The organism is Nocardioides mangrovi, assembly GCF_020073815.1.
GTDB classification, from domain to species: Bacteria; Actinomycetota; Actinomycetes; order Propionibacteriales; family Nocardioidaceae; genus Nocardioides; species Nocardioides mangrovi.
Map to the genome: position 1 here is coordinate 1 of NZ_JAIQZJ010000011.1, position 57,671 is coordinate 57,671.

Consider the following 57,671-nt stretch of genomic DNA (forward strand, 5'->3'; position numbering starts at 1 on the left):
CTCTCCGACGAGGCCCGCGCAGCGACCTACGCCGCCTGGCTCCACTTCTACAATCACCACCGACCCCATACCGGCATCGGAGGCCTCACTCCCGCCGACCGCGTTCACAACGTCACGGGGAACTACAACTAGTCGTCGTCGACGACCTCGCCCCGGACCACGGGGCCCGGTCCGGATTCCGGACCGCGGCCCTGGGTGCCGGGGCGAGTCACGTTCACGACCAGTCGCCGCGCCACGAAGGCCGACAGGAGCCGGCGGAAGAACGGCCGCGTGAACGGCAGGATCAGCAGGATCCCGAACACGTCGGTCACGAAGCCCGGCGCCAGCATCAGCGCCCCGCCGAAGAGGATGAGCGCGCCGTCGGCGAGCTCCGTCGCCGGCATCCGGCCCTGCTCGACGGCCTCCCGCAGCGTCCGCCAGGCGCGGGCGCCCTCGCGGCGCATCAGCCAGGTCCCCAGGAGCGCGTCGGCGACGAGCAGGAGGATCGTCCACCCCGCGCCGATCACCTGCCCGACCTGGACGAGCACGTAGATCTCGACCAGCGGCACCACGATGAAGAGCACGAACAGCAGGGCCCGCACCGCCGGCGTACGCCGTCTCATCGGCAGCTCACCCGCGCAGCTTCCGGCGCAGCTGCGCGGTGCGCTCGCGCACGCCCCAGCGGGTGATCCGGCGCAGTGACTCGGCGGCCACGGCTCCGCTCATCTTCGAGTCGCCGCGGACCCGCTCGACGAACTCGATCGGGACCTCCCGCACGGTCAGGCCGGCGGCCAGCGCGCGGGTCACCATGTCGGTCTGGAAGACGTAGCCGGTGGACTCGACGGACTCGAGGTCGATCTTCTCGAGCGTCGCGCGCCGGAAGAGGCGGAAGCCGGCCGTCGCGTCGCGCACCTGGACGCCGAGCAGCAGCCGCACGTAGAGGTTGCCGCCCCGTGAGAGCAGCTCGCGGCGCAGCGGCCAGTTGACCACCGAGCCGCCGGGCACCCACCGCGAGCCGATGACCAGGTCGGCGTCGTGGAGTGCGTCGAGGAGGCGGCCCAGCTGCTCGGGCTGGTGCGAGCCGTCGGCGTCCATCTCGCCGATCACGTCGTAGCCGGCGGCGAGGGCGACAGAGAAGCCGTGCAGGTAGGCCGCGCCGAGGCCGGCCTTCGTGGTCCGGTGGACCACCTGGACGGCGGGGTCGGCGGCCGCCAGGTCGTCGGCGATCGCACCGGTGCCGTCCGGCGACCCGTCGTCGACGACGAGGACGTCGACGTCGGGCTGCGTGACGCGCAACCGCCCGACGATCCACGGGAGGTTCTCCGCCTCGTTGTAGGTCGGGACGACCATCACGATGCGACCGAGGTCCTCGGTGCCACCGGTCCTCACGCGGGCTGTCCTCCAGTCTCCAGGGCACTCTCCCGATCGCGGTGCGGGTCGTTCGTCGACTCGTCCGGCCGACGCGTCTGGTGCTCCCTCCGACGATACGGGACCAGGGCCAGCACGAGGCCGAGAAGGGTGAGCCCGAGGAGCACCCGACCGGGCCAGGGGCCCATCCAGACGGCCGGCGTGGTCGCGGAGATCAGCTGCACGTCGCCCGCGACGTAGGTCTTGGTGCGCTGGCCGGCCTCCGCCTCGACGTGGCCGTCGGGCGCGACGATGCCGGTGATGCCGTTGGTCGACGCGACCACGAGCCACCGGCCGGCCTCCTGGGCGCGGAGCCGGGTGATCGCGAACTGCTGCTCGACCTGGTCGGTGTGGATGAAGGTCGCGTTGCTGGTCTGCACCGTCAGCAGCTCGGCGCCGCGGTCGACCTGGGCGAAGATGCCGTCGTCGTAGGCCACGTCGAAGCAGATCGCGTCGGCGACCGGGACGCCGGCGATCCGCAGCGGCTCGCTGCGCGTGCCGCTGAGCATGTCGCGCGGGATGTCGGCGAGCCGGCCGAACTGGCGGCTGAAGAACTTCCGGCCGGGGATGTACTCGCCGTACGGGACGGGGTGGCGCTTGGTGTAGCGGTCGCCCGCGCCGGTGACCGGGTCCCAGACGATGCCCTGGTTGAGGACGTGGTCCGGGCCGGCGTCGACGATCGCGCCGACGAGGATCGGGACGCCGATGGCGTGGCTGGCGGTCCAGATCGCGCTGTTGGTCTGCTGGTCACGGAAGGGGTCGACGGCGGTGGAGTTCTCCGGCCAGACGACGAAGTCCGGCTCGGGCTGGTCGCCGGCGGCGACGTCGGCGGCGAGGTCCTGGGTCACGTCGACCTGGTTCTGGGTGACCTGGCGGTAGTCGTAGAGGATGTCGTCGCCGTTGCCCGGGACGTCGCCCTGGACGGCGACGACCCGGATCGCGCCCTCCTCGTCCTCGGCGGACGGCTGCCACGGGACGAGCGACGGGAGCAGGCTCAGCGCGACCAGCGCCACCAGCACGATCGCGGCGGTCCGACGCTCGCGCCCGCGGGCGACGACCACCCACGCCAGCAGGGTGCCGCTCAGCGCCATCAGGAAGCTGACGCCCACGGCGCTGACGTAGGGCAGCGCGTCGGAGACCGGGGTGTCGACGGTGGCGAACGCCAGCCGGCCCCACGGCATCCCGCTGAACGGCCAGCCACTTCGCCACACCTCGACGGCCACCCAGGCGGCGGCGGTCCACAGCGGCCACCACCGGTGCCGGCAGAGCACCGCGGTCAGGGAGCCCAGCAGTGCGAGGAACGCGGCCTCGGCGGTCGCCAGTGCGATCCACGCATCGGTGCCCACGGCTCGCATCCAGTAGATGAGCACGAACTGGAAGCCGATGCCGAAGGCCAGGCCGGGCAGCCAGGCCGAGCGTGCCCGCAGCCCGCGGACGCTCAGCACGAAGCCGGCGACTGCGAACGGCACGACCACGGGCAGCGTCACCGGCTCGAAGGCGAGCGAGAGCAGGACGCCGCAGCCGAGGGCAGCGAGGAGGCGGAGCGGCACGAGAAGAAAGGTACCGATCCCGCGGTCAGCGGGATCGGCGCACGCCCCTCCGGAAGGGGTCCCGCACCCTTCGGTCCAACCCGGAGACCGCCTGGCTGCCGGTGCCGTGGTTGTTGTCTAGGGGACGCGGGTCCCTTCCGTGTCCGCCCTCGTGGCGCGCACCGGGCCCGGCGTCCTGGACGGAGTGGTGGTTGGCACCCCACCCTCCGACCCGGCCCCCGGAGGTCGGTCCGCCGCCCACGATCTGCATGAACGGACGGCGGCCACACTGGAATGAGAGCCAGGTCACTGTCAACCTGCCACTGACCTGCACCGATGCGCATCGGTGCAGGTCAGCGGCTCGCAGAGTCATCCGAACGGATGAGGAAAATTCTCACCCGCGCGGCGTGTCGCGGACGACACGCCGGGGCCGCGCGCCGACGAGGCGCAGCGCGAGGACGGCGTACTCACCCGCGACCTCGTCCGGCCCGAGCGGCCCCCGGGGCGTCCACCAGCGGGCGACGCCGCTGCACATCTCCAGCAGGGCCCGCCGCGTGAGGGCGGGATCGGTCATCGTGAAGGAGCCCGCGGCGGCCCCGTCCTCGAGGACGCGCTGCCAGGCGGCCTCGTAGCGGTCGCGAAGGGCGACGACCTCGCGACGTGCCTCCGTCGAGAGGACCCGTACCTCGTCGTCGACGACCCGGGTCTGGTCCGGCGCCAGCGCGTGGGTGGTGACGTGGAGGCCGACGAGGTCGACGAGCCGGTCGCGTGGCGTACGCCGGAGGTCGGCGGCGATCCCCTCCCCCTTCTCGACCAGCTCGCCGAGACTGGCGCGCATGATCGCGACGAGCAGGTCCTCCTTGGTGCCCATGTAGTGGTAGAGCGAGGCAGAGGAGAGCCCCGCTGCGTCGGCGAGCTGCCGGATGCCGGTGCCGTGGTAGCCGCGCTCGGCGAAGAGCGTGAGTGCGGCCGCGTGCAGGCGCTCTCCCGTGGACTGCGTGGCCACTTGACCCTCTCTCCGTGGACGACCTACGGTGCCGATGATGCCCGATCGATCGATCGATCGGTAGGCCCGGCACCGAAGGAGTCCTCCCGTGGAGGTCGAGTACGCCCGCGACGGCGACGTCGCCCTGATCCACCTCAACCGGCCCGAGCGGCTCAACGCCGTCACCGTCGGCCTGACCTCCGGCCTGGTCGACGCGCTCGAGCGCGCGATCGCCGAGGGCGTCCGGGTGGTCGTGCTCGCCGGCCGGGGCCGCGCCTTCTGCGCCGGCCACGACCTCAAGGAGCCGGAGCCGGTCGAGACGCCGGTCGAGACCCGGGAGCGGCTCGAGGAGATCCAGGACGTGACCCGACTGGTCCGCCGCTTCCCCGGTCCGGTCGTGGCGGCGGTGCACGGCTACGCGCTGGGCGCCGGCTGCGAGTTCGCACTCTGCTGCGACGTGGTCGTGGCCGCCGAGGACGCGCAGTTCGGCTTCCCCGAGGTCGGCGTCGGCCTCTCGGTGACCGGCGGCATCTCGAAGCTGCTGCCGCAGCTGGTCGGCTGGGCGAAGGCCAAGGAGCTGCTGCTCCTCGGCGACCGGGTGACCGGCGCCGAGGCCGAGCGCCTCGGGCTGGTCGCGCGCGCCGTACCTGCCGGGGAGCACGAGTCGACCGCGCTGGAGCTCGCGCACCGGCTGGCCGAGCGGCCGGCACTCGCGCTGAGCCTGGCCAAGCAGGTCCTCGACCACGGACTCGACGCCACGCTCGAGGGTGCGATGCTGCGCGAGGTGGACCACGCGATCCTGACCTCGCTGTCCGGTGAGAACGACGCTCCCAAGGAGGCCTTCAACCGTGGCTGAGCGCAGCCTCGTCTCGCTCCTGGTCTGGGCCGAGGAGCGCTGGCCCGAGCGGCCGGCGTGGACGTTCGTCGCGCCCGACGGCGGCGAGCGCACGCTGACCTTCGGCCAGGTTGGTGACCAATCCTCCGCGCTCGCCCAGGCGCTGCGGGACCGCGGCGTCGGCCCGGGCGACCGGGTCGCGGTCATGCTCGACAACCGGCTCGAGCACCCGCTGCTGTGGTTCGCGCTGGCCCGCCTGGGCGCTGCGATGGTGCCGCTGAACGTGAAGTACCGCTCCGTCGACGCGCAGCACCTCGTCGATGACGCCGGTGTCCGTCTCGCGATCACCTCTCCGGCGTACGCCGACCTGCTGCGGGGACTCTCCCCCGCCCCCGAGGTCGTGCTCGTCGAGGACCTGGAGCCCGCCGGCGACTTCGAGCAGCACGAGGTGGACGCGGCCGCGGTCGTGAACGTGCAGTACACGTCCGGGACGACCGGTCGGCCCAAGGGCTGCCTGCTCTCGCACCGCTACTGGACCACGCTCGGGCGCAGCCTGACCGAGGAATTCCCGCGGATCGGCCCGGACGACGTGCTGCTGACCGCCCAGCCCTTCTTCTACCTCGACCCGATGTGGAACGTCGTGACCGCGCTGATGGCCGGCGCCCACCTCGTCGCGCTCGACGGCTTCCACCCCTCCACCTTCTGGGAGCAGGTCCGGCGCCACGAGGTCACCTACTTCTACTGCCTGGCCGCGATGCCGACGCTGCTCCTCAAGATGCCCACCGACGAGCGCGACCGCGACCACCGGGTGCGGGCCGTGCAGTGCTCGGCGATCCCGCCGGCGCTGCACGCGGAGCTCGAGGAGCGGTGGGGCGTGCCGTGGTTCGAGGCGTTCGGGATGACCGAGACGGGCGCGGACCTCCGGGTCACACCCGAGGACCACGACGCGCTCGTCGGCTCCGGCTGCCTGGGGCGCCCGGCCGCGCACCGGGAGGTGCGGCTCGACGAGGACAGCCAGATGTGGCTGCGCGGCCCCGGGATGATGGACGGCTACCTCGGCCGGCCCTCGCCCTTCTCGGACGGGTGGTTCCCGACCGGCGACCTCGCACGCCTCGACGACGAGGGCCGCGTCTACCTGGTCGGCCGGCTCAAGGACATGATCCGGCGCAGCGGGGAGAACATCGCCGCCCGCGAGGTCGAGGAGGTGCTGCTCGCGCACCCCGCCGTGCGACTCGCCGCCGTCGTCGGCGTCCCGGACGAGATCCGTGGCGAGGAGGTCAAGGCGTACGTCGTCGCCCCCGACGCCTCGCCCGAGGTGCTCGCGGCCTGGTGCGGCGAGCGGCTCGCGTCCTTCAAGGTGCCCAGCCAGTGGGAGTTCCGCGACGACCTGCCGCTGACCGCGTCCCACCGCGTGGAGAAGAGCAAGCTCTGATGAAGGCCGACCTCGTCCTCACCAACGCCCGCGTCCGCACGCTCGTCGGCGACCAGGTCGCCCCGGCCGTCGCGATCTGGCGCGACCGGATCGTCGCGCTCGAGGACGTGCCGGCCCACCGCACGGTCGACCTCGACGGCGCGGTGGTCACCCCGGGCTTCCACGACGCGCACAACCACATGGCGTGGTACGGCCTGTCGTTGAGCGAGGTCGACCTGCGGGTGCCCAGCCTCGAGGCGCTGTACGACGCCGTCGCCGAGCGCGCGGCCGAGGCGCCGGAGGGCGAGTGGATCGTCGGGGCGGGCTACGACGAGAACAAGCTCGGCGGCCACCCGGACCGCGACGCGCTCGACCGCGCGGCGCCCGGCCGCAAGGTGTGGCTCAAGCACACCTCCGGCCACATGTGCCTGGTCAACGGCCCGCTGCTGGCCGAGCTCGGCATCGCCGACGCGCCGGTCGACGTCCCCGGCGGCCTGGTCGTCGTCGACGCGGCCGGGCGGCCGACCGGGCTCCTCCAGGAGCAGGCCCAGCAGCTGCTCAACCGGCTGGTGCTCCCCTACCCCGTCGCCACCCTGGTCGACGCGATCGAGCGGGCCGGCCGGGTCTACCTCTCCCAGGGCATCACGTCGGTCACCGAGGCCGGGGTCGGCGGCGGGTGGATCGGCAAGTCGCCGGTCGAGGTCGCGGCCTACCAGCTCGCGCGGGACTCCGGTCGGCTCCCGGTGCGGGTCGAGCTGATGGTCGCGGCCGACGTGCTGCACCCCGTGCCCGCCCACGAGACCGACGGGATGCCCCTCGGCCTCGACCTGGGCATCCGCACCGGGCTCGGCGACGACCGGCTGCGCCTCGGACCGGTGAAGGTCTTCAGCGACGGATCGCTGATCGGGCACACCTGCGCGATGACCGAGGACTTCGCGGACACCCCCGGCGAGCGCGGCTTCCTGCAGGACTCCGCCGACGCGCTCCGCACCCGGATCGTCGACGCCCACCGGTCCGGCTGGCGGGTCGCCGCGCACGCGATCGGCGACGCCGCGATCGACCTCGTCCTCGACGCCGTCGATGAGGCGCAGCGGCGCTGGCCGCGCACCGACGTACGGCACCGGATCGAGCACTTCGGCGTCTCCCGGCCCGACCAGGTCGCCCGGGCGGCCGCGCTCGGCGTCGTCCCGGTCCCGCAGGGGCGGTTCGTCGGGGAGATCGGCGACGGGATGCTGCGGGCGCTCGGTCCCGAGCGCGCCGGGTGGGCCTACCGCTACCGCTCGCTGCTCGACGCCGGCATCACGCCGCCCGGCAGCTCCGACCGGCCGGTCGTCGACGGCGCCCCGCTGCGCGGTCTCCACGACATGGTCAACCGGCGCACCGACGGCGGGCTGCCCTGCGGTCCCGAGGAGGCGATCAGCGGTCTCGAGGCGCTCACGGCGTACACGCTCGGGTCGGCGTACGCCTCCCACGCGGAGCGCGACCGCGGCACCGTCGAGGTGGGCAAGTACGCCGACCTGGCCGTGCTGTCCGACGACCCGGCGACCGTCGACCCGGCGTCGATCCGCGACATCGAGGTGCTCTCGACGGTGCTGGCCGGAGAGGTGGTGTGGGAGCGATGAGGCTGGTCGAGGCCGACGAGCTGGCCCCCACCGAGATCGCCGCCGTGGAGCGGATCTACCGCGACGCCTTCCCCCAGGAGCTGCTCGCGCCGTTCCCGGACCTCTTCGCCGACCGGATGCTGGTCCTCCTCGACGAGGACGGTCCGGCCGGGCTGGCCCTGGTGCGCGACCTCGCCGGCACCACCTGGACCTTCCTGCGCTACTACGCCGTCGGCCGCCGCGGCCGCGGGACCGGCTCGGCCATGTGGGGCGAGCTGACCCGGCTGCTGACCGAGGAGGGCCGCACCCGGCTCGTGTGGGACGTCGAGGATCCCGACGAGGAGGGGATCCCGGACGAGTCCGTGGTCGAGCACCGGCGCCGGATCGTCTTCTACGAGCGGCTCGGCGGGCGCCTGCTGCCGGTGCACGAGTACCACCCGCCGCACGACGACGGGCACGAGCCCCAGCTGCGGCTGATGGACGTCCCGCTCGGTGCCGGCGACCGGGCCGGGCTGCGCGAGCTGGTCGAGGGGGTCTACTGGCTGCGGTACGGCGCCGACCCCGATCACCCGAGCGTGCGCCGGACGTTACTGGCCAGCAACTTGATCTGAACAGAAGAACATGCGGCGAGTGAGTTGATCCGCCGGAAGATGTTCGCCTACCCTCGTCGGCATGAGCATCGAGACGAGCATCGCCTCCCTGGTCGAGGACCACACCGGTCAGCCCTACCCCTACCGTCGCGTGGAGCTGGTGGAGCCCGACTGGACCCGGTTCCCCGGGTGGCGCGACGTCACGGTCGAGGAGTGGGAGTCGGTGCAGTGGCAGCGCGCCCACTGCGTCAAGAACGTCAAGCAGCTCCGTGAGCTGATGGGCGACCTGCTCGACGAGCGGTTCTACGCCGACCTCGAGCGCGACCAGGCCGAGCGGGCCACGATGTCGATGCTCGTGCCGCCGCAGATGATGAACACGATGCTGCCGACCTCGGTGCCGGGCGGCCCGGGCTCGCTCACCGAGGCGTTCTACGCCGACCCGGTGCGGCACTACATGATCCCGGTCTTCTCCGACCGGCGCACCGACTGGCCCTCGCACCCGCACGCCACCCGAGACTCGCTGCACGAGCACGACATGTGGGTGGCCGAGGGCCTCACCCACCGCTACCCGACCAAGGTGCTCGCCGAGCTGCTGCCGACCTGCCCGCAGTACTGCGGCCACTGCACCCGCATGGACCTCGTCGGCAACTCCACGGCGACCGTCGACAAGCTCAAGTTCCTCGGCAAGCCGAACGACCGGCTCGGCGAGATGCTCGACTACCTGCGTCGTACGCCGCAGGTGCGCGACGTCGTCGTCTCCGGCGGCGACGTGGCCAACATGCCGTGGGCGCGCCTCGAGGACTTCCTCACCCGGCTGCTGGAGATCGAGAACATCCGCGACATCCGACTCGCGACCAAGGCCCTCGTCGGACTCCCCCACCACTGGCTGCAGGACGACGTCCGCGCCGGCATGGAGCGGGTCGCCGGCACCGCGCGTGCCCGCGGCGTCTCGCTCGCGATCCACACCCACGCCAACCACGCCAACTCGATCACCCCGCTCGTGGCGCGCGCGTCGAAGGCGATGCTCGAGGCCGGCGTGCGCGACGTGCGCAACCAGGGCGTGCTGCTCAACGGCGTCAACGCCGACCCGCACGCCCTGCTCGACCTGTGCTTCGCGCTGCTCGACGGCGCCCAGGTCATGCCCTACTACTTCTACATGTGCGACCTGATCCCCTACTCCGAGCACTGGCGGGTCTCGGTCGCCGACGCGCAGCGACTGCAGCACCACATCATGGGCTACCTGCCCGGCTTCGCGACCCCGCGGATCGTCTGCGACGTGCCGTTCGTGGGCAAGCGCTGGGTGCACCAGCTCGCCGACTACGACCACGAGCGCGGCATCTCGTCCTGGACGAAGAACTACCGCACCTCGATCGAGGCGACCGACGCCGACGCGCTGACGAAGACCTACGAGTACTACGACCCGATCCACACCCTCCCCGCCGCCGGCCAGGCCTGGTGGGCCTCCCACGCCGACCTCGACGCCTCCGCGCTGAAGGCGGCCGAGGTCGCCGAGGCGTCGCGCCGTACCGCCGCGCTGCAGGCCTGGTGAGCCGTTCGGCGCTCCCCTGACCTCACCGCCGTCGCCATGGGGATTGGTCACCAACCTGGTGTCTCCGGGCCGATTTCCGGGGGTTGGTGACCAAACCCGCCCCTCTCCGGGGCAGGACGATCAAGGGACCGATCGCGTCCGAATCAGGTGACCGATCGGCCCTCGTACGGCGTGGAGAGGACGATCGTGGTGCGCGTGGAGACGTTGGCGGCGGCTCGGATCCGGGCCAGCAGGTCCTCGAGGTCGGCCGGGGTCGAGACCCGGACCTTGAGGATGTAGGACTCGTCGCCGGCCACCGACCAGCACGACTCGATCTCGGGAACGGCGCGCAGCCGCTCCGGCGAGTCGTCGGGCTGGGAGGGGTCGATCGGGCGGATCGAGATGAAGGCCGTGAGGGGCAGGCCCAGCTGCTCGTGGTCGATGGTCGCGCCGTACCCGCGGATCAGCCCGCGCGACTCCAGGCGCTTGACCCGCTGGTGCACCGCCGACGTCGAAAGTCCGGTCGCCTTGCCCAGATCGGTGAAGGACATCCGGCCGTCGTTGGCGAGCAGCTCGAGGATCTTGCGGTCGGTCGCTTCGAGTTCGGACTGGCTCACGCCGCACAGAGTAGCCGTACGGACGCCCCGCAGCCCGTGATTGGATCGCCCTGTGACCGACTCGCAGACCGGCCGGCTGATGCTGCTCGACAGCGCCTCGATGTACTTCCGGGCCTTCTTCGGGGTGCCGGAGATCCTCGCGCCCGACGGCACGCCGGTCAACGCGGTCCGTGGGTTCCTCGACTTCATCTCGCGGCTGGTCGGCGAGTACCGCCCCAGCGACCTCGTCTGCTGCTGGGACAACGACTGGCGCCCCCAGTGGCGCGTCGACCTGCTCCCGTCGTACAAGGCCCACCGCGTGGTCGCCGAGCGCGCCGACGCCCCCGACGTCGAGGAGGTCCCCGACCCGCTCGAGGTGCAGGTGCCGATCATCATCGACGTCCTCGACGCCTTCGGTCTCTGCCGCAAGGGCGTCGACGGCTACGAGGCGGACGACGTCATCGGCTCCTTCGCCAGCCAGGCCTCCCAGCCGGTCGACGTGGTCACCGGCGACCGCGACCTCTTCCAGCTCGTCGACGACGAGCGCGACGTGCGGGTCCTCTACATCGCCCGCGGAGTCGGCAAGCACGAGCGGGTCACCAACGACTGGGTGCGCGCCAAGTACGCCATCGACGCGGCCCAGTACGCCGACTTCGCCACCCTCCGCGGCGACGCGTCGGACGGGCTGCCCGGTGTCGCCGGGGTCGGGGAGAAGACCGCGGCCACCCTGCTCGGCCGGTTCGGTGACATGGACGGGATCGTCGCCGCGGCCCTCGACCCGGACGGCGAGATGGGGCCCGGTCCGCGCGGCAAGATCAAGGCCGCCGCCGACTACCTCGAGGTCGCCCCGCAGGTCGTCGCCGTCGCGCGCGACCTCGACCTGGGCGCCCCCGACACCCGGCTCCCCCGCGAGCCACGTGACCTCGCGCGCGTCGCCGAGCTCGGCACGAGGTGGGGCATCGAGTCGCCGGTCCAGCGGCTCACCGAGGTGCTCTGCGGCTAGCGCTGCGGCTGGCCGGTCAGCGTGCCGGGCGGCCAGCTGTCGGCCAGCCGTCGGCCAGCCGTCGGTCGGCCGGACGCCGAGAACGCGATCCCCGGTTTTGGGGACGCCGCCGCTCCGACGGCGGTCCTACGTTGCGAAGGCCCCCGTGGCGACCTCGATCGGACGAGGCCTCATCTCTCTCGGGGACGGCTCTCTCAGCCCCGTCGCACGAAGGACGCCGTCATGGACCTACGACACCCTCGCACCTCCGCACGAACGGTCGCCGCCATCTCAGCGGTAGCCCTGGCGGTCGCCACCGCGGCCGCCGCCTCCCCCGCCGGCCCGGCCAGCGCCGCCGGCTCCAAGCCGGACCCGGCGAAGCTCTCGCTCGGCTCCTCCCAACCGATCCTCACCACCTCCGTCGACGGCGACAAGTCGCCGACCAGCGCCCTCGCCGAGACCTCGCCGGGGCTGCGCACCCTCAGCAGCGCCAAGCGGATCCCGGTGATGATCAAGTACGACTACGACAGCGTCGCGAGCTACCGCGGCACGGTCCGCGGCTACCCCGCCACCAGCCCCAGCACCACCGGCAAGCAGCTGACGACCAAGCGCGTCGCGAACGCGAGCTACCTGTCCTACGTGAAGACGCAGGAGCGATCGATCTCCGCCGACGTCGAGGCGGCGGCGCCGTCCGCCCAGATCACCAACAGCTACCGCGTCGTCTACGGCGGCGTGTCCGCGGTCGTCAACGGCAACCAGATCCGCCAAATCCTGCGGGTGCCGGGCGTCGTCGCCGTCCAGCGTGATGCCGTCAAGCAGCCCCTGACGGACTCGAGCGGCACCTTCATCGGCACCCCGGCCGCCTACGCCGCGCTCCACACCACCCGCAACGCCGGCGCCGGCATCCTGCTCGGCAACCTCGACACCGGCGTGTGGCCCGAGCACCCCTCCTTCGCCGACCAGGGCAACCTCCCGGCGTACACGGGCCCGGCGATCCCCTGCAACTTCGGGGACAACCCCCTCACCCCGGCCAACGACCCGTTCGTCTGCAACAACAAGCTCGTCGGCGGCCGCTCCTTCCTGGCCACCTACGACGCGCAGAACGGCACCGGCAGCTACTCGTACCCCGACACCGCCCGGGACGCCGAGGGCCACGGCTCGCACACCGCGTCCACCTCGGCCGGCAACGTCGTGAACAACGTGCAGACCCTCGGCCCGCAGATCGCGCGGATCCTCGGCATGGCGCCCGGCGCCCAGATCGCGGAGTACCGCGTCTGCGGCGGCGCTGCCGGCTGCTACACCTCCGACACGACGGCCGCGACCGAGCAGGCGATCCTCGACGGCGTCGACGTCATCAACTTCTCGATCAGCGGTGGCACCGACCCCATGACCGACCCGACGGAGCTGGCCTTCCTCGACGCGTACGCCGCCGGCGTCTTCGTCGCCGCCTCGGCCGGCAACGACGGGCCGACCGCCGGGACCGCCAACCACCTGAGCCCCTGGGTCACCACGGTGGCGGCCTCCACGCAGCGCCGTGAGTTCGCCTCGACGCTCACCCTGACCGCCGACAACGGCGAGACCTTCACGACCGACGGTGCGACGATCACCGCCGGCGCCGGTCCGCTCCCCGTTGTCGAGGCCGGCGACCCGCCGTACAGCAACCAGCTGTGCCAGACCCCGGCCGCTCCCGGCACCTTCACCGGCAAGATCGTGATCTGCACCCGCGGCGTCAACGCCCGCGTGGAGAAGGGCTACAACGTCCTCCAGGGCGGCGCGGCCGGCATGATCCTGGTCAACCCGACCCTCGCCGACGTCGAGACCGACAACCACTGGCTGCCGGCCATCCACATCCCCGACGGCACCGACCTCCAGGCCTTCATGGGGAGCCACACCGGCGTGACCGGCTCATTCACCGCGGGTGCGGCCCGCAACGGGCAGGGCGACGTCATGGCGGCCTTCTCATCCCGGGGACCCGCCGGTCTCTTCGTCAAGCCGGACATCACCGCGCCGGGCGTCCAGATCCTCGGCGCGATGACGCCGACCCCGGACGAGATCACCGGTGGACCCGCCGGGCAGTACTACCAGGCGATCGCCGGCACCTCCATGTCCTCACCGCACATCGCCGGCGTCGCGATCCTGCTCAAGGCGCTGCACCCGTCGTGGACGCCCGGCCAGATCAAGTCCGCGATGATGACCCAGGCGACGACCGCCGTGGTCAAGGAGGACGAGTCGACCCCGGCCGACCCGTTCGACATGGGTGCCGGACGGATCGCCGTCGCGGCGGCGATGAAGGCGCCGTTGACGATCTCGGACACGGCGGCGGACTTCGCGGCGCTCACCGGTGACCCGTTGCACGCGATCGACCTCAACATCCCGTCGATCAACGCGCCGACGATGCCCGGTCGGGTGACCACGACCCGCACGGTCACGAACGTCACCTCCAGGCCGCTGCGGGTGGTTCCGCGGGCCACGGTGCCGGCCAACACCACGATCCGGTTCCAGCCGTCCTCGCGGTACGTCGCACCGGGGCAGAGCGCCTCGTTCCAGATCACGATCGAGTCGAGCGCTCCGGTCGGGACCCAGCAGTTCGCGCAGATCCGCTTCCAGACCGGCTCCGGCACGGCACACATCCCCGTGGCCTTCGTGCCGAAGCAGGGCGACGTGAGCCTCACCCAGAGCTGCGCGGCGTCCTCGATCAAGCGGAACGCCTCGACGACCTGCACGGTCACGGCGACCAACAACTCGTTCAACGACCAGCAGGTCAGCGTGGCGAGCACGACCAACGACCGGCTGCGGATCACCGGTGCCTCGGGCGCCGCGGTCAGCAACGGCCGGGCGACCGCGTCGGCATCGTTGACCGGTGCCACGCTCGGCGTACCGTCGGTCGACCCGGGTCCGTCGGTGGCGGGCTACCTCCCGCTCGACCTCTTCGGGATCGCGCCGACGCCGATCGGGGACGAGCAGTTCCTCAACTTCAACGTCCCGGCGTTCGTCTACAACGGCCAGAGCTACAGCCAGGTCGGGGTCAACTCCAACGGCTACATCGTGGTCGGCGGCGGTACGTCGGCCGACGACAACTGCTGCGACCTCCCGCCCGGACCCTCGTCGGCACCGCCGAACAACATGCTGGCGCCCTTCTGGACCGACCTCGACGGCACCGGGGCAGCAGGCGTGCTCGCGGGCACGCTGACCGACGGCGTCGACACCTGGCTCGTGATCGAGTGGCGGGTCAACGTGTTCGGCACGACCGACACGCGCACCTTCCAGACGTGGATCGGCGTCAACGGGACGCAGGACATCTCCTACACCTACTCCGCCCCGCAGGCCGACCCGAGCGGTCAGCCCTACCTGGTCGGTGCGGAGAACGCGGCCGGCGAGGGTGACGTGTCGTCGTTCCTGCCGGCCGAGGATCAGGTGGTCACGTCCACCGACCCGGTCCCGGGCGACAGCCTGAGCTACCAGCTCACGGTGCGCGGGATCCGGGTCGGGTCCGGCCGGCTCCACTCCGAGATGACCGCCGACGGCGTCAGCGGCACCACCATCGTCAACACACCGGTGGGGGTGACGCCGTAGCCAGGAGCCTGCGCTTCGTGGTCCCCGTACGGTGGCGGTCATGACCCGTATCGCCATCGTCGGGGGCCACGGCCAGGTGGCCCGCCAGCTCATCCACGACCTGCGCCGGTCCGACCACGACGTCGCGGCGCTCGTCCGCACGGAGGACTACCGCGCGGAGCTCGGGGCCCGGGGCGCCGAGGTACGGCTGCTCGACATCGAGCGGTCGGACCCCGCGGCGTTCGCGGCGGCGTTCGAGGGATGCGCGGCCGTCGTGTTCGCCGCCGGTGGCGGCCCCGACGGCAACATCGAGCGCAAGCGCACCGTCGACCTCGAGGGATCGCTCAAGTCGATCGAGGGTGCCCGCATCGCCGGGGTCCGCCGCTTCGTGCAGGTCTCGGCGATCGGGGTCGACGACCCGCTCCCCGCCGACACCGGGGACGTCTGGCGGGCGTACGTCGAGGCCAAGCGGGACGCTGACGCGGCCCTGCGGGCCAGCGACCTCGACTGGACGATCCTCCGTCCCGGCCGCCTCACCGACGACCCGGCCACGGGGAGGGTGGCGCTCGGGCCGGACGTCGCCCGCGGCGACGTCACCCGCGCCGACGTCGCAGCCGTCCTGGCCGCCGTCCTCGACGCACCGGAGAGCATCGGGCAGCAGTGGGACCTGGTCGGTGGCGAGGTGCCGGTCGCCGAGGCGGTCCGTCGCGCCGCTCAGCCCTCCTCGGCCAGCGACGAGTAGGCCACGACGCCGCGACGCAGCCGGCCGACGACCTCACGCGCCGTCCGCCGCAGCGGCGTGTCGCCGGCGGCGTCCGCGACCTGGCCGGCGAGATCGATGAGCTGCTTCATCCACCGGACGAAGTCGCCGGCGGCGAGGTCGCTGACCATGAGCACGTCGTCGAGGTCGTCGCCCTCGGACCAGCGGTAGGCGACCCAGGCGAATCCGAGGTCGGGCTGGCGCAGGAAGTCGAGCTTGTGGTCGCGCTCGAGCGCATCCAGGCTCCCCCACAGCTTCACCATCTCGCCGACGACGTCGCGGACCGCGCCGCCGGGCAGCCGCGGCGAGCTCGCGTCGTCCGGGCGCCGGGCCTCGAAGACCAGCACGGACAGCACGGCGGCGAGCTCGGAGGGCGACAGGTCGTCCCAGAGGCGGTGCCGGATCGACTCGGCGGCGAGCAGGTCCATCTCGGAGTAGAGCCGCATCAGCCGGCGGCCCTCGTCGGTGATGGTGTCGCCCTCGAGGTAGCCGAGCGCCGTGAGCACGTCGCAGACCCGGTCGAAGAGCCGCGCGACGGTGTTGGTGCGCTGCTCGACCCGGCGCTTGAGCGTCTGGGTGTCGCGGTCGAGCTTGAAGTAGCGCTCGGCCCAGCGGGCGTGGTCCTCCCGGTCGGGGCAGCCGTGGCAGGGGTGCGCCTTGAGCTCGGCGCGGAGCCGGGCGATCTCCTCGTCGACGTGGGTGCGCGGACCGTCGGTACGGCGCGGGGCGGCCTTGCCCGGCGGGGGCGGCGCGAGGTCGTGGGTGCGGGAGCGCAGTGCCGAGGCCAGGTCGCGTCGCATCTGCGGGTTGCGGCCATTGAAGTTCTTCGGGATCTTCAGCCGCGCCAGGGAGACCACGGGTGTCGGGAAGTCGATCATCGCCAGCCGTCGCGCCTGCCGGTCGGCGGTCACGACGTAGGGCCGCGGACCCTCGGCCGACCAGCCCGGGTCGACGACGACGGCGTACCCCGCGAACTTGCCGGTCGGCACCTCGATGACGTCGCCCGGCTTGAGCGCGCGGAGCGACTCGGCCGCCTCCTCGCGCCGGTCGGCCTTGCGGGCTCTGCTGGCGCCCTTCTCGGCCTCGCCGATCCGGCGGCGCAGGTCGGCGTACTCCATGAAGTCGCCCAGGTGGCAGTGGGCGGCCTCCCGGTAGCCGTCGAGGGCGTCCTCGGCCTTGCGGAGCTGCCGGGCGAGCCCGACGACCGCCTTGTCGGCCTGGAACTGAGCGAACGACTGCTCCAGCAGCTCGCGGGACCGCTCGCGGCCGAACTGGTGCACCAGGTTGGCGGCCATGTTGTACGACGGCCGGAAGGACGAGCGGAGCGGGTAGGTGCGGGTGGAGGCGAGGCCGGCGACCTCGCGCGGGTTCATGCCCGGCTGCCAGAGGACGACGCCGTGGCCCTCGACGTCGAGTCCGCGGCGGCCCGCGCGGCCGGTGAGCTGGGTGTACTCCCCCGGCGTGATGGCGGCGTGGGTCTCGCCGTTCCACTTGTCGAGCTTCTCGATCACCACGGTGCGGGCCGGCATGTTGATGCCCAGCGCGAGGGTCTCGGTGGCGAAGACGACCTTGCAGAGCCCGCGACGGAAGAGCTCCTCGACGCACTCCTTGAAGGTCGGCAGCATGCCGGCGTGGTGGGCGGCGACGCCGCGGGTGAGGCCGTCGAGGAAGTCGTGGTAGCCGAGGACGTGCAGGTCGTCGGAGGGCAGGTGGCGACAGCTCTCCTCGACGAACGCATAGATCTCGTCCCGCTCCTCGGGGCTGGTGAGCCGCACCCCGGCGTTGAGGCACTGGGTGACCGCGGCGTCGCAGCCGACCCGGCTGAAGATGAAGACGATCGCGGGCAGCAGCCCCTCGCGGTCGAGCCGGTCGATGACGTCGGGCCGGCTCGGGATCCAGACCCGCCGGCCGTTGCCGACGGCGTGCTTGCTCGTCGCCCGCCGGTTGCGGTCCCGCGGGGACCGCCGGTCGCGCATGCGGGAGCTCGCCCAGTCGTCGCGGGCGACCTTGATCAGCTCGTCGTTGACCGGGGCGCCCTCCTTGGCGAAGCCGGAGGCGGCGTCGACGTCGGAGGAGGCGAACAGGTCGAGGAGCCGGCGGCCCACCATGACGTGCTGGTAGAGCGGGACCGGGCGGCGCTCCTCGACGATCGTGGTGGTGTCACCGCGGACGGTGGCCAGCCACTCGCCGAACTCCTCGGCGTTGGAGACGGTCGCGGACAGCGAGATCACCGAGACCGACTCGGGGAGGTGGATGATGACCTCCTCCCAGACCGCGCCGCGGGAGCGGTCGGCGAGGTAGTGCACCTCGTCCATGATCACGAAGCCGAGGCCCAGCAGGGTGCGGGACCCGGCGTACAGCATGTTGCGGAGGACCTCGGTGGTCATCACGACGATCGGCGCCTCGCCGTTGACGACGTTGTCGCCGGTGAGCAGGCCGACCTCGTCGGGGCCGTAGCGGTCGACGAGGTCGTTGTACTTCTGGTTGGACAGCGCCTTGATCGGGGTCGTGTAGAACGCCTTGCGACCCGTCGCGAGCGCGAGGTGGACCGCGAACTCCCCGACGATCGTCTTGCCCGACCCGGTCGGCGCGGCCACGAGGACGCCGCGGCCCGCCTCGATCTCGCCGCACGCGCGGACCTGGAAGTCGTCGAGCGGGAAGTCGTAGAGGGCGCGGAAGTCCTTGAGGACCGGCGTGTCGCGGTGGGAGCGGTAGGCGGCGTACCGCTCGGCCGGAGACAGCTCTTGCTCGTCCGCGGTGCTCATGGGGCCAGCCTAGGTGGCCGCCGTACGCCGGACGTCAGTGCAGCACCGTCAACGCGCCCGGGACGCACTCGACGGTCAGCGGGAGCGCGCCGAAGCGCTCGCCGTCGGCGTAGGAGACGATCCGCGGCGCCGCGACCGTCACCGAGCGGACCCGGTGGTGCTCGTACTGCGGATGGGTGGTGTGGGTGCCCTTGAAGAGCTTGGGATAGGTGCGGATCAGCCCGGGCTTGCTCATCGGCTTGATGATGACGACGTCGAGCATCCCGTCGTCGAGGACGGCGCCCTCGGTGATCCGCAGGCCGCCGCCGAACGACGGCCCGTTGCCGACCGCGACCAGCATCGCCTCGAGCCTGCGCGACTCGCCGTCGAGGTCGAGGGTGTAGGGGATCGGCTCGAAGACCCGCAGCTCGGCGAGGGTGGCGATGTTGTAGCGCATCTGGCCCCGGGGCCAGGTCATCCTGTTGGCGCGCTCGTTGACGATGGCGTCGAAGCCGGCGGCGAGCACGGTGACGTAGTACTTCGTCCCGCTCCGGGCCAGGTCGATGGTGCGGGTGCGACCGGACAGCAGCCGCTCGGCGGCCGCCACGGGGTCCTTGCGCGGCAGGTCGAAGTAGCGGGCGACGTCGTTGCCGGTGCCGGCCGGGATGATCCCGAGGCGGGTGTCGGTGTCCGCCACGGCCTGCACCCCGAGGTGGACCATCCCGTCGCCGCCGGCGATCACCAGCGTCTCGACGCCCTCCGCGACGACCTGCCGGGCGAGATCCAGCGCCTCGTCGGCGTCGCGGCCCTCCAGGTTGCGGACCTGCACCCCCGCGTCCCGCAGCCGGGCCGTCGCCGCGTCCCGCGCCCGCGCGCCCTTGCCCTTCCCCGACGTGGGGTTGGTCAGCAGCGCGATCTCGCGGGTGGTCCCGGTCACGGGAGGACCATAGCCAGCCGCGGCCCGATGGGCCGGGGATTGGTCACCAACCCGGTGTTTTCGGGGCCGCCGGATGGGGTTGGTGACCAATCCCCCACCGATCAGGGCCCGTCAGCGGCCGCTGCCGCCGATCCGGAGACGCACGGAGTAGTGCTCGGCCGAGGCGCCGACGGCGCGGGCCAGCCGGCTGACGGCGTCGAGGACCAGGTCGGCGGTGAAGCCGGTGCCCGGGACGACCAGGGTGAGCCGGCCGCCGTGGTCCACCAGGTGCACCTCCCCGTGGTGCCACGCCTGGTGGGCGCGCAGTCGGACGCCCTCGGGCGCGACCGGGACCGGGTAGGCCGCGTCCACGGCGAGCAGGTCGCAGCCGAGCGAGGCGTCGCCCTCGGCACTGAGCAGTCCGGTGACACCCGGCCCGCTGCGCAGGCCCGACTCGGCCGCCCACGTGACGTCCCGCTCCCCCAGCCACTCGGGCAGCTCGAACGGATCGACCGCGGCGTACGACGACTCAGCCGTCACAGGGGCGAGACCTCGTCGTCGCCCCAGTTGTCGGTGGACGCCGACCCGCGCCCTCGCCGACGGTCGATGAGCCGGGCGATCACCTCGGCGATGAGGAAGAGGACCAGCATGGGGATCGCGAGCACGAGCATCGAGAACGGATCCGTCGACGGGGTCGCCACGGCCGCGAAGACGAACACGCCGATGATGATCCACGGCCGGTACTTGCCCAGCGCCTTCCCGGAGACCACCCCCGCGAGGTTGAGCATGATGACGAAGAGCGGGATCTCGAACGCGATGCCGAAGACCAGGAACATGCGCGTCAGGAACGAGAAGAACTTCTCGAAGTCGACCAGGTTCGTCGCGTCAGCGGGCGTGAAGCCGATCAGCACCTCGAGCGCCTTGGGCATCACGTAGTAGGCCAGGGCGACCCCGGCGAAGAACAACGGCCCCGCGAATCCGACGAAGATGCGGGTCCACTTCTTCTCCTGCGGGTGCAGCCCGGGCAGGATGAACGCCCAGATCTGGTAGAGCCAGTAGGGGCTGCAGATGATGATCGCCACGATCCCGCAGAGCTTCAGCTGCAGCATCAGCGGACCGGTGACGTCGCTGACGACGATCTCGGACTGGACCGAGCCGTTCAGCCGCTGCACCGCGTCGTCGTAGGGGACGCGGATCAGGTCGGCGAGCTGGTCGTAGAAGAAGAGCGCGACCGAGAAGACGACGATGAGCAGCAGCACCGAGCGCATCAGGCGCGCGCGCAGCTCCCGGAAGTGGTCGGAGAGCGCCATCCGCCCATCGGCACCGACCGGGTGCTGTGGACGGCTGGAGAAGAGGTCGAAGAATCCGGCGAAGGCCACCGTCGGACGGTCAGGCGCTGTCGCCGCGCTGCAGGCGCTCGCGCTCGGCGTCGAGCTCGGCCTGGCGGGCGGCCAGGTCGGCCTGCTTGGCCTCCAGCTCGAGCTGCGCCTGGGTCTTGGTGGGGTCGGACGCCGTGGGCTTCACGTCGTCGTCATCGTCCATCAGGCCCTTGGTCTCGGCCTTGAAGATCCGCAGCGCGCGACCGCTGCCCCGAGCCAGGTCCGGGAGCTTGGACGCGCCGAACAGGAGCACGACGACGGCCAGGATGAGCAGCAGCTCAGTCGTACCGAGGCCACCAATGGCAAGGGGGAGCATGTCGATCCTCAAGTCAGAGTTTTCGGGGTGATTTCATCGTACGCCGCGACCAGATCGATCGGCACTCACGTGTACAGACTCAACGTACGGCGTGCCGTCTCGCTGAGCGCGTCGGCGTACTCCCCGGGCGCGACGACCCGGACGTGGGGTGACAAGCGCAACAGCAGCCGCTGCAGCCAGCGCTCGTTGGCGACCACCAGATCGACCTCGAGCCGGCCGCCGCGACGGGACCGGACGGCGTCGACCGGGTAGTACTCGACCACCCAGCGCGCCGCGGGGTCGAGCTCGAGGGTGACCACCGTCGACTCCGGCGAGCGCGGGAAGAGGCCGGTCTCCCCCACCTCCCTGGGCGCCGCCGGCTCGGTCGCGATCGCGCTGTCCAGGACGGTCGCATCCGCGATCCGGTCGAGCCGGAAGAGGCGCGGCGCCTCGGCGCTGTGGCACCAGGCGTCGAGGTAGGTGAAGCCGTGGGCCGAGACGATGCCCCGCGGGTCCACGACCCGCTCGGACTGCTCGTCGCGGGAGGGGACGTAGTAGGTCAACCGGACCTGGCGGCGTTCGTCGGCGGCCCGGCGCAGGTCGCTCTCGAGGCGGAGGAGGTCGACGCCGCCGGGCGGCGCACCGGGGTCGACGTGCGGCACCGGCGGACCGCCGGCCGCCGCCGCCTCGAGCTTCGCGAGGGCCCGGTCGACGATCTCCCGGGTCTCGGCGCCGGCGCTCTCACGGAGCGCGCGCAGCGCCACGATGATCGCCGTCGCCTCGGTCGGAGTCAGGCGCAGCGGCCGGGCGAGGTAGTCGGCGTTCGTGACCCGGATGACGCCGTCCGAGGCCAGCCCGTCCGGACCCTCGAGAGCGTCGAGGTCGACGTCGATGAGGTCGTCCGGGTAGCCGCCAGGCAGGCCGCACATCAGCAGCACCTTCAGGTCGGCGAGGACCTGCTCGGGGGGGATGCCGAGGGTGCGGGCGGCGTCCTCGAGCCGCGCGCTGCCATGGGAGTGCAGGAACGGAACCAGGGTGAGCAGGCGGGCGACCTGGTCCTTGGCGCCCGGTCCGGATGTGGTGCTCACGAGGCGGCCCCGACGGTCGCGCGGAGCCGGCGGACGACCTCGTCGCGCACGGTGGTCGGAGACTCGACGTACACGGCGTCACCGTGGGCGAGCACCTCGTCGGCGACCTCGTCCTCGGCGCGCTGCACGCGGACCCGGTCCCAGCCCGTCGCGGTGTCCGGACCGGCCACGTCGGTGTCCACCGCCGTCGCGTCGCGCCGGAGCGCCAACCCCGCGCCGGAGCGGACGAGCAGGACCGCCTCCCCCGTCGCCGGGGGACGGGCCAGCCGCAGGGCCGTGGCGCGGACGTCGGTGCCGGCCGGGATCTCGTAGGAGCCCGGCTTCCCGTCGCGGCGCGCCTCGCCCTGGATCCGCGAGAGCCGGAAGACCCGCTCCTCGCCGCGGTCGACGTCGTGCCCGACGACGTACCAGCGTCCGGAGTAGCGCACGACGCCCCACGGCTGCAGGTGCCGGGTCGAGGTGCGAGTGGCACCGGAGCGGCGGTAGTCGAACGCGACGGGGACCCGCTCCTGGATGGCCTCCCAGAACACGTCGAACGACGGCTCGTCGGCCGACAGCCGTGGCTCCGCGATGTCGAGGGCGGTCTCGTCGATGGGTACGCCGAGCGCGCTGAGCTTGCGAACGGCCTCGCTGGTGGCGTCGGCGAGCCGGGCGTGCTGCCACACCCGGGTCGCCAGGCCGATCACCGCCGCCTCGTCGGAGGTCAGCGAGATGTCGGGGAGCGCCAGCCGGTCGGGACGGACCCGGTAGCCGGGCTCGTCGTCGAAGTAGGCGTCCATGCTGCCGACCTCGATCGGGACGCCGAGGCTGCGCAGCTCCTCCTTGTCCCGCTCGAACATCTTCTCGAAGGCGTCGTCGCTCATCGCGGGGTAGAGGATCTCCCGGATGCGGTCCTTGGCGACGTAGTGACGCTGGACGAGGAGCATGATCAGCAGGTTGAGCAGGCGTTCGCTCTTCCGGACCGTCATGCCCCCCATCCTGCCGTCTCGGGGGTCGTACGTCGTGCTGCCGGGCCTACTCGGTGCCTACTTCGCCGAGATGATGTCCACCACGAAGTAGAGGGTGCTGTTGGCCGGGATGCCGGACTGCTCCTGCGACCCGTAGCCGAGGTCCGGCGGGATCTGCAGCAGCACCCGGCTGCCGACCTTGAGGCCGTCGAGGCCGTAGGTCCAGCCCTTCACCACGCTCGAGAGACCGAAGGAGATCGGCTTCTGCGAGTAGCTCTCGTCGAAGGGCTTCTTGGCGCCGTACACGGAGCCGAGATAGTTGACCTTCACGGTCGAGTCGGTGGTGACCTTGGCGCCGTTGCCCTCCTTGACGACGCTGCGCAGCAGGTCGCCGTCCGCCTTCGGCTTGTCGACGCCGCTGAAGTCGAGGCCGGTGACCGTGTCACCCTTCTCGATGATCTTCGGCATCTGCGCCTGGGGGACCTCCTTGGGCGTCGGCGGCTGGTACTGCTCCATCAGGTCCACGATGATCAGCACGGTGTCCTTGTTGCCGATGCCGAGGCTGGTGTTGCCGGAGTCGCCGAAGGCGTCCGCGGCCGTCGTCGTGACCGCGACGCGGGATCCGATGGTCTGGCCGAGCACGGCGTCCTTGAAGACGGCGCTCAGGTCGTCGCTGGCCGTGACGGTCTCCGGCTGGCCGTTGTCGTAGTCGCTGTAGGCCTTCTTCTGCGTCGAACCGTTGCCGATCCACAGGTAGGCCTGGATCTGGTCGCCGTCCTTGATCTCGTCGCCGTCGCCGGCGTCGATGACCGTGGTCTCGGTCTTGTCGGTGTCGAGGTCGCCGTCCCACTTGACCTCGGGCTCCTTGCCGGTGTCACCGCTGATGGTGATGCCGTGGAGCGCGTCGGCCGAGCTCGATCCGTCGGAGGACGAGCCGTCGTCGGACCCGCAGGCCACGAGCGTGGAGGCGAGGACGAGCGGAAGCAGGGCGATCGGGAGGCGTCGGAGACGTCGTGACACGGAGCTCAACCTTCGTTCGGGTGCGGGACGTGCTGCGGTTCCAGCGCCGCACACACTAACGGTGGAACCTGAGCGTCGGCTGATCGGCCGCTGCCTGGCGGGCTGGTGCGGAACAGGTTTGGTCACCAACCTGTGGAATCCGGCCCGCGAACACAGGGTTGGTGACCAAACCCCCGCGCCTCGGGGCCACCGACCCGGCGACCTACATGCCGTCGATGAGCCGCTGCACCCGCTCGTCGTGGGCCCGGAAGGGGTCCTTGCACAGGACGGTCCGCTGCGCCTGGTCGTTGAGCTTGAGGTGGACCCAGTCGACGGTGAAGTCGCGGCGGCGCTCCTGGGCCTTGCGGATGAACTCGCCGCGGAGCCGGGCCCGGGTCGTCTGGGGCGGGACCGACTTGGCCTCGAAGATGCGCAGGTCGCTGGTCACCCGGGCGACCGCTCCGCGCTTCTCGAGCAGGTAGTAGAGGCCGCGGCCACGGTGGATGTCGTGGTAGGCAAGGTCGAGCTGGGCGATTCGGGGGTGACCGAGCGGGAGGCCGTGCTTGGCGCGGTAGCGCTCGATGAGCTTCCACTTGATGACCCAGTCGATCTCGCGGTCGACCAGTCCCAGGTCGTCGGACTCGATCGCCTTGAGCCCGCGCTCCCAGAGGTCCAGGGTCTGCTCGATCACCGGCGTACTGATCCCGCGTCGGTCGACGAAGTCGCGGGCCTTGGTGAGGTACTCCTGCTGGATGTCGAGCGCGCTGGCCTCGCGGCCGTTCGCGAGCCGGATCTTCCGGCGCCCGGTCACGTCGTGGGAGATCTCCCGGATCGCCCGGATCGGGTTCTCCATCGTGAGGTCGCGCATCACCACGCCCTCCTCGATCATCCGCAGCACCAGGTCGCAGCTGGCCACCTTGAGCATCGTGGTGGTCTCGCTCATGTTCGAGTCGCCGACGATCACGTGGAGCCGGCGGTACTTCTCCGCGTCGGCGTGCGGCTCGTCGCGGGTGTTGATGATCGGGCGGCTGCGCGTGGTCGCGCTGCTCACGCCCTCCCAGATGTGCTCGGCCCGCTGGGAGACGCTGTACGACGCGCCGCGCGGGGTCTGGGTGATCTTCCCGGCCCCGACGACGATCTGGCGGGTCACCAGGAACGGGATCAGCACGTCGGCCAGCCGGGAGAACTCCCCCGCCCGGCTGACCAGGTAGTTCTCGTGGCACCCGTAGGAGTTGCCGGCGGAGTCGGTGTTGTTCTTGAACAGGTAGATCTCGCCGGCGATGCCCTCGTCGTGGAGCCGCTGCTCGGCGTCCTGGAGCAGCCCCTCGAGCACCCGCTCCCCTGCCTTGTCGTGGGTGACGAGCTCGGTGACGTCGTCGCACTCGGGGGTCGCGTACTCCGGGTGGCTGCCGACGTCGAGGTAGAGGCGGGCGCCGTTGCGCAAGAACACGTTGCTGCTGCGTCCCCAGCTGACGACCTTGCGGAACAGGTAGCGGGCGACCTCGTCCGGGCTCAGCCGACGCTGCCCCTTGAACGTGCAGGTGACGCCGTACTCGTTCTCGATCCCGAAGATGCGGCGGTCCACGCACCCAGACTAGGCGCACGACGCCAGAACGCCCACGAAGTCCGGGGAACGGGGCGTTTCGGTTTGGTCACCACCCCTCACGCGGACCCGGACCAGTCGACGATCGCTCCGCTCCTGCGCCATCGGTTGAGCACGCGTTCGCGCCCCGCCTCGGAGTAGAGCGAGTTGTCGACGAGCCGCTTCCACCGTCTCAAGCGCCTCAGGTCGGGGACACGTCCCAGGGCCTGGTCCATCTCCTGCATGACGGCTGCCGGATGGTTGAGGAGGTCGTCGAGCACGTAGCCCTTGCGGACGTACGACGTAGAGGCGAGGTCGCGCTCGCGACGCAGGTCGTTGCGGTGCTGGGGCCCGCTGCGGTGGTAGGCGCCGTCGTACTCGTGCAGGAACCGGGTGCCCGTGATGAGGAGGTCCGCTCGCGCGACGACCCTGCCCTCACGGTCGCAGATCTCACTCTGCGGCTCGAACGGGATCTCCAGGACGTGGTGGAACTGCTGGAGCAGGGACTCGCCCGCGGACTCGGACTGGCCACTCGATCGCCGCCAGGCCTCGCGCAGCATCACCACGCCGGGCCGTCGGGAATCGAGGAGCGCCTCCATCCGGGCCGGGTCGACGTCGCCCTTGCGCCGAGCCGAGTCGACGAGCACCACCATGTCGAGCAGGCTCAGATCGCGTGCCGCGCGGAGGAGGATCTCCAGCGGGTCGTCGATGGGCAGGCCGTGTCGTCGACGCCGATGTCGCTCCGCCGAGGGGTTGATCCTCGAGCACAGCAGCCCCGGTCGACGTGGCCGGCGATCGTTGCGGTCCACGGCGACGAAAACGGGAATCTGCTCCGGGAGCTTGGGGAGCTGCCAGCCGAGCAGGGCAGCTCCCGTCAGGTGGGTGAATCGAGCACTGGGTGGAACCACCAGGAGGTAGGCGCGCAGGTCGCGCATGTGCTCCTGACGTCGGCTCAGGCCGGGCCTGCGGGTGACGCCGAGGCCGTGGTTGACGCGACGGTGGCGGTGGAGGTGGATCTCACCGCGGAAGGGCAGGTCGGAATCGAGGTCACTCATGCCGGACAGCCTGCGTCGTCCCGGGCCGCTGAGCACCCGGCGATCCCGTGGGCTGTGGAGAAGTGCCGGTCCGACCGGATCCGGGACGGAAAGTGGCTCGTCCCGGACGTTGGGGTTTGGTCACCAACCCGGCCTCGGGAACTCCCCCTGCGGGGGTTGGTGACCAAACCACCGGCAATCGGCGGGCCTAGGGAGCGATCGGTGGTTCGTCGGAGCCGCCACCGTCCGAGGCGGGCAGCACAGGGGGCTCCTGCGGCGCGGACACAGCCGCGCCGCGGTCGCCGAGGAGCTGCTCGAGCCGCGCGGGGCGGATGCGGGAGAACTTCCGAGGCTGGGTACGCGTCCGGTCGAGGACCGCGACCTCGAGGTCGTCGACCGGGATCACCCGGTCCTCGCTGTCGGTGTGGCCCAGCGCGGCAACGGTGACGGCGAGGGCGTCGGCGAGCGGAGCGCTGTCGGTGTGCCGCTCCTTGAGGTACGCCCCGACCACGTCCGCGGCCCCGCCCATGACGGCGAACCCGTGCTCGTCGTTGACCTGCCCGTCGTAGGTGAGCCGGTAGAGCTGGTCGTCGGCCGCGGTGTCGCCGATCTCGGCCACGAAGATCTCCACCTCGTACGGCTTCTCGCCGCCGCTGGAGAAGATGGTCCCGAGCGTCTGGGCGTAGGCGTTGGCCAGCCCACGGCCGGTGACGTCGCGACGGTCGTAGGCGTAGCCGCGCATGTCGGCCAGGCGTACGCCGGCGATGCGGAGGTTCTCGAACTCGTTGTAGCGGCCGACCGCAGCGAACGCGATCCGGTCATAGATCTCGGAGACCTTGTGCAGCGCCTGCGAGGGGTTCTCCGAGACGAACAGGATGCCGTCGGCGTACTGCACCGCCACGACCGACCGGCCGCGGGCGATGCCCTTGCGCGCGAAGTCCGCCCGGTCCTTCATCAGCTGCTCGGGCGAGACGTAGAACGGCATGCTCATCGCGCGTCACCTCCGGTCAGCGGGGCGGCCGGGCCGTCGGGCCGGGACATGCGGCCCGAGATCACCTCGTCGGCGATCGCCGCGACGGCGGCGTCGGGCAGCCGTCGGCCGCCGTCGGCGGTGATGACCTGCACGATCGGGAAGATCCGTCGGGTCAGGTCGGGGCCTCCGGTCGCGGAGTCGTCGTCGGCGGCGTCGTACAGGGCCTGGACGACCGCGGTGACGCACCCGGTCTCGTCGAGGTCGTCGCGGTAGAGCTTCTTGAGCGAGCCGCGGGCGAACAACGAGCCGGAGCCGACCGAGTGGAATGCGGTCTCCTCGTAGCGGCCGCCGGTGACGTCGTAGCTGAAGATCCGACCCTGGTCCGCGGCGAGGTCGTAGCCGGCGAAGAGGGGGACGACGGCCAGTCCTTGCATCGCCATGCCGAGGTTGCCGCGGATCAGCGCCGCGAGGCGGTTGGCCTTGCCGTCCATCGAGAGGGTCGTGCCCTCGATCTTCTCGTAGTGCTCGAGCTCGGTCTGGAAGAGCCGCACCATCTCGACGGCGATGCCTGCGGTGCCGGCGATGCCGACGGCGGAGAACTCGTCGGCCGGGAAGACCTTCTCGATGTCGCGCTGGGCGATGATGTTGCCCATCGTGGCGCGCCGGTCGCCGGCCATCACGACGCCGCCGGGGAAGGTCGCGGCCACGATCGTGGTGCCGTGCGGCGCCAGGTCTCCTGCGTGGGAGCCGGAGTGGCCCTGGGGTACGGCGCGGCGCCCGGGCAGCAGGTCCGGCGCCTGCTCGGCGAGGAAGTCGCTGAACGACGAGGTGCCCGGCTGCAGGAACGCGGCCGGGAGTCGCGGGTCGCCCAAGGCCTACTCCCCGCCCTTCTGGATGAACGACTTCACGAAGTCCTCGGCGTTGGTCTCGAGCACGTCGTCGATCTCGTCGAGGATGTCGTCGATGTCGCTGTCGAGCGCCTCCTTGCGCTCGGCGACGTCGGACTCCGGCGCGGTCTCGACCGACTCGTCGACCTCGGAGGCCTTCCGCGGCTGCTTCTGCTCCTGTGCCATACCTCGACCCTATCCACTCAGCGGGTGAGAGCGGTGAACAACTCCTCGGCCGTCTCACTGCGGTCGAGCAGCTCGCCCACGTGCGCCTTGCTGCCCCGGAGCGGGTCGATCGTCGGGACCCGCTGCAGCGACTCGCGGCCGGGGAGGTCGAAGATCACCGAGTCCCATGACGCGGCGGCCACGTGGGCGGCGTACTGCTCGAGGCAGCGGCCGCGGAAGTAGGCGCGGGTGTCCTCCGGCGGCTCGTGCATCGCGGTCTCGATCGCAGCGTCGTCGAGGAGCCGGTCCATCCGCCCGCCGGCCGCCAGCCGGTGGTAGAGGCCCTTCTCGGGGCGGATGTCGGAGTATTGGTAGTCGATGAGCTGCAGCTTGGCGTCGTCCCATGCCAGGCCGTCGCGCTGTCGGTACTGCTCGATCAGCTTCAGCTTCGCGACCCAGTCCAGCTCGCGGGCGCACAGCATCGGGTCACGCTCGAGCCGGTCCAGGACCGACTCCCAGCGCTCGAGCACGTCGACGGTCTGGGGGTCGGCGTCCGCGCCGTAGCGGTCCTCGACGTACTTGCGGGCCAGGTCGAGGTACTCCAGCTGCAGCTGGATGCCGGTGAGCTCGCGTCCGTCCGTGAGGGTGACCGTCTGGCGCAGCGTCGGGTCGTGGGAGATCGCCCGGAGCCCGGCGACCGGACCCTCCACGGTGAGGTCCGTGGTCAGGAAACGGTCCTCGATCATGGCGAGCACCAGGGAGGTGGTGCCGACCTTGAGGTACGACGCGACCTCCGAGAGGTTGGCGTCGCCGATGATGACGTGCAGCCGGCGGTACTTCTCGGGGTCGGCGTGCGGCTCGTCGCGGGTGTTGATGATCGGCCGCTTGAGCGTGGTCTCGAGCCCGACCTCGACCTCGAAGAAGTCGGCACGCTGGCTGATCTGGTAGGCGTGGGTGCGGCCGTCCTGCCCGATCCCCATCCGGCCGGCGCCGCAGAAGACCTGGCGGCTGACGAAGAACGGCGTCAGGTGCCGCACGATGTCGCCGAACGGGGTCGAGCGGCGCATCAGGTAGTTCTCGTGGGCGCCGTACGACGCGCCCTTGTTGTCGGTGTTGTTCTTGTACAGGACGATCGGCGCGCCGTTGGGCAGCTGGCCGGCGCGACGGGAGGCGTCGAGCATGACCAGCTCGCCGGCCTTCTCCCAGCGGACCACGTCGAGGGGCGTGGTGACCTCCGGCGTGGAGTACTCCGGGTGGGCGTGGTCGACGTAGAGCCGGGCGCCGTTGGTGAGGATCACGTTGGCCAGGCCCATGTCCTCGTCGGTGAGCTGGCTGGGGTCCGCGACCTGCCGGGACATGTCGAAGCCGCGGGCGTCGCGCAGCGGCGACTCCTCCTCGAAGTCCCACCGCGCCCGCCGCGCCTTCAGCGTCGCCGAGGCGTAGGCGTTGACCACCTGGGACGACGCCACCATCGGGTTGGCAAGCGGCTGCCCCTGCACGGCGATGCCGTACTCCACCTCGGTCCCCATGACCCGGCGCACGCTCATGTCCCTGAGCCTACGCGAGCAAGGTGAGGGGGATTGGTCACCAACCCGGTCCGCGGACCGCTCCGGGACCGGGTTGGTGACCAATCCCGCTAGGTTCGGAGCGTGACCGACAACTCCGCCCGGGCGATCGAGGCGGCCCGCGGCCTCGGGCTCGAGGTGACCGTCACCCGCCACGGCCCGGTGCGGTCGCTGCAGGAGGCCGCTGCGGCGCGCGGTCTGGACGCCCACCAGATCGTGAAGACCATGGTGGTCCGGGTCAGCGAGGGCGACTTCCGCTTCGTGCTGGTGCCGGGCGACCGGGAGATCGCCTGGCCCAAGCTGCGCGCGCTGCTCGGCGTCAACCGGGTCTCGATGCCGGACGCGGAGGCGGCGTACGCGGTGACCGGGTACGTCCGCGGCACCATCACCCCGCTCGGGAGCGAGTCGCCCCTGCCCGTGGTCGCGGACGCCTCGGTGACCGGGACGGTGAGCATCGGCGCAGGCGCCCCCGGCGTGGCGCTCACCGTGGACGCCGCGACGCTGCTGGCGGCGCTGGATGCGTCCGTCGCGGACGTGACCGAACCCACCGGCTGAGCCGCACTCCGCGGTCGCCGGAAGTCGTACGGCGAGGCGACCGGCGGGCGCTCTCGCCGTACGACGCTCCTGCTGGGCGACCGAACTGGCTCGTCGGTGCGGTGCTAGAGGTACTGGCCGGTGTTGGAGACGGTGTCGATGGACCGACCGGGCTCGGTGCCCTGCTTGCCGGTGATGAGCGTGCGGATGAAGACGATCCGCTCGCCCTTCTTGCCCGAGATCCGCGCCCAGTCGTCGGGGTTGGTGGTGTTGGGCAGGTCCTCGTTCTCCTTGAACTCGTCCACGCACGCCTGGAGCAGGTGGGAGACCCGCAGGCCGTGCTGGTCGTGGTCGAGGAAGTCCTTGATCGCCATCTTCTTGGCCCGGTCGACGATGTTCTGGATCATCGCGCCCGAGTTGAAGTCCTTGAAGTAGAGGACCTCCTTGTCACCGTTGGCGTAGGTGACCTCCAGGAAGCGGTTCTCCTCGGTCTCGGTGTACATCCGCTCGACCGTCGCCCGGATCATCGCCGCGACGCACGCGTCGCGATTACCGGCGAACTCGGAGAGATCGTCGGCGTGCAGCGGCAAGGTCGGCAGGAGGTACTTGCTGAAGATGTCCCGCGCCGACTCGGCGTCCGGGCGCTCGATCTTGATCTTCACGTCGAGGCGGCCGGGACGCAGGATGGCGGGGTCGATCATGTCCTCACGGTTCGAGGCACCGATCACCAGCACGTTCTCGAGCAGCTCGACGCCGTCGATCTCGCTGAGCAGCTGCGGGACGATGGTGTTCTCGACGTCCGAGGAGACGCCCGAGCCGCGGGTGCGGAACAGCGAGTCCATCTCGTCGAAGAACACGATGACCGGCGTACCGGTGCTGGCCTTCTCCCGGGCCCGCTGGAAGACGAGCCGGATGTGGCGCTCGGTCTCGCCGACGTACTTGTTCAGGAGCTCGGGGCCCTTGATGTTGAGGAAGTAGGACTTGCCCTCCTGGCCCGTCTTCGCCGCGACCTTCTTGGCCAGGGAGTTGGCGACCGCCTTCGCGATGAGGGTCTTGCCGCATCCGGGCGGGCCGTAGAGCAGGACGCCCTTCGGGGGCTTGAGCTGGTGCTCCTTGAAGAGCTCCGGGTAGAGGTAGGGCAGCTCGACCGCGTCCTGGATCTGCTCGATCTGACCGGCCAGGCCGCCGATCGACTCGTAGGCGATGTCCGGGACCTCTTCGAGGATCAGCTCCTCGACCTCGGACTTCGGGACCTTCTCGTAGACGTAGCCGGCGCGCGGGTCGAGCAGCAGCGAGTCGCCGGCTCGGATCGTCTCGGTGAGCAGCGGCTCGGCGAGCCGGACGATCCGCTCCTCGTCGGCGTTGGCGATGACCAGGGCCCGCTCGCCGTCGGCGAGGATCTCCTTGAGCATCACCACCTCGCCGACCTCCTCGAACTCGAGGGCGTCGACGACGTTGAGGGCCTCGTTGAGCATGACCTCCTGGCCGCGGCGCAGGGAGTCGAGGTCGACGCTCGGACTGACGTTCACGCGAAGCTTGCGGCCACCGGTGAAGACGTCGATCGAGTCGTCCTCGTTGCGGGTCAGGAAGGTGCCGAAGCCGGCCGGCGGCTGGGCGAGCCGGTCGACCTCCTCCTTGAGCTTCATGATCTGGTCGCGCGCCTCGCGCAGCGTCTGGGCGAGTCGCTCGTTCTGCGAGGTCAGCCCGGCCAACGACCGCTGCGCGTCCGCGAGCCGCAGCTCGAGTCCGCGCGAGTGCGACGGGCTGTCGGCCAGCCGCAGGCGCAGGTCCGAGACCTCTGCCTCCAGCAGCCGCACTTGGCTCGCGAGCTCCTCAGGGGTGCGACCCCCCGCACTGGAAACGCCTTCCGATGTCGACATCAGCGCCACCTCCTGTGCGCTCGACCCTACCCGTGACGTGCCGGGAGGGAAGATCACATTTCGCGGTGTTGGTCACGATTTGGACGCGAACGACCATGCGGATTGGTCACCAACCCCATCTGGGCCGGCCGATGCGAGCGGGTTGGTGACCAAACACCATCCGGAGGCCGCCCGTGAGACAGCCATCCCCCGCGCGGCGCGGGCGAGCGGTCAGTCGCCCGGCTCCTCCACCGGGACGCCGGGAGGGCGGGGCCCGGTGTAGTCGGGCCCGTAGGCGCCGGGGGCGGGGCGGCGCTTCTTCAGCGGCGGTCGCTCCCCCGGTGCCATCCGCCGCGCGGTGACCAGGAAGGCGGTGTGGCCGATCATCTTGTGACCGGGCCGGACGGCGAGGCCCTCGACGTGCCAGTCGCGGACCAGCGACTCCCACGCCTGCGGCTCGGTGAAGCCGCCGTGCAGCCGGACGGTCTCGACGAACCGGGAGAGCTGGGTGGTGGTCGCGACGTACGCGCACACGATGCCGCCGGGCCGGAGCGCGTCCGCGGTCGCGTCGAGGCACTCCCAGGGCGCGAGCATGTCCAGGATGACCCGGTCCGCGCGCTCCCCCGTCGCCGGAAGCTCCTCCGCGAGGTCGCCGATCGTGAGCCGCCACGCCGGGTGGGTCTCGCCCTCGGGGGCGCCGAAGAACTGGTTGACGTTGCGGCGGGCGACGTCGGCGAACTCCTCGCGGCGCTCGTACGACGAGACCCGGCCGTAGGGGCCGACCGCGCGCAGCAGCGAGCAGGTGAGGGCTCCGGACCCGACTCCGGCCTCGACCACGTGGGCGCCGGGGAAGATGTCGGCCAGGGCCACGATCTGGGCGGCGTCCTTGGGGTAGACGACCGCTGCACCGCGCGGCATCGACACCACGAACTCCGAGAGCAGCGGTCGGAAGCAGAGGTACTCGCCGCCCGCAGAGGAGACGACCGTGAAGCCCTCCTCGCGGCCGATCAGCTCGTCGTGCTCGATGTGCCCGCGGTTGGAGAAGAAGCGCTTGCCGGGCACGAGCTCGAAGTTGTGCCGGCGACCCTTCTGGTCGACCAGACGGATCCACTCCCCCGCACGCAGCGGTCCACGGTGGACACCGGACCACGCCTCCGGGGGTACGTCGGGGCTGGCGTCGGTGGCGGGATCGGACACGGCCCGCACCCTAGTCGGCGGACTCCCGGAACGCCCTATCGACGTCGGCGGTGACCAGCACGCCGTAGATGCTCCCGTCGGGCTCGAGGAGCAGGTACTCGGCCGCGGGCGTCGCGCTGAGCGCTCGCACGAGGTCCTCACCGCCGATCGCGACCGGGAGACGGAGGCCGTCGTCGAGCGTGCGAGCGACGGTGGACACGGCCAGCCACGGTCGGCGGTCCTCCGGGGTGGCCGCCACAGCCGCCTCGCTCACGATCCCGACGGGTACCCCGCTGCCGGTCACCGTCACGATGCTGCCCGCGGAGGCGTCCTGCGCGCGGCGTACCGCCTCGGCGAGCGGCAGGTCGTCAGGGACGGCGAGGGTACGGCGGGCGAGGTCGCGGGCGACCAGGTGGGCCATCCGGCCCCGGATCCGGGCGCCCGCCAGCGACGCGGAGGCGCCCGACCAGAGGAACGCCGCGACGACGAACGCCAGCACGAAGTCGAGCACGTCCGGCTCCTGGCCGAAGAGCGCCTGCTGCGCGAAGGGCCAGCCCATCGCCGCCACGGCGGCGACCCGGCCCACCCATCCCGCGACGATCGTGCCGCGGTGGACGCTGCCGGTGGCACCCCAGACGAGCGACTTCAGGACGCGTCCGCCGTCGAGCGGGAGACCGGGCACGAGGTTGAGCACGCCGACGAGCAGGTTGGCGCCCGCGAGCCCGTCGACGGCCATGAGGAGCAGACCCTCCGGGATGAAGCCGCGTACGGCGAGCGCGACCAGCCCGACGGCGATCGAGCTGAGCGGGCCGACCACGGCGATGAAGAACTCCTGCCGAGGGCGCCGTGCCTCGCCCTCGATGGCGGTCATGCCGCCGAGGAAGTGCAGCGTGATCGAGCTGACCGGGAAGCCGTAGCGGCGCGCGACGAGCGCGTGGGACGCCTCGTGGATGAGGATCGACAGGTAGAGGATGATCGCGAAGGCGAGCCCCGCGACGTACTTCCACACCCCGATCCCGGGCTGGACGCTCTCCGCGGCCGGCGCCACGATCACCGCGATCAGGCCGGCGACGAGGAACCACGACGAGGTCACCAGCACGTCGCTGCCCGCGATCGAGCCGACCTTGAAGGTGCCCGGGGGACGGTCTCGGGGCGGCGTGTCGGGCACGCGACGAGGCTATCCGACGGTGCCCTGCGTGCCGGTGCGGACGGTGTCGGCGCCCGCACCTAGGCTGCCGGTCGTGGGTGTGCACCAGGAGTCCCCGGCCGCCCGGGTCTCGACCCCGGTCGACGGCGTGGAGGTGCTGGGCGCCCTGTCGCCGAGCCGCGCGGCGGACTTCATGAGCTGCCCGCTCCTCTACCGGTTCCGCACGATCGACAAACTCCCGGAGCCCTTCTCCCCCGACGCCGTCCGCGGCACGGTGGTGCACAAGGTGCTGGAGGACCTCTTCGACCTCCCTGCGCTGTCGCGGACGCCGGAGCGGGCGCAGCAGATGCTGACGCCGGCCTGGGACGACCTCGTGGCGGAGGCCCCGGAGCTCGCCGAGATGCTGCCGCACGACGGCCCGGAGATCGTCGCCTGGCTCGGGTCGTGCCGCGACGTGCTCGAGCGGTACTTCACGCTGGAGGACCCGCAGCGTCTCGAACCCGCCGAGCGCGAGCTGTACGTCGAGACGCTGCTCGACTCGAAGCTCCTCCTCCGTGGCTACGTCGACCGCCTCGACATCGCCCCGGACGGCGCGATCCGGGTGGTCGACTACAAGACGGGCCGCTCACCGGGCGAGATGTTCGAGGGCAAGGCGCTCTTCCAGATGAAGTTCTACGCGCTGGTCATCTGGCGCACCCGCGGCGTGGTGCCGGCGATGCTGCAGCTGGTCTACCTGGGCGACGGCGAGATGCTGCGCTACGTCCCCGACGAGCGGGACCTGCTCGCCACCGAGCGCAAGGTGGAGGCGATCTGGGACGCCATCCGCTTGGCCGGCGAGTCGGGCGACTGGCGTCCCAACCCGGGCCGGCTGTGCTCCTGGTGCGCCCACCAGGCGATCTGTCCGGCCTGGGGTGGCACTCCCCCGCCGCTCCCGGAGCTTCCGCCGGCGGTCGATGCGTCGCCGCTCGCCGACGACTGACCGGCGGGGCGGATTGGTCACCAACCTGCTCTCAGCGGACCGATCGGACCGGGTTGGTGACCAATCCCCTGGGCATGCGCCACGGAGAGTCGGCGCAGGTCAGAGGCCGTTTCGCTCCGCCCAGAGGGCGGCTTGGGTGCGGTCGCTGACGCCGATCCGCGCGAACGCCGAGGTGAGGTGCGCCTTGACGGTCCGCTCGGAGATCTCGAGCCGGCGGGCGATCTGCTTGTTGGCCAGACCCTGCCGCACCAGTCCGAGCACCTCGGACTCGCGGCTGGTCAGCTGTACCTGGGACGAGCCCGCCCGGGTGCCGAGGAGCGCGCGGGCTGCCTTGGGGTGGATCGGCGACTCGCCGCGGCTGACGGCCCGGATGCCCTGCAGGACGTCGTCGGGGTCAGCGTCTTTGAGCAGGTAGCCGACCGCGCCGGCGTCGAGGGCGGCGATGATCCGCTCGCTGTCGGAGTACGACGTGAGGACGAGGACGTCGACGCCGAGCTTCTCGCCGATGATGGCGCGCGTGGCGGCGACGCCGTCGACGTTGGGCATCTGCAGGTCCATGAGGACGACGTCCGGCCGGAGCTCACGAGCGACCTCGATGGCCTGCTGGCCGTCGGCGGCCTGCCCGACCACCTGGATGTCGTCGGTGCCGGCGAGGAGCTGCTCGAGGCCCGCGCGGATCACCGCGTGGTCGTCGGCGAGGACCACGCGGATCGGCGCGGGGCCGGCTTGCTGGGTCACTGGGCGTCCACCTCCATGTGCACGGTCGTGCCGTCCCCGGGCGAGGATCGCACGTCGAGCGCTCCACCGCTGTCGACGACCAGGCTGCGGAGGCCGCGCAGGCCGTAGCTGTCCCTGCCCCGCTGGCCTCGCGGCTCGAAGCCGACGCCGTCGTCGACGACCTCGAGGGTCAGCCGGGAGCCGTCACCGCGGACCGTCACGGCGAGGGTGGAGGCCTCCGAGTGGCGGATGGTGTTGCGCACGGCCTCCTGCGCGACCCGCCACACGAGTGCGGCCTTCTCGTTCGAGATGGTCTCGGCGCCCTCGACGCTGACCGACGCCTGGATCCCCGCGGCGCCGGCGGGAGCGATCAGGTCCGCCAGGGCGGCGGCCAGGCCGTCGGCGCTCAGCTCTGGCGGGTGGATCTCGGCGAGCAGCGAGCGCAGCGCCTTGAGGCTCCCGCGCAGCGCTGCACCCGCGTCGTCGAGCGTCTCCTTCGCAGCCGGCTCGGTGTTCGGCTGACGCGCGACGGCGGTGACGGCGAACGCCGTACCGGCGAGATCCTGGACCACGCTGTCGTGCAGGTCGCGCGCGATACGACGGCGTTCGGCGTCCGAGGCCTCCATCGCCGAGCGGAGCAGCCGCTCGCGCTCGGCGGCCCCACGACGCAGCTCGCGCGTGAGACCGAGCAGGATCGCCGTCGCGACGAGGATCATCAGGACGAGCGGCGCGATCGTGATCCAACGGAACGACGAATAGATCTCGGCGCGACGCTGCTCGATCTCGTCGAGCGTGTAGTAGGCCTCCAGCAGCAGTGGCTCACCCTCCGGCGAGCTGATCCTCGTGTAGGTCTGGACGAGGCCACGGCCGGAGTCGGCGCCGGTCACTGACCTGTTCTCCGGCCGATCGGGGTCGGCGATCTCCGAGCCTGCGCCGCCGTCCTCGAGGACGGCCAGCTGCGCATCGCTCAGCGAGAACTTACGGCCCAGCAGATCGGGGCCTTCGCTCGAGTACACATTCCGGCCGTCCTCGGTCCAGATGTTGACCCGGTCCACCGTCGACACATCGAGCAGCCGTGGTGTGACCGCGCGGTCCATCTTGTCGGCGGCCGCCAGCTTGCGGGGAGTCGTGTTGATGAGCCCCTTGGGTACATCGGGCTCCACCACGGAGCGGGCGAGGACCTCGGTGGTGCCCGCCGCCTCAGCGATCGCCTCTTGCCTCGCCGCACGGTCAGCGAGCTTGTTGGTGGCCACGATGATGCCGACCACGGTGAGGAGCCCGAGCATCAGGAAGAGCGCGACCGGGCTGCGGAGGACGCGCAAACGGGACACCTTTCGACGGGGCCCGGACAGAATAGGTCCTCGTCGACCGAGGTCAGTAACTGACGGTGGCGCGACAGACTTCGCCGGTCCGCTGGTTCTCAGCGCGGAAGACGATGTCGTCAGTACCGACGCCGTTGAACATGGTCCGCTGGATGCGGAACGCGCGGTCGGTGTCCTCGTCGCCGGTCGCGCGTCCGTCGTCGGACACGTCCCCGTTGTGCTTCAGCTTCCAGACCCACACGTCGCTGTCGTCGCTCCAGACGGTGCCGACAACGAGGAGGCGTGCGTTGTTGTTCTCGAGAGTGCCGACCTTGACCACGGCGCGGGACGACGTGTTCTTGTCGCAGCCGTCCTTGCCCTTGGCGACATCCGTCGCAGTCCCGCCATCACTCCACGCCGCACCAGGTACGACGAGAAGGGCCGCTGCGCCCAGCACGAGGCTGAGCACGATGGCGGGACTGCGTCGGATGAGCATCGATCCTCTTTCTTGAGTGACCCAAGAGGAGATGCTGCTCCCCCGAGTTGCCCCAAGTCTGGGTCAGCGAGCGGACCGGTCGCCATTGTCCGGTGGTACTAGGACCCCCGGCGCTCGTCGCGGTGATCGGTACTAGGACCCTCGCGCCACACCGCGGCCAGGTCGATCCCCTCCAGCGTGTCTGCGAAGACCCGACGCTCCCCCACGAGGACCGGGACGTGGTTCTCCACCACGAGCACCAGGCAGCCGGCCGCCTCGGCCGACTTGGCGCCGGTGTTGGAGTCCTCCACGGCCAGGCAGTCCTCAGGCCGTACGCCGAGCGCTGCGGCGGCGGTGAGGTAGGGCTCGGGGTGGGGCTTGCCGAACTCCACCTTGTCGCCGGTCACGATCACCCGGAAGGTCTCGGCGGGGAGCCGGGCCAAGATCGGGGCGACGAAGCGCTCGTAGGACATGGTGACGAGCGCGCACGGCGTACCGCTCGCCACGAGGCCGGTGAGCAGCTCGACGGCACCGGGCCGCCACGGGACCTCCTGCTCGACGCGGCCGACCACGCCGTCCAGGAGCTCCTGGACGATCTGCTCCGGCTCGAGGTCGATGCCCATGTGCTCGCGGATGTAGCGGCCTGAGTCGAGCAGGTCGTTGCCGACCAGGTTGAGCGCGTGCGCCTCGCTCCAGGTGCCGCCGTACCGCTCGGCGAGGGCGTACTCGGTCTCGATCCAGTACGGCTCGGTGTCGACCAGCGTGCCGTCCATGTCCCACAGGACCGCTGCGGGTGTCTCAAGCCGTGGGGATTGGTCACCAACCCCCTCCGGAGGGCCTCCCACGTGGGGGTTGGTGACCAATCCCGATGCCTGCGGCGCGGGGTCGGTCGACGGACCGGTCGCCGGATCAGTCATCGGGGTCGTAGCCGAGGTTGGCGGAGAGCCACCGCTCGGCCTCGGTCAGGGTCCAGCCCTTCCGGCCGGCGTAGTCCTCGACCTGGTCGCGGCCGAGGCGGCCGACGACGAAGTACTGCGCCTGCGGGTGGCTGTAGTAGATGCCGGACACCGACGCACCGGGCCACATCGCCATCGACTCGGTCAGGGTGATGCCGGTGCTCGCCTCGACGTCGAGGAGGTCCCAGATGGTCAGCTTCTCGGTGTGGTCGGGGCAGGCGGGGTAGCCCGGCGCGGGCCGGATGCCGGCGTACCTCTCGGCGATCAGGTCCTCGTTGGACAGCGACTCCTCAGCCGCGTGACCCCAGAACTCCGTGCGCACCCGCTCGTGCAGCCGCTCCGCGAACGCCTCCGCGAGCCGGTCCGCGAGCGCCTCGAGCAGGATCGCGCTGTAGTCGTCGAGGTCGGCCTTGAACATCGCGACCTTCTCCGGGAGGCCGATGCCGGCCGTCACCGCGAAGGCGCCCACGTGGTCGGCGAGCCCGGTCGACACGGGTGCGACGTAGTCGGACAGCGCCCGGTTGGGGATCCCCTCGCGGTGCTCGCCCTGCTGGCGCAGCTGGTGGAGGACCGCCCGGCGCGACGAGCGGGTGTCGTCGTCGTACACGACCACGTCGTCGCCCTCGGCGGCCGCCGGGAAGAGGCCGTAGACGCCGTAGGCGGAGACCCACCGCTCGGCGATCATCCGGTCGAGCATCTCCTGCGCGTCGTCGTACAGCCGGCGCGCCGCCTCACCCGTCGTCGGGCTGTTGAGGATGTCGGGGAACTTGCCCTTCATCTCCCAGGCGTTGAAGAACGGCTGCCAGTCGATGTACTCGCGCAGCTCGGCCAGGTCGTAGTCGGCGAGCACGTGCACGCCGGGCTGCGCCGGCGCCGGGGGCTGGTACGACGACCAGTCGACCGGCGTGGCGTTGGACCGCGCTGCCTGGATCGAGAGCTGGGGGCGGTCGGACTTGCCGGCGTGCCGCGCCCGGAGTGCGTCGTAGTCGACGCGTACGTCGGCCAACAGCTGCTCGCGCCGGGTCTCGTGGAGCAGCGCGGCCGCCGTCGGGACCGAGCGGGAGGCGTCCTTCACCCAGACGACGGGTCCGTCGTACCGCGGGTCCACCTTCACGGCGGTGTGCGCACGCGAGGTGGTCGCGCCGCCGATCAGCAGCGGCAGGTCGAGGCCGAGGCGCTGCATCTCGTTCGCGACGTTGACCATCTCGTCCAGCGACGGGGTGATCAGTCCGGAGAGGCCGATGATGTCGGCGCCCACCTCCTGGGCGGTGTCCAGGATCTTCTGCGCCGGCACCATCACGCCGAGGTCGATGACCTCGTAGTTGTTGCACTGCAGCACGACGCCGACGATGTTCTTGCCGATGTCGTGGACGTCGCCCTTGACCGTCGCCATCACGATGGTGCCGTTGGTGTCCTTCTGCGCGGCGAACTCAGGGTTGGCCGCCTTCTCCTCCTCGATGAACGGGATGAGGTAGGCGACGGCCTTCTTCATGACGCGCGCGGACTTCACGACCTGCGGGAGGAACATCTTCCCGGAGCCGAAGAGGTCGCCGACGACGTCCATGCCGTCCATGAGCGGGCCCTCGATCACCTCGATCGGCCGGCCGCCGCGGCCCGCGATCTCGGCGCGGAGCTCCTCGGTGTCGGCCTCGACGTGGGCGTCGATGCCCTTCACCAGCGCGTGGGTGATCCGCTCGGCGACCGGCAGCGAGCGCCACTCCTCCGCGGCCGCCTCGGCCTCCTCGCCGGTCCGGTTGTGCTCCTCGGCGATCTCGAGCAGCCGCTCGGCGGCGTCGGGTCGGCGGTTGAGGACCACGTCCTCGATCCGCTCGCGCAGCTCGGGCTCGACCTCGTCGTAGACCGCCAGCGCGCCGGCGTTGACGATGCCCATGTCGAGGCCGGCCCGGATCGCGTGGAAGAGGAAGACGGCGTGGATCGCCTCACGGACCGGGTTGTTGCCGCGGAAGGAGAAGCTGACGTTCGAGATGCCGCCCGACACCTTCGCGCCGGGCAGGTTGGCCTTGATCCAGCGGGTGGCCTCGATGAAGTCCAGGCCGTACGACGCGTGCTCCTCGATGCCCGTGGCGACGGCGAAGACGTTGGGGTCGAAGATGATGTCCTCGGCCGGGAAGCCGACCTCGTCGACCAGGATCCGGTAGGCGCGCTCGCAGATGGCGGTACGGCGGGCGAGCGAGTCGGCCTGGCCGTCCTCGTCGAAGGCCATCACGACCGCGGCCGCGCCGTACTTGCGGCACAGCCGGGCCTGCTCGACGAACTTCTCCTCGCCCTCCTTGAGCGAGATCGAGTTGACGATCGGCTTGCCCTGGACGCAGCGCAGCCCGGCCTCGATGACCTCCCACTTCGAGGAGTCGACCATGACCGGCACCCGGCTGATGTCGGGCTCGGAGGCGACCAGCTTGAGGAAGCGGTCCATCGCGGCGACGCCGTCGATCATGCCCTCGTCCATGTTGACGTCGATGACCTGCGCACCGTTGTCGACCTGCTGGGCGGCCACGGTGAGCGCGGTGTCGTAGTCGCCGGCCTTGATCAGGTTGCGGAAGCGTGCGGAGCCGGTGATGTTGGTGCGCTCGCCGACGTTCACGAAGAGGCTGTCGGGGGTGATCGTGAAGGGCTCGAGGCCGGAGAGCCGCATGGCGGGCCGGGTCTCGGCCGGCGTACGGCGCTGCTGGTCCTCGACGGCGCTCGCGATCGCGGCGATGTGCGCGGGCGTGGTGCCGCAGCACCCGCCGACGATGTTGACGAAGCCGCTCTCGGCGAACTCCCGGAGGACCGCCGCGGTCTCGTCGGGGACCTCGTCGTACTCGCCGAAGGCGTTGGGCAGGCCGGCGTTGGGGTAGCAGGACACGAACGAGTCGGCGAGCCGGGCGAGCTCGGCGATGTAGGGCCGCATCTCCTTGGCGCCGAGCGCGCAGTTGAGGCCGACGGCCAGCGGGCGGACGTGGCGCACGGAGTCCCAGAAGGCCTCCGTCACCTGGCCGGAGAGCGTGCGCCCGGACGCGTCGGTGATGGTGCCGGAGATGATCACCGGCCAGCGACGTCCGTGCTCCTCGAAGAGCGTCTCGAGGGCGAAGATCGCGGCCTTGGCGTTGAGGGTGTCGAAGATCGTCTCGACCATCAGCAGGTCGGAGCCGCCGTCGACCAGGCCGCGGGCGGCGACCAGGTAGGCGTCGACGAGCTGCTCGAAGGAGACGTTGCGCGCGCCCGGGTCGTTGACGTCCGGCGAGATCGACGCCGTGCGGGTGGTGGGGCCGAGCGCTCCGGCGACGTACCGGGGCTTGTCCGGCGTGGCGACGGCGTCGGCCTCGCGGCGGGCGAGCCGGGCGGCCTCCAGGTTGAGCTCGTAGGCGAGCTCGGCCATGCCGTAGTCGGAGAGCGAGACGGCGTTGGCGTTGAACGTGTTGGTCTCGATGATGTCGGCGCCGGCCTCGAGGTACTCGCGGTGGATGCCCGCGATGATCTCCGGCTGGGTGAGCGTGAGCAGGTCGTTGTTGCCGACCAGGTCCGAGGGCCAGTCGGCGAACCGGTCGCCGCGGTAGCCGGCCTCGTCGGGACGGTCCCGCTGGATCGCCGTCCCCATCGCGCCGTCCAGCACCATGATCCGCTCGCCCAGCGCACGCGTGAGCTCGTCAGTCAGGTCGGGGCGAAGGTCGGGCAACGGGACTCCTCTCGTGGCCGCGAGGCGGCCGGGTCAACAAGCCTAGGAACAAGCGTCCACAGACTGGACCTGATTCCCAGATGCTGACACCGCGCGTGGCGCGGGCAGAAATCCTGGCGCCGACTAGGCTTGGTGGGGTGATCGAGCTCCAGGGGGTCCGCGACCTCGTCGACCCGGTGGTGATCGCTGCGTTCGAGGGCTGGAACGACGCCGCGGACGCGGCGTCCGGCGCGGTGGACCACCTGATGCGGGTGTGGCACGCCCAGGTCGTCGGGGCGGTCGACCCCGAGGACTTCTACGACTTCCAGGTCAACCGGCCCACGGTCGGGACCGACGACCGCGGACACCGACGGCTGACCTGGCCGAGCACCCAGATCGCGATCGCCTCTCCCCCGGACCTGGACCGCGACATCATCCTGATCCGCGGGATCGAGCCGAACATGCGCTGGCGGCAGTTCTCCGCCGAGCTGCTCGCCGCGTGCGAGGAGCTCGGCGCCGAGATGGTGGTCACCCTGGGCGCGCTGCTCGCCGACACCCCGCACACCCGCCCGATCCCGGTCACCGGCACCGCCACGGAGCCCGAGCTGGTCGACCGCCTCGACCTCGAGCAGTCGACCTACGAGGGCCCGACCGGCATCGTCGGCGTCTTCCAGGACGCGTGCGTGCAGCTCGACATGCCGTCGGTGTCCTACTGGGCCGCGGTGCCCCACTACGTCGCGCAGCCGCCGTGCCCGAAGGCGACCCTGGCGCTGGTCTCCCAGGTCGAGGAGCTGCTGCAGGCGAGCATCCCCCTCGGCGACCTGCCCGAGGACGCCCGCGCCTGGGAGCGCGGCGTCGACGAGCTGGCCGAGGAGGACGAGGACGTCGCCGACTACGTCCGCGCCCTCGAGGAGACCCGCGACACCACCGACCTGCCCGAGGCGTCCGGTGAGGCCATCGCCCGGGAGTTCGAGCGCTACCTGAAGCGCCGTCAGAGCGACGACTGACGCTCGGCCGCTCCGAGGGGGGATTGGTCACCAACCCCGTCTTCGAGGGCGACCAGGAGCAGGTTGGTGACCAATCCCCACCCGATCCGGCCGCGGGATTCAGTGCGCGAACGCGAGCTTCAGCGCCACGATGACGACGCTGATGCCGGCGAGGACGATGCCGGAGAGCCACGACCAGCGGCGGCGTACGCCGGCGCCGAGGCGGTCGACGACCAGCCCGATCCCGACGAGCCGGACCACGACGACCAGGGCGGCGGCCGCCTCGACGAGGACCGGTTCGAGGGTCGTCACGGCGCCGATCAGCAGGATCAGCGCCGGCGCCGAGCCCGAGGAGACGATCGGGAGGGCGTCGCGCAGCTCGGCGGGCCCGAAGGCGGGCTCCGCCGACGGGGAGTCGTCGTCGGTGAGCGCGGCGCCCACGGCGTGGGCGACGACGTGCGCCAGGTAGGTCGTCACGGTGGTCGCGAGCACGACGATCACGGCGTGGCCGTCCTCGATCGTGTGCGGGGTCGCGGAGACGACCGCGCCCAGGACCAGGATGTTGCCGTAGACGTACGCCGCGATCCGGGCGCGGCCGCGCTCCACCGGCAGCGGGGCCGCCGGCGAGGTCATCGGGCCAGGCAGGGCGTCAGAACGCCAGGCCGAGGGAGGCGTCGAGGAGGGTGAGCATGGTCGACGCGGCCTCCGGGTCGCTGGTGTCGGCCAGGCCCTCGGTGCCGAGCGTCGCGGCCACCCACCGGTCCACGGCGGCCGTGGCGCGAGGCGCGTCCAGGTCGGCGGCGAGCGCCTCGAGGACCTCGGTCACCACGGGTGCAGCCGCGGCGCCGGCCCCCAGGGACAGCGCCCGGCGCCAGCGGTCGACGTCGTCGACGGCGTCCCAGAGCTCCTGGTCGCTCCACTCCCAGTCGCTGCGGAAGTGGTGGCGGAGCAGCGCGAGGCGGATCGCCATCGGGTCGACGTCGCTGTTGCGGAGCGCGGAGACGAAGACCAGGTTGCCGCGCGACTTGGACATCTTCTCGCCGTCGTAGGCGACCATCCCGGCGTGGCTGTAGACCTGCGCGAACGGTTCGCCGGGCAGGGCCACCTGGCCGTGGCCGGCGCACATCTCGTGGTGGGGGAAGACGAGGTCGCTGCCGCCGCCCTGGACGTCGAACCCGGTGCCGAGGTGCTGCTGCGCGATCGCCGTGCACTCGACGTGCCAGCCGGGGCGCCCAGGCCCGAAGGGGCTCTCCCAGGACGGCTCGCCCTCTCGCTCGCCGCGCCACACGACGCAGTCGAGCGGGTCCTTCTTGCCGGCGCGGTCGGGGTCGCCGCCGCGCTCCGGGTAGATCTCGAGCATCTTCTCGCGGGTCCAGCCGGACTCCGCGCCGAAGGCCGGGTCGGCACTGACCGAGTAGTAGAGGTCGTCCTCGACGCGGTAGACCGCGCCGGCGGCGTCGAGCTTCTGGACCAGCTCGACGACGAGCGGGATCGACTCGACCGCGCCGATGTAGTGGTCGGGCGGGATGACCCGCAGGGCCGTCATGTCCTGGCGGAAGAGCTCGGTCTCCCGCTCGGCGAGCTCGACCCAGTCGACGTGCACCTTGGTGGCCCGCTCGAGCAGCGGGTCGTCGACGTCGGTGACGTTCTGCACGTAGACGACGTCGTGCCCGGCGGCGCGCCAGGCCCGGTTGAGCAGGTCGAAGGCGAGGTACGTCGCCGCGTGGCCGAGGTGGGTGGCGTCGTACGGCGTGATCCCGCAGACGTACAGCCTGGCCGGTCCGTCGGGCGAGGTGGTGACCAGCTCACCCGAGGCGGTGTCGTGGAGCGCGACGGGGGGTCCGGCGACGGGCAGGGTCGGGATCTCCGGGGACGGCCAGGCACGCATGTCGCGAAGCCTAGCGAGTGAGGTTCAGAAGGGCGGCCACGGGATCGCGGGCCACTCACCGCGAGGCGCCGGCATCACCGGCCGGGCGAGGAGCCGGTCGCAGCGCCGGGCGAGGGCGCCGATCTCGAGCGGGTCGAGGAGCCCGGTCAGCTCGTCGCCGAGCGAGCCGCCCAGCGCCTCCCGGACCGCCCGGACGCCGGCGACCTCGTCGTCGGTGAGGTCCTCCCCCAGCCAGCCCCAGAGGACGGTCCGGAGCTTGTGGTCGGTGTGGAAGGTGACGCCGTGGTCGACGCCGTACCGGTGCCCGTCGGTCATCTCCAGCACGTGACCGCCCTTGCGGTCGGCGTTGTTGACCACGATGTCGAAGACCGCCATCCGGCGCAGCGCCGCGCTGTCCTCGTGGATCAGGGACACGGGCTGGTCCTGCCCGTCGATGCCGTCGAAGACGTGCCGCCAGCCCTCGGGCGTCTCCCCCTCGGCCACCAGCGTCACCGCGACCTGCTCGTCGTCGGGCTCCTGCCAGCGCTGCACCATCCCGGGCCCGTGCGGGCCGTCGCGCAGCCAGGTCTCGGGGACGACGTCCCACCCGGTCACCCGGGAGACCAGGTACGCCGCCCGCTCCCGGCCGGCGAGCGAGCCGTCGGGGAAGTCCCACAGCGGGCGCTCGCCCGCGACCGGCTTGTAGACGACGCGGACGTCGCCGATCTCGCCGACGAAGGTGGCGTTGGAGGCCGGCATGATCCGGCCGTGCAGGACGAGGTCGCCCTCGACCAGCTCCGCTGCCAGGTCCACGCTCAGGGGTCCCGCCGTCGGAAGCCGTTGGCCCGCACGCACAGGTGACCCTCGGGGTCGACGGGATTGCCGCAGAAGGGGCAGCTCGGTCTGCCGGCCTCGATGACCTGCTCGGCGCGCTTGGCGAAGGCCCGGGCCGGCCCGGCGTCCAACCGGACCAGGAAGACCTCGTCGGGCTCGGGCTCCTCGAAGTCCTCGTCGACCTGGTCGGGTGTGACGACCGCGGCCTCGGTGAACGGGAAGACCTCGATCACCACGCGCTCGTCGTCGGGGTCCCAGGACAGCGTCATCGTGCCGGCGCGGAACTCCTCCTCGATCGGCTGCTCCAGCGGCGCGCTGTCGTCGAGACCGAGCGGTGCGACCGCGGGGATGACTCCCTCGTTGGTACCGCTCGCCATCACCTCGTCGAGCAGCTCGTCGATCCGCTCCGCGAGCGCCTGCACCTGCTGCTTCTCCAGGGCCACGCTGACCACGCGTGCACCCGAGCGGGCCTGCAGGAAGAAGGTCCGCTGACCGGGAGGGCCGACCGTGCCGGCGACGAAGCGCTCCGGCGGATCGAATCCGTGGACGAGAGGTGCCATGCCAGTCACCCTAGACGGCACATGGCAAGGCCTCGCACGCTGCGTGTCAGGCGGTCGCCGAAGGGCCGGCGCCACCGCCGACGGCGGCGTCCGTGCGGGCCCGCGTCGTACGCCGCTTCCGGCCCGGCTTGGGCGCCAGCCAGGACAGGTCGCCCGCGTGGGTGTTGGTCGAGACCACGAACGGCCGGGTGGCCGTGTAGCGGATCACCGAGATGGACGCCGGGTCGACGTTGAGGCGCTGGAAGAGGTCGAGGTGCATGCCGAGCGCGTCCGCCAGCACCGACTTGATGATGTCGCCGTGGCTGACCGCGACCCAGACCGCGTCGGCGCCGTGCTGGGCCTCGACGGCTGCGTCGCGACGGCGTACGGCGGCCACGGCCCGCGCCTGCATGGCCGCCATCGACTCGCCGCCCGGGAACGCCGCGGCCGACGGCTGGGCCTGGACCGTGGCCCACAGCTTCTCCTTGGCGAGCTCGCGCAGCGGGCGCCCCTGCCACTCGCCGTAGTCGCACTCCGTGATGCCCCGGTCGGTGGCGATCTCCAGCGGGCCGGCCTGGGCCTGCAGGATCGCCCGGGCGGTCTGCCGGCAGCGCTCCAGCGGGCTGCTCACCACGGTCGCGAGCGGGACGCCGGCGAGCCGCTCCCCCGCCCGGGCCGCCTGCGCGACGCCGGTCTCGTCGAGCTTCACGCCCGGGAGTCGGCCCGCCAGCGTGCCGGCGGCGTTGGCCGTCGTCCGGCCGTGTCGCACGAGGATCACGGTTGCCATGGCGGCGACTGTAGTGCGGCTACGGTGGGCCCGTGATCGTCGACTGCGCGTTGTACCGCGACGGATCGCGGGTCCAGGGCGACCACGACCTCCAGGCCATGCGTGCGCGCGTCCAGCAGCCCGGTGACTTCGTCTGGGTCGGGCTCTACGAGCCCGACGACGAGGAGATCGCCCAGGTCGCCGACGTGTTCGACCTCCACCCTCTCGCGGTGGAGGACGCCGTCCAGGCCCACCAGCGCCCGAAGCTGGAGCGCTTCGGCGACATGGTCTTCCTGGTCATCAAGACGCTCTGGTACGTCGACGCGGACGACGCGGTCGAGACCGGTGAGATCGCGATGTTCGTGGGTGAGGACTTCGTCGTCAGCGTCCGGCACGGCCAGGGCACCGAGCTGCACACGGCGCGCGACGCGCTGGAGACGGACCACCAGGTGCTCGGCCACGGACCGGGCGGCGTGCTCTACGCCGTCATCGACCGGGTCGTCGACGAGTACCTGGACGTGGTCGACGAGCTGGTCGTCGACGTCGACGAGATCGAGTCCTCGGTCTTCTCCACCGACCGGACCAACGACTCCGCACGGATCTACGTGCTCAAGCGCGAGCTCGCCGAGGTCCGCCGTGCGGTGCTGCCCCTGCGGGAGCCGGTCGTCCGGCTGGCCAGCGGCGACGTACCGGCCGTGCCCGAGTCGGCGACGCCCTTCTTCCGCGACGTCTCCGACCACCTCGCCCGGGCGGCGGAGACCGTGGACTCGCTCGACGGGCTGCTGTCGTCCGCGTTCGACGCCCACCTGGCGCAGATCTCGGTGCAGCAGAACGACGACATGCGCAAGATCTCCGCCGGCGCCGCGCTGGTCGTGGTGCCGACCCTGATCGCCGGGATCTACGGCATGAACTTCCGGCACATGCCGGAGCTCGGGTGGACCTACGGCTACCCGTTCGCCCTGGTGCTGATGGCGGCCGTCGCCGTCGGGCTGTGGGTGCTCTTCAAGAAGTCCGGCTGGCTCTAGCGGCGACGTCCGGTCGGTCCGTCGATCAGGTCGGCGACATGACCCCGGTGGCGAGCAGCACGATGAGCAGGCCACCGAGCGCGAGCCGGTAGGGCACGAACCAGGTGATCTTGTGGTGCGCGACGAATCGCAGCAGCCAGGCGATGGAGGCGTAGGCGACCACGAAGGCGACGACGATGCCGACGATCATCACCCCGACGCCGATGTCGCCGCCCGTGGCGTCACCGAGCTCAAAGATGCCCGCCCCGACCAGGGCCGGGATCGACAGGTAGAAGCTCAGCCGCGTGGCCGCGACCCGGTCGATGCCGCGGAAGAGGCCGCCCGAGATGGTCGCACCCGAGCGGGAGACGCCCGGGATCAGCGAGACGACCTGGATCAGGCCGACCGAGATCGCGTCCCGCATCGTCATGTCCTTCTCGGTGCGCTGCTGGCTGCCGACCCGCTCCGCCCACCACATGACCGCGCTCCAGCCGATCAGGGCGCACGCGACGACCCACAGCGACCGCAGGTCGCCGGTGATGAGGTCCTTGAAGAGCAGTCCGGCGAGGCCGACCGGGATGGTGCCGACGATGACGTACCAGCCCATCCGGTGGTCGAGCTGGCCGCGGTACTCCGGCTTGACCAGGCCGACGCACCACGCCTTCGCGATCCGCCAGATGTCCTGGAAGAAGTAGACGACGACGGCCGCGATGGCCCCCATCTGGATCACGGCGGTGTAGCCGGTGACCGCCGGGTCGGCCAGGTCGAGACCGAGGGCCTTCTCCGCGATCGTCAGGTGGCCCGTGCTGGAGATGGGGAGGAACTCGGTGAGTCCCTCGACGATGCCGAGGACGACGGCGTCGAAGTAGTTCATCGACTCGCTTTCAGGTCGGGCCGGTGGGTGCGCTCAGCCTACGGGGCCAGCCTGCCAACAACCTGACTGCGCCGTACGGCGAGCCACGTCGGGCCGTCATGCGGGCGTTGGCTACCTTCTGCACATGCAGCAACGGCGTGTCGGCACCACCGGCCTGACCGTGTCCCGGTTGGGGCTCGGCACGATGACCTGGGGTCGCGACACCGACGAGCACGAGGCGCGCGACCAGATGATCGCCTTCGCGGAGGCCGGCGGCACCCTCGTCGACACGGCCGCCGGCTACGGCAACGGCGCGTCCGAGGAGCTCGTGGGCAGCCTGATCGGCGACGTCGTCGCCCGCGACGAGGTCGTGCTCGCGACCAAGGCCGGCATCCGGGCCCGGCACGGCGCGCGGGAGTACAACACCTCGCGGGGCCACCTGCTCGGCACCCTCGACGCCTCGCTCGAGCGTCTCGGCGTGGACCACGTCGACCTGTGGCAGGTGCACATCTGGTCCGACGAGACGCCGCTCGAGGAGACGCTGTCGGCCCTGGACGACGCGGTCCGCAGTGGACGCGCGTCGTACGTCGGGATCTCGAACTACACCGGCTGGCAGACCGGCCAGGCGGCCACCTGGCAGCGGGTGGTGCCGGGGCGGACGCCGCTGGCGAGCACGCAGGTCGAGTACTCCCTGCTCAACCGCGGGATCGAGCACGAGGTGCTCCCGGCGGCCCGCGCGCTCGGGCTGGGGGTCCTGCCGTGGTCGCCGCTGGGGCGCGGGGTGCTGACCGGCAAGTACCGCACCGGTACGCCGTCGGACTCCCGCGCGGCGTCCAACCACTTCTCCGGGTTCGTGAACCCCTACCTCGACGAGCGGTCCGCCGGGATCGTCGAGGCCGTGGCCCGCGCGGCTGACGGCCTCGGCTGGTCCACGCTCGAGGTCGCGCTGGTGTGGGTGCGCGACCGGCTCGGCGTCACCGCGCCGATCGTCGGCGCCCGGACGGCCGCCCAGCTCCGCGGCGCTCTCGGTGTGGAGGACCTCACGCTGCCTCCTGAGATCACCGCAGCACTCGACGACGTTTCGGCAGACTGACGGCAGACTGGACTGACCGGACCTCGGACCGAGAGGAGACCCCGTGACCCGTGCGTTGCGCCGCCCACCCACCCGAGGGGTGGAGTGGGAGTTCGACAAGGTCTCCTTCTCGCGGGAGTTCTCCCGCAACGTGGTCACCAAGCTCCTCGTCGAGCGCGCCGAGCACGGGGGCTGGGAGCTCGACCGCGTCCGGATCACCGCCGACGGCACCCGACGCGTGATCCTGCGCCGGAAGATCATCCGCGCGGTCCGCACCGCCTGATCCGGCCGATCCGGTCGATCCGGTCGTCTGGTGCGGCCGCTTCACGCAGGGGGAATGGTCACCAACCCCATGTTGTGGGCCCGGAAACACCGGGTTGGTGACCATTCCTGGTCCCCTCAGCCCGACCGCCGAGCACACGAGGTTTGGTCACCAACCCCCTGATCCGGGGCCGAGAACAGCAGGTTGGTGACCAATCCCCCTGCGGTGTCGGCCGGGCAGCCCTCAGACGTCGTCGAGGAACCGGTCGAAGACCCGAGCGCCGAACTCCAGGGCGTCGGTGGGGACGCGCTCGTCGACACCGTGGAAGAGCGCGGTGAAGTCGAGGTCGGCGGGCAGGCGGAGGGGTGCGAAGCCGAAGGAGCGCATGCCGAGCTTGCGGAAGTGCTTGGCGTCGGTGCCGCCGCTCATCAGGTACGGCGCCACGATCGCGTCCGGGTCCTCGGCGAGGATGGAGCGGGTCATGGCGTCGACCAGCTCGCCCTCGTACGGCGTCTCCCACGGCTGCTGGTGGCTGACGAAGTCGATGTCGACGTCCTCGCCCACCAGCGCGCGCAGGGTCGTGAAGAAGTCGTCCTCGAGGCCGGGCAGGAAGCGGCCGTCGACGTGGGCGCTCGCCTCGGTGGGGATGACGTTCACCTTGTAGCCGGCACCGAGCATCGTGGGGTTGGCGGTGTTGCGGATGACCGCGCCGAGCATCCGGGAGGCGCCCTCGAACTCCGAGACCAGCGCCTCGGCGTTGTCCGGGGTCACCTCCTCGCCCACCAGCTCGCCGACCGACGCCAGCAGGGTGCGCATCGCGGGCGTCAGCTGGATCGGCCACTCGTGGGCGCCGATCCGGGCGATCGCGGCGGCGAGGGTGGTGACAGCGTTGTCGCGGTTGATCATCGAGCCGTGGCCGGCTCGGCCCCGGGCGGTCAGCCGCATCCAGGCCATGCCCTTCTCGGCCGCCTCGATCAGGTAGATCCGCCGGCCGCGGACCGTGGCGCTGAAGCCGCCGACCTCGCCGACGGCGTCGGTGCAGCCCTCGAGCTCCTCGGCGTGCTGCTCGACGAGCACCTGCGCACCCTTGTGGCCGCCGGCCTCCTCGTCCGCGGTGAAGCAGAGGGTGATCGGCCGCTCCGGGACCCGTCCCGACCGCTGGCGGGCGCGGACGACGGCGAGCAGCATCGCGTCGAAGTCCTTCATGTCGACCGCGCCCCGGCCCCACAGGTAGCCGTCCTTGACCTCGCCGGCGAACGGGTCGACCTGCCAGTCCTCCGCGGCCGCCGGTACGACGTCGAGGTGGCCGTGCAGCAGCAGCCCGTCGGTCCGCGACCCGCCCGAGCCTCCCGCGCCGCCCCACTGCGCGATGACGTTCGTGCGCCCGGCCTCGCCCTCGATCAGCCGCGACTCGATGCCCACCTCGTCGAGCAGCGAGGCGACGTGCTCGGCCGCCTTGCGCTCGCCGGGACCGTCCTCGTCGCCGTAGTTGGAGGTGTCGATCCGGATCAGGTCCCGGCACAGCTCGACGACCTCGGCAGCCGGGTCCACGCGCTCGTCCGTCATGCCCCCAGCATGTCATCGCGACCGGATCAGGAGCAGGTCGATGCCGATGCGGAACATCGTCGGACCCTTTGCTACTGTTCCACCCGCACTCGTCCGGGTGGCGGAATTGGCAGACGCGCTAGCTTGAGGTGCTAGTGCCCTTTATCGGGCGTGGGGGTTCAAGTCCCCCCTCGGACACAGAAGGCATCACCTGGGGCCGGCCCCAGACCGAGAGATCGGTCTGGGGCCGGCGTCATTTCGGGCCTCCTGTCAGCGTCGTTCGAGGCGCCGTTCTCGGCTCGAGATGAGAATTACACCGCTGAAATTAGTGACCCGCTCTCGGGCGTGTCGCCTTGACAATTTCCGTCACTTTCTTCTCACGGGCCAACAATTGTCCCTAGACTCCCACCCGTGCCGCTGCGGAACCGTCTGCTCGCGCCCCTCGCCTGTGCCCTCGTGAGCGTCCTGGCGGCGGGGCTCCTGACCCTTGCCCCGACCGCCGCCGAGGCGGCGACCAAGGGCGGGCTCGTCCATCGGCAGACCAAGGGCGACAAGGCGAGCCAACGCACCGTCTTCCCGCGCAGCTCCTACCTCTGCTACGGCTACCAGGACTGCAAGGACGCCGGCATGGGCAACGCGGGCTACGCCGCGGCCAACGACAAGATGTACTGGCGGATGTACTCCGGCCACAACTGCACCAACTACGCGGCGTACCGGATGGTCCACAGCGGACTGCCCAACACGCGTCCGTGGTCGGGTGGCGGCAACGCGATGTACTGGGGCACCTCGATGCCGAAGATCACCAACGGCACCCCGACCGTCGGCGCCGTGGCCTGGTGGAAGGCCAACACCGGCCCCGCGGGCTCGGTCGGGCACGTCGCGTACGTCGAGCAGGTGGTCTCCGCCGACGAGGTGATCGTCTCCCAGGACAGCTGGGGCGGCGACTTCTCGTGGGCCGTGATCACCCGCAGCAGCGGCAACTGGCCGAGCGGCTTCATCCACTTCAACGACGTCACCATGGTCAACAAGAAGGCCCCGGTCATCTCGGGCACGACCAAGGTCGGCGGGACGCTCACCGCGACCGCTGGCTCCTGGAAGCCCGGCGACGTCAAGGTCAGCTACCAGTGGTACGCCGACGGCAAGGCGGTCAAGCGCGGCAAGCAGGCGACGTACGTGCTGGGCGGCGCCCGCCTCGGCGCCACGATGACCGTGAAGACCACCGCCACCAAGATGGGCTACGCGACGACGTCGGTCACCTCGGCCGCGACCTCCAGCGTCCTGCCCGGCCAGATCACCAACACGACGGCACCGGTGCTCGGCGGCGTCGCGCAGGTCGACCAGACCCTCAGCGTCGACACGGGCGCGTGGAACCCGACGCCGGACAGCGTCAGCGTCCAGTGGAACGCCGACGGGGTGCCGATCACCGGTGCGACCGGCGCGACGCTCGCGCTCGGCCCCGACCTCGTCGGCCAGCAGATCACCGCGACCGTGACCGCGCGCCGCGACAGCTACGACGACGTCGTGGTCACCACCACCCCGTCCGCCGCCGTCGCCCCCGGCACCTTCACCGTCACCCGGGAGCCGAGCGTCCTCGGCGTCGCCAAGCCGGGCCAGACGCTGCGTCTCGACCCGGGCCTCTTCAAGCCCGTCGACGCGGGCGTCCAGGTCCAGTGGCTGCGCGACGGCGTCCCGGTGCTCAACGCGACCGGCGACACCTACTTCGTCTCCGGGCTGGACCTCGGCTCGCGGATCTCCGCGCAGGTGACCCTGACCCGCGCGGGCTACGAGACCTCGGTCCGGACCTCGCTGGAGACCACCCGTGTCAAGGCGACCCCGAAGCTGGCGCTGACCCGCGAGAAGCTCAGTCACCGGGTCAAGCTCACGGTCGACGTCACCGCTCCCGACGTCCCGCAGGTGGACGGCGCGGTGCTGGTGAAGGTCCAGGGCGGCTTCCGTCAGGAGGTCACCCTGACCAACGGCCGCGCCAAGCTCAGCGTGAGCGGCCTGCCTCGCGGCAAGCGCACGGTGACCTTGGTCTTCCTCGGCAGCGACACCGTCGAGCGCACCGTGAAGACCTCCGCGCTGTGGATGCCGGCCCCGAAGGGCTCCGGCAAGGGCAGCTAGCTCACGGGGTGGTAGCCGCAGGCGTCGCTGACGGTGACCGCCTTGCCGGCGTCGTCCTGGCCGCCACCGCCGCCGTGGTGCGGCGCCGTCGCCCTGGCGACCACCGACTGCATCCACGCGTAGTCCGGGTCGCCGGAGAAGAACTTGTCGGAGCTGATGAAGGCGACCGACTTCATCTTCTTCTCCTTCACCTTCAGGGCGAGGTCGACGAAGGCCGGCATCAGCTTGCGCGGGATGTCCGTGCGCAGGATCTCCTGCCCTGCCTTGGCGAGGTCCTGGTAGCGGCGCAGCACGTTGAGCGGGTCGGCTGCGTCGACGATCGCGTTGACCATGCAGCGCTGGCGCAGCATCCGCTGGTAGTCGTCGGACCCCCAGCGGCCGCGGGAGTACCAGAGCGCGTGGAAGCCGTCGAGGTGCTGGTCGGGCCCGGGCTCGAGGTAGCCGGTCGGCGGGATGCCGGCGTCGGTGTTGCCGTTGATCGCGATCGGCTCGTTGATGTTGACCGTGACCCCGCCGATCGCGTCGACCAGCTGCTTGAAGCCGTCGAGGTTGATCAGGAGGTAGTAGTCGACGTGCGTGCCGAGGCTGCCCGCAACCGCCTGCTTGATCGCGTCCGCACCCTCGTTCTCGGAGTCGCCGAGGATGTGCGGGTAGAGCGCCGGCACCTGGGAGTAGACGGCGTTGAGCATCCAGTTGCCCGCGTCGGCGTTCGGGTCCGTGCTGCGGAAGCCGTCCGGGAAGACCGTGTGGAGCGGGCTGTCCGCAGGGAACTGCGCGTTCATCATGTTGCGCGGGAGGCTGAACATCACCGACCGGCCGGTCCGGGTGTCCATGCTGAGCAGGATCACCGAGTCGGTCCGGATGCCGATCCGGCCGACGCCGCCGTCCCCTCCGAGGAGCAGCACGTTGACGCGGTCCTCCCCCGCCCACGGGTCCTCCTCGGTGACACCCGTGGGGGTGGTCGCGGTGTCCTCGTCGTTGAAGACCTTCGCCACGAAGTCGGCCTGGGACGTCGCGATCCGCACGCCCTGGACAGCGGGCAGGCCGACCAGGATGCAGAGCAGGGTCACCACGAGCGCGCCGAGCACCTGCTCGAGCCGGCTCATCGCCTTCGGCCGCGCGAAGAGGTAGGTGCCGACCACGACCAGCGCCCACAGCGCGAGACAGACGCCGATCACGACGGCGGCGATCCGCAGCCGGGTCGGGTCGAAGGCGAAGTCGACGAGGCGGTGCAGGGAGCGCGCGTAGTAGCCCAGCGCGGCGAGGCCGGCCACGAAGGGCACGAGCACGACGTACCCGATGCGGCGCCGCATCCAGAGGAACCCGGCGCCCGGCACGGCTGCGCCGAGCAGCGTCACGACCAGGGCGCCGGCGAGCGTGCGTGCCCGTCGGTAGCGGCGTACGGCGGAGGCGCGGTGGCGACCGTTCTCCGGCGGTTCCGGGCGCGCCGAGGGCGCAACGGTCTCCACCGATCCCGACATCCGGCACCCTTCCCGTCGAAACCCGTCCGAAGGGTAACCGGAGACGACGAGTGAGGCGGTGTCAGACCGGCAGTTTGCGCGACACCTCGTACGACGTCCCGCGCGGTGCCCGCTCCCAGAGCTCGCCGTTGCCCGGGGTGGCGCCCTCGGCCGCGAGCTCGCGCTTGAGCACCTTGTTGGTCGCGGTGCTCGGCAGGTCGGGCGCGATCCGGACGAACCGCGGCCACGCCTTGGGCGACAGGTCGGCCTGCGCGGCCAGGAAGTCCTCGAGCTCGACGGGCGACAGCTCGGCGTCGTCCTGGAGCACGATCGCGGCCATCACCTGGTCGCCGACGTGCTCGTCCGGGACGGCGTAGACGGCCACCCGGTTGACCTTCTCGAGACGCTGGAGCACCCGCTCGATCGGGGCAGCGGCGAGGTTCTCGCCGTCCACCCGCATCCAGTCCGCGGTCCGGCCGGCGAGGTAGATCCAGCCGTCGGCGTCCTTGTAGGCGAGGTCGCCGGACCAGTACATCCCGTGCCGCATCCGCTCGTCGTTGGCGGACGTGTCGTTGTAGTAGCCGCTGAAGTAGCCGGCGCCCTGGGTGTTCACCAGCTCGCCGACGGCCTCGTCGGCGTTGAGCAGCGCACCGGTCGCGTCGAACCGCGCGACCGCGCACTCGGTGATCGTCTCGTTGCTGTAGATCGCCACGCCCTCGAAGCCCTTCCCGATCGAGCCCTTCGGGGTGCCTGCCTGACGCGTGATGATGATCGCGAGCTCGGTCGACCCGAAGCCGTCGACGACCTGGCAGCCGAACCGTCGGCTGAACTCGTCGATGTCGCGGTCGCTCGCCTCGTTGCCGAAGGCGACCCGCAGGGACGTCGTCGCGTCGTCCTGCGCCTCCGGCGTCGCGAGCACGTAGGCGAGCGGCTTGCCGACGTAGTTCATGTAGGTGACGCCGTAGCGGCGGACGTCCTCGACGAAGCGCGACGCGCTGAACCTCGCGGGCACGATGGTCGCGCCCGCGCACACCGCCGGCGCCCAGCCCGCGACGACCGCGTTGGAGTGGAAGAGCGGCATCGACACGTAGCAGACGTCGTCCGGGCCGAGCGAGAACTGGCCCTGCAGGTTGAGTCCGGAGAAGAGCACCATGAGGTGGTTGACCTGCACCGCCTTGGGGTCACCGCTGGTGCCCGAGGTGAAGATCATCATGAAGGTGTCCATCGCCTC

General features: G+C 71.3%; 52 protein-coding genes and 1 tRNA gene (1 of these 53 running past the window's edge). 17 read left to right on the plus strand and 36 right to left on the minus strand.

Annotated features, from left to right (window positions below):
- The coding region (locus K8U61_RS16880; RefSeq protein WP_224124405.1) for an integrase core domain-containing protein at positions 1-132 on the plus strand (132 nt) is incomplete at its 5' end.
- On the opposite strand, the gene K8U61_RS16885 is transcribed toward K8U61_RS16880, so the two are convergent.
- From K8U61_RS16885 to K8U61_RS16900, 4 genes are all read right to left on the minus strand, one after another.
- A complete protein-coding gene (locus K8U61_RS16885; RefSeq protein ID WP_224124213.1) occupies positions 129-602 on the minus strand; it encodes an FxsA family protein in 474 nt (157 codons plus the stop codon). The two genes, K8U61_RS16880 and K8U61_RS16885, sit on opposite strands and share 4 nt — an antisense overlap.
- Positions 603-609: 7 nt before the next feature.
- Positions 610-1,368, minus strand: coding sequence for a polyprenol monophosphomannose synthase (locus K8U61_RS16890; RefSeq protein WP_224124214.1), 759 nt, complete (start codon positions 1,366-1,368; stop codon positions 610-612).
- Positions 1,365-2,936 (minus strand): apolipoprotein N-acyltransferase, encoded by a 1,572-nt coding sequence (gene lnt / locus K8U61_RS16895; RefSeq protein ID WP_224124215.1) that lies wholly within the window; start codon positions 2,934-2,936, stop codon positions 1,365-1,367. The genes K8U61_RS16890 and lnt overlap by 4 nt, the downstream gene beginning before the upstream one ends.
- 373 nt (positions 2,937-3,309) lie before the next feature.
- Positions 3,310-3,921 carry a TetR/AcrR family transcriptional regulator gene (locus tag K8U61_RS16900; RefSeq protein WP_224124216.1) on the minus strand — a complete coding sequence of 204 codons (612 nt, stop codon included), beginning with the start codon at positions 3,919-3,921 and terminating at the stop codon, positions 3,310-3,312.
- Between the two features lie 88 nt (positions 3,922-4,009).
- Between K8U61_RS16900 and K8U61_RS16905 the strand changes: the two genes are divergently transcribed.
- The 5 genes from K8U61_RS16905 to K8U61_RS16925 all read left to right on the plus strand — a co-directional run bounded on the left by K8U61_RS16905 (position 4,010) and on the right by K8U61_RS16925 (position 9,886).
- Positions 4,010-4,756 carry an enoyl-CoA hydratase/isomerase family protein gene (locus K8U61_RS16905; RefSeq protein ID WP_224124217.1) on the plus strand — a complete coding sequence of 249 codons (747 nt, stop codon included), beginning with the start codon at positions 4,010-4,012 and terminating at the stop codon, positions 4,754-4,756.
- The gene (locus tag K8U61_RS16910; protein ID WP_224124218.1) at positions 4,749-6,167 is read left to right on the plus strand and encodes an AMP-binding protein; all 1,419 of its coding nucleotides are present in this window, start codon (positions 4,749-4,751) and stop codon (positions 6,165-6,167) included. The genes K8U61_RS16905 and K8U61_RS16910 overlap by 8 nt, the downstream gene beginning before the upstream one ends.
- Positions 6,167-7,768, plus strand: a complete 1,602-nt coding sequence (locus K8U61_RS16915; protein WP_224124219.1) for an amidohydrolase — start codon at positions 6,167-6,169, stop codon at positions 7,766-7,768. Before K8U61_RS16910 ends, K8U61_RS16915 begins: the two co-directional genes overlap by 1 nt.
- Positions 7,765-8,358: a GNAT family N-acetyltransferase gene (locus K8U61_RS16920; RefSeq protein ID WP_224124220.1), complete on the plus strand. Its 594-nt coding sequence runs from the start codon at positions 7,765-7,767 to the stop codon at positions 8,356-8,358. Before K8U61_RS16915 ends, K8U61_RS16920 begins: the two co-directional genes overlap by 4 nt.
- 61 nt (positions 8,359-8,419) lie before the next feature.
- The gene (locus K8U61_RS16925) at positions 8,420-9,886 is read left to right on the plus strand and encodes a KamA family radical SAM protein (protein WP_224124221.1); all 1,467 of its coding nucleotides are present in this window, start codon (positions 8,420-8,422) and stop codon (positions 9,884-9,886) included.
- Positions 9,887-10,029: 143 nt separating this feature from the next.
- Here the strand turns inward: K8U61_RS16925 and K8U61_RS16930 are convergent, their stop codons facing one another.
- Positions 10,030-10,482, minus strand: coding sequence for an Lrp/AsnC family transcriptional regulator (locus tag K8U61_RS16930; protein ID WP_224124222.1), 453 nt, complete (start codon positions 10,480-10,482; stop codon positions 10,030-10,032).
- A 79-nt stretch (positions 10,483-10,561) separates the two neighbouring features.
- On the opposite strand from K8U61_RS16930, the gene K8U61_RS16935 reads away from it, so the two are divergent.
- The 3 genes from K8U61_RS16935 (at position 10,562) to K8U61_RS16945 (ending at position 15,737) form a co-directional block, all read left to right on the plus strand.
- A complete protein-coding gene (locus K8U61_RS16935) occupies positions 10,562-11,464 on the plus strand; it encodes a 5'-3' exonuclease (RefSeq protein WP_224124406.1) in 903 nt (300 codons plus the stop codon).
- A 222-nt stretch (positions 11,465-11,686) separates the two neighbouring features.
- Positions 11,687-15,016, plus strand: a complete 3,330-nt coding sequence (locus K8U61_RS16940; RefSeq protein WP_224124223.1) for a S8 family serine peptidase — start codon at positions 11,687-11,689, stop codon at positions 15,014-15,016.
- A 40-nt stretch (positions 15,017-15,056) separates the two neighbouring features.
- Positions 15,057-15,737, plus strand: a complete 681-nt coding sequence (locus tag K8U61_RS16945; protein ID WP_224124224.1) for an SDR family oxidoreductase — start codon at positions 15,057-15,059, stop codon at positions 15,735-15,737.
- On the opposite strand, the gene K8U61_RS16950 is transcribed toward K8U61_RS16945, so the two are convergent.
- The 14 genes from K8U61_RS16950 to dop all read right to left on the minus strand — a co-directional run bounded on the left by K8U61_RS16950 (position 15,710) and on the right by dop (position 30,311).
- Positions 15,710-18,520, minus strand: coding sequence for a DEAD/DEAH box helicase (locus tag K8U61_RS16950; RefSeq protein WP_224124225.1), 2,811 nt, complete (start codon positions 18,518-18,520; stop codon positions 15,710-15,712). The two genes, K8U61_RS16945 and K8U61_RS16950, sit on opposite strands and share 28 nt — an antisense overlap.
- A gap of 34 nt (positions 18,521-18,554) precedes the next feature.
- On the minus strand, positions 18,555-19,436 hold the full coding sequence (locus tag K8U61_RS16955) for a diacylglycerol kinase (RefSeq protein ID WP_224124226.1): 882 nt from the start codon (positions 19,434-19,436) through the stop codon (positions 18,555-18,557).
- A gap of 111 nt (positions 19,437-19,547) precedes the next feature.
- On the minus strand, positions 19,548-19,955 hold the full coding sequence (locus tag K8U61_RS16960; RefSeq protein WP_224124227.1) for a hypothetical protein: 408 nt from the start codon (positions 19,953-19,955) through the stop codon (positions 19,548-19,550).
- Positions 19,952-20,794 (minus strand): twin-arginine translocase subunit TatC, encoded by an 843-nt coding sequence (gene tatC / locus K8U61_RS16965; RefSeq protein ID WP_224124228.1) that lies wholly within the window; start codon positions 20,792-20,794, stop codon positions 19,952-19,954. The genes K8U61_RS16960 and tatC overlap by 4 nt, the downstream gene beginning before the upstream one ends.
- Positions 20,795-20,804: 10 nt before the next feature.
- Entirely contained in the window at positions 20,805-21,110 is a 306-nt protein-coding gene (gene tatA, locus K8U61_RS16970) for a Sec-independent protein translocase subunit TatA (protein WP_224124229.1), read from the minus strand.
- A gap of 65 nt (positions 21,111-21,175) precedes the next feature.
- Positions 21,176-22,177 carry a helix-turn-helix transcriptional regulator gene (locus K8U61_RS25540; protein ID WP_224124230.1) on the minus strand — a complete coding sequence of 334 codons (1,002 nt, stop codon included), beginning with the start codon at positions 22,175-22,177 and terminating at the stop codon, positions 21,176-21,178.
- Positions 22,174-23,145 (minus strand): helix-turn-helix transcriptional regulator, encoded by a 972-nt coding sequence (locus tag K8U61_RS16980; protein WP_224124231.1) that lies wholly within the window; start codon positions 23,143-23,145, stop codon positions 22,174-22,176. The genes K8U61_RS25540 and K8U61_RS16980 overlap by 4 nt, the downstream gene beginning before the upstream one ends.
- Before the next feature lie 57 nt (positions 23,146-23,202).
- On the minus strand, positions 23,203-24,144 hold the full coding sequence (locus K8U61_RS25545) for an FKBP-type peptidyl-prolyl cis-trans isomerase (RefSeq protein WP_224124232.1): 942 nt from the start codon (positions 24,142-24,144) through the stop codon (positions 23,203-23,205).
- A gap of 202 nt (positions 24,145-24,346) precedes the next feature.
- A complete protein-coding gene (gene pafA / locus K8U61_RS16990; protein WP_224124233.1) occupies positions 24,347-25,708 on the minus strand; it encodes a Pup--protein ligase in 1,362 nt (453 codons plus the stop codon).
- Positions 25,709-25,785: 77 nt separating this feature from the next.
- Positions 25,786-26,760, minus strand: coding sequence for a putative endonuclease domain-containing protein (locus K8U61_RS16995; RefSeq protein WP_224124234.1), 975 nt, complete (start codon positions 26,758-26,760; stop codon positions 25,786-25,788).
- Between the two features lie 187 nt (positions 26,761-26,947).
- Positions 26,948-27,730 carry a proteasome subunit alpha gene (prcA, locus tag K8U61_RS17000; protein ID WP_224124235.1) on the minus strand — a complete coding sequence of 261 codons (783 nt, stop codon included), beginning with the start codon at positions 27,728-27,730 and terminating at the stop codon, positions 26,948-26,950.
- Positions 27,727-28,584, minus strand: coding sequence for a proteasome subunit beta (gene prcB / locus K8U61_RS17005; protein WP_224124236.1), 858 nt, complete (start codon positions 28,582-28,584; stop codon positions 27,727-27,729). Before prcB ends, prcA begins: the two co-directional genes overlap by 4 nt.
- 3 nt (positions 28,585-28,587) lie before the next feature.
- The gene (locus K8U61_RS17010) at positions 28,588-28,785 is read right to left on the minus strand and encodes a ubiquitin-like protein Pup (protein ID WP_224124237.1); all 198 of its coding nucleotides are present in this window, start codon (positions 28,783-28,785) and stop codon (positions 28,588-28,590) included.
- Positions 28,786-28,802: 17 nt separating this feature from the next.
- Entirely contained in the window at positions 28,803-30,311 is a 1,509-nt protein-coding gene (gene dop / locus K8U61_RS17015) for a depupylase/deamidase Dop (protein ID WP_263427330.1), read from the minus strand.
- Positions 30,312-30,413: 102 nt separating this feature from the next.
- On the opposite strand from dop, the gene K8U61_RS17020 reads away from it, so the two are divergent.
- Positions 30,414-30,884 (plus strand): aminoacyl-tRNA deacylase, encoded by a 471-nt coding sequence (locus tag K8U61_RS17020; protein ID WP_224124238.1) that lies wholly within the window; start codon positions 30,414-30,416, stop codon positions 30,882-30,884.
- Positions 30,885-30,988: 104 nt separating this feature from the next.
- On the opposite strand, the gene arc is transcribed toward K8U61_RS17020, so the two are convergent.
- The 3 genes from arc to K8U61_RS17035 form a co-directional block, all read right to left on the minus strand.
- A complete protein-coding gene (gene arc / locus K8U61_RS17025; RefSeq protein ID WP_224124239.1) occupies positions 30,989-32,743 on the minus strand; it encodes a proteasome ATPase in 1,755 nt (584 codons plus the stop codon).
- Between the two features lie 210 nt (positions 32,744-32,953).
- Positions 32,954-33,919: a tRNA (adenine-N1)-methyltransferase gene (locus K8U61_RS17030; RefSeq protein WP_308043192.1), complete on the minus strand. Its 966-nt coding sequence runs from the start codon at positions 33,917-33,919 to the stop codon at positions 32,954-32,956.
- Between the two features lie 10 nt (positions 33,920-33,929).
- Entirely contained in the window at positions 33,930-35,066 is a 1,137-nt protein-coding gene (locus tag K8U61_RS17035; protein WP_224124240.1) for a site-2 protease family protein, read from the minus strand.
- Positions 35,067-35,145: 79 nt separating this feature from the next.
- Here K8U61_RS17035 and K8U61_RS17040 point away from each other — a divergent pair, with 79 nt between their 5' ends.
- Entirely contained in the window at positions 35,146-36,024 is an 879-nt protein-coding gene (locus tag K8U61_RS17040; protein WP_224124409.1) for a RecB family exonuclease, read from the plus strand.
- Between the two features lie 99 nt (positions 36,025-36,123).
- Here K8U61_RS17040 and K8U61_RS25550 read toward each other — a convergent pair whose 3' ends face one another.
- The 5 genes from K8U61_RS25550 to metH all read right to left on the minus strand — a co-directional run bounded on the left by K8U61_RS25550 (position 36,124) and on the right by metH (position 43,149).
- Positions 36,124-36,762 carry a response regulator gene (locus tag K8U61_RS25550; RefSeq protein WP_224124241.1) on the minus strand — a complete coding sequence of 213 codons (639 nt, stop codon included), beginning with the start codon at positions 36,760-36,762 and terminating at the stop codon, positions 36,124-36,126.
- Positions 36,759-38,063: a sensor histidine kinase gene (locus tag K8U61_RS17050; protein WP_224124242.1), complete on the minus strand. Its 1,305-nt coding sequence runs from the start codon at positions 38,061-38,063 to the stop codon at positions 36,759-36,761. Before K8U61_RS17050 ends, K8U61_RS25550 begins: the two co-directional genes overlap by 4 nt.
- A gap of 52 nt (positions 38,064-38,115) precedes the next feature.
- Positions 38,116-38,538: a hypothetical protein gene (locus K8U61_RS17055; protein ID WP_224124243.1), complete on the minus strand. Its 423-nt coding sequence runs from the start codon at positions 38,536-38,538 to the stop codon at positions 38,116-38,118.
- Positions 38,539-38,636: 98 nt separating this feature from the next.
- Positions 38,637-39,362: an HAD family hydrolase gene (locus tag K8U61_RS17060; RefSeq protein ID WP_308043193.1), complete on the minus strand. Its 726-nt coding sequence runs from the start codon at positions 39,360-39,362 to the stop codon at positions 38,637-38,639.
- A gap of 64 nt (positions 39,363-39,426) precedes the next feature.
- Positions 39,427-43,149 carry a methionine synthase gene (gene metH / locus K8U61_RS17065; RefSeq protein ID WP_224124245.1) on the minus strand — a complete coding sequence of 1,241 codons (3,723 nt, stop codon included), beginning with the start codon at positions 43,147-43,149 and terminating at the stop codon, positions 39,427-39,429.
- Between the two features lie 137 nt (positions 43,150-43,286).
- Here metH and K8U61_RS17070 point away from each other — a divergent pair, with 137 nt between their 5' ends.
- Entirely contained in the window at positions 43,287-44,135 is an 849-nt protein-coding gene (locus K8U61_RS17070; RefSeq protein WP_224124246.1) for a PAC2 family protein, read from the plus strand.
- Positions 44,136-44,234: 99 nt separating this feature from the next.
- Here the strand turns inward: K8U61_RS17070 and K8U61_RS17075 are convergent, their stop codons facing one another.
- Genes K8U61_RS17075 through K8U61_RS17095 form a run of 5 tightly spaced genes read right to left on the minus strand, consistent with a single transcriptional unit; the run spans position 44,235 to position 48,141 of the window.
- A complete protein-coding gene (locus K8U61_RS17075) occupies positions 44,235-44,747 on the minus strand; it encodes a hypothetical protein (protein WP_224124247.1) in 513 nt (170 codons plus the stop codon).
- Between the two features lie 16 nt (positions 44,748-44,763).
- The gene (mshC, locus tag K8U61_RS17080) at positions 44,764-46,002 is read right to left on the minus strand and encodes a cysteine--1-D-myo-inosityl 2-amino-2-deoxy-alpha-D-glucopyranoside ligase (RefSeq protein WP_224124248.1); all 1,239 of its coding nucleotides are present in this window, start codon (positions 46,000-46,002) and stop codon (positions 44,764-44,766) included.
- 24 nt (positions 46,003-46,026) lie between these two features.
- Positions 46,027-46,794, minus strand: coding sequence for an SCO1664 family protein (locus tag K8U61_RS17085; protein ID WP_224124249.1), 768 nt, complete (start codon positions 46,792-46,794; stop codon positions 46,027-46,029).
- Between the two features lie 2 nt (positions 46,795-46,796).
- Positions 46,797-47,375 carry a DUF3090 domain-containing protein gene (locus K8U61_RS17090; RefSeq protein ID WP_224124250.1) on the minus strand — a complete coding sequence of 193 codons (579 nt, stop codon included), beginning with the start codon at positions 47,373-47,375 and terminating at the stop codon, positions 46,797-46,799.
- Between the two features lie 46 nt (positions 47,376-47,421).
- Entirely contained in the window at positions 47,422-48,141 is a 720-nt protein-coding gene (locus K8U61_RS17095; protein ID WP_224124251.1) for an MSMEG_4193 family putative phosphomutase, read from the minus strand.
- Between the two features lie 32 nt (positions 48,142-48,173).
- Here K8U61_RS17095 and corA point away from each other — a divergent pair, with 32 nt between their 5' ends.
- Positions 48,174-49,145: a magnesium/cobalt transporter CorA gene (gene corA / locus K8U61_RS17100; protein WP_224124252.1), complete on the plus strand. Its 972-nt coding sequence runs from the start codon at positions 48,174-48,176 to the stop codon at positions 49,143-49,145.
- A 25-nt stretch (positions 49,146-49,170) separates the two neighbouring features.
- On the opposite strand, the gene K8U61_RS17105 is transcribed toward corA, so the two are convergent.
- Positions 49,171-49,998 (minus strand): undecaprenyl-diphosphate phosphatase, encoded by an 828-nt coding sequence (locus K8U61_RS17105; RefSeq protein WP_224124253.1) that lies wholly within the window; start codon positions 49,996-49,998, stop codon positions 49,171-49,173.
- 124 nt (positions 49,999-50,122) lie between these two features.
- Between K8U61_RS17105 and K8U61_RS17110 the strand changes: the two genes are divergently transcribed.
- Both K8U61_RS17110 and K8U61_RS17115 read left to right on the plus strand, forming a co-directional pair.
- On the plus strand, positions 50,123-51,070 hold the full coding sequence (locus tag K8U61_RS17110; RefSeq protein ID WP_224124254.1) for an aldo/keto reductase: 948 nt from the start codon (positions 50,123-50,125) through the stop codon (positions 51,068-51,070).
- Positions 51,071-51,113: 43 nt separating this feature from the next.
- Positions 51,114-51,332 carry a DUF5703 family protein gene (locus K8U61_RS17115; protein ID WP_372454282.1) on the plus strand — a complete coding sequence of 73 codons (219 nt, stop codon included), beginning with the start codon at positions 51,114-51,116 and terminating at the stop codon, positions 51,330-51,332.
- Positions 51,333-51,554: 222 nt separating this feature from the next.
- Here the strand turns inward: K8U61_RS17115 and K8U61_RS17120 are convergent, their stop codons facing one another.
- Positions 51,555-52,877 (minus strand): M20/M25/M40 family metallo-hydrolase, encoded by a 1,323-nt coding sequence (locus K8U61_RS17120; protein WP_224124255.1) that lies wholly within the window; start codon positions 52,875-52,877, stop codon positions 51,555-51,557.
- 91 nt (positions 52,878-52,968) lie between these two features.
- Between K8U61_RS17120 and K8U61_RS17125 the strand changes: the two genes are divergently transcribed.
- Positions 52,969-53,054 (plus strand) — tRNA-Leu (locus K8U61_RS17125).
- 213 nt (positions 53,055-53,267) lie between these two features.
- A complete protein-coding gene (locus tag K8U61_RS17130) occupies positions 53,268-54,980 on the plus strand; it encodes a CHAP domain-containing protein (RefSeq protein WP_224124256.1) in 1,713 nt (570 codons plus the stop codon).
- On the opposite strand, the gene K8U61_RS17135 is transcribed toward K8U61_RS17130, so the two are convergent.
- Both K8U61_RS17135 and fadD1 read right to left on the minus strand, forming a co-directional pair.
- Positions 54,977-56,461, minus strand: a complete 1,485-nt coding sequence (locus K8U61_RS17135; RefSeq protein WP_224124257.1) for an LCP family glycopolymer transferase — start codon at positions 56,459-56,461, stop codon at positions 54,977-54,979. The two genes, K8U61_RS17130 and K8U61_RS17135, sit on opposite strands and share 4 nt — an antisense overlap.
- Positions 56,462-56,522: 61 nt before the next feature.
- Positions 56,523-57,671 carry the 3' portion of a fatty-acid--CoA ligase FadD1 gene (fadD1, locus tag K8U61_RS17140; protein ID WP_224124258.1) on the minus strand. The gene runs 441 nt beyond the window's last position, so only the last 1,149 of its 1,590 coding nucleotides appear in the window; the start codon falls outside the window, past its right edge; it ends in the stop codon at positions 56,523-56,525.

Coding starts and splice junctions, on each gene's coding strand:
- K8U61_RS16885 (WP_224124213.1), bottom strand. CDS start 602: ATGAGACGGCGTACGCCGGCGGTGCGGGCCCTGCTGTTCGTGCTCTTC.
- K8U61_RS16915 (WP_224124219.1), top strand. CDS start 6,167: ATGAAGGCCGACCTCGTCCTCACCAACGCCCGCGTCCGCACGCTCGTC.
- K8U61_RS16920 (WP_224124220.1), top strand. CDS start 7,765: ATGAGGCTGGTCGAGGCCGACGAGCTGGCCCCCACCGAGATCGCCGCC.
- K8U61_RS16925 (WP_224124221.1), top strand. CDS start 8,420: ATGAGCATCGAGACGAGCATCGCCTCCCTGGTCGAGGACCACACCGGT.
- K8U61_RS16935 (WP_224124406.1), top strand. CDS start 10,562: ATGCTGCTCGACAGCGCCTCGATGTACTTCCGGGCCTTCTTCGGGGTG.
- K8U61_RS16940 (WP_224124223.1), top strand. CDS start 11,687: ATGGACCTACGACACCCTCGCACCTCCGCACGAACGGTCGCCGCCATC.
- K8U61_RS16945 (WP_224124224.1), top strand. CDS start 15,057: ATGACCCGTATCGCCATCGTCGGGGGCCACGGCCAGGTGGCCCGCCAG.
- K8U61_RS16950 (WP_224124225.1), bottom strand. CDS start 18,520: ATGAGCACCGCGGACGAGCAAGAGCTGTCTCCGGCCGAGCGGTACGCC.
- tatA (WP_224124229.1), bottom strand. CDS start 21,110: ATGCTCCCCCTTGCCATTGGTGGCCTCGGTACGACTGAGCTGCTGCTC.
- K8U61_RS16980 (WP_224124231.1), bottom strand. CDS start 23,145: ATGACGGTCCGGAAGAGCGAACGCCTGCTCAACCTGCTGATCATGCTC.
- K8U61_RS16995 (WP_224124234.1), bottom strand. CDS start 26,760: ATGAGTGACCTCGATTCCGACCTGCCCTTCCGCGGTGAGATCCACCTC.
- prcA (WP_224124235.1), bottom strand. CDS start 27,730: ATGAGCATGCCGTTCTACGTCTCGCCCGAGCAGCTGATGAAGGACCGG.
- K8U61_RS17010 (WP_224124237.1), bottom strand. CDS start 28,785: ATGGCACAGGAGCAGAAGCAGCCGCGGAAGGCCTCCGAGGTCGACGAG.
- dop (WP_263427330.1), bottom strand. CDS start 30,311: ATGAGCGTGCGCCGGGTCATGGGGACCGAGGTGGAGTACGGCATCGCC.
- arc (WP_224124239.1), bottom strand. CDS start 32,743: ATGTCGACATCGGAAGGCGTTTCCAGTGCGGGGGGTCGCACCCCTGAG.
- K8U61_RS17055 (WP_224124243.1), bottom strand. CDS start 38,538: ATGCTCATCCGACGCAGTCCCGCCATCGTGCTCAGCCTCGTGCTGGGC.
- K8U61_RS17075 (WP_224124247.1), bottom strand. CDS start 44,747: ATGACCTCGCCGGCGGCCCCGCTGCCGGTGGAGCGCGGCCGCGCCCGG.
- mshC (WP_224124248.1), bottom strand. CDS start 46,002: ATGCGTGCCTGGCCGTCCCCGGAGATCCCGACCCTGCCCGTCGCCGGA.
- K8U61_RS17090 (WP_224124250.1), bottom strand. CDS start 47,375: ATGGCACCTCTCGTCCACGGATTCGATCCGCCGGAGCGCTTCGTCGCC.
- K8U61_RS17095 (WP_224124251.1), bottom strand. CDS start 48,141: ATGGCAACCGTGATCCTCGTGCGACACGGCCGGACGACGGCCAACGCC.
- K8U61_RS17105 (WP_224124253.1), bottom strand. CDS start 49,998: ATGAACTACTTCGACGCCGTCGTCCTCGGCATCGTCGAGGGACTCACC.
- K8U61_RS17110 (WP_224124254.1), top strand. CDS start 50,123: ATGCAGCAACGGCGTGTCGGCACCACCGGCCTGACCGTGTCCCGGTTG.
- K8U61_RS17120 (WP_224124255.1), bottom strand. CDS start 52,877: ATGACGGACGAGCGCGTGGACCCGGCTGCCGAGGTCGTCGAGCTGTGC.
- K8U61_RS17135 (WP_224124257.1), bottom strand. CDS start 56,461: ATGTCGGGATCGGTGGAGACCGTTGCGCCCTCGGCGCGCCCGGAACCG.